The sequence below is a fragment of the Actinacidiphila paucisporea genome (assembly GCF_900142575.1).
GTDB lineage: Bacteria > Actinomycetota > Actinomycetes > Streptomycetales > Streptomycetaceae > Actinacidiphila > Actinacidiphila paucisporea.
Window position 1 is genome coordinate 57672 of sequence record NZ_FRBI01000020.1, and the last position, 57671, is coordinate 115342.

A 57671-nucleotide genomic window follows, 5' to 3' on the forward strand; every position below is an offset into this window, starting at 1 on the left:
CCAGGTGCCAGCTGTAGTTCTGGCCGACGGTGCCGATGACCAGCGGCGCGGCGAAGGCGCCGATGTTGATGCCCATGTAGAAGACCGTGAAGCCGCCGTCGCGGCGCGGGTCCTCGGGGCCGTCGTAGAGGTGCCCGACCATCGTCGAGATGTTGGCCTTGAGCAGCCCGGAACCGACCGCGACCAGCACCAGGCCGGCGAAGAACGGGCCCTCGCCGGGGATCGCCAGCGTCAGGTGCCCGGCCATGATGATCGCCGTGGAGACCACGACGGTCTTGCGGGGCCCCCAGACGCGGTCGCCGAACCAGCCGCCCGGCATCGCCAGCAGGTAGACCATCGCCATGTAGATCGAGTAGATCGCGGTGGCCGTGGCCGCCGTCATGGCCAGGCCGCCGCCCTGCGAGCCCTTGTCGGCCGCCGGGCCGCCGGCGATCAGGTAGAGCGGCAGCAGCGCGCGCATGCCGTAGAAGCTGAAGCGCTCCCACATCTCGGTCATGAAGAGCGTGGCCAGGCCACGGGGGTGGCCGAAGAAGCTCTTCGCACCGCCCGGAGCAGCGGGACTGCTCTGCCGGGCGGCGTCCTTTGTCAGGCTGGACGCCATGGGTCGGTCCTCGTTCGCTCGGGACGCGCAGCAAAGATGCACGCCCGGGTGGGGGGTCGATCACTGCTGATGCTGATGCTGGTGTGCGCCAGCCCCGTATCCGCAGTCGCTTTGGCCGTATCCGTCCACAAAAGAGCCCGGAATGCCAGTACGGGAGATTAATAACTTTATGGCGTCGCACGATGTGGTATATGGCGGATTGAGACTCGCCTCACATTTACCGCAGCGGGGTGTGACCTGCGCGAAGGTCGGGGCGGAGGGTGGGCGCGGCGGGCGGGCGGGATTCGCGGCGCGGCGGGCGGGGGCATGCCGGATTCGCGGCGCGGGGTGGGCCGGAGCAGGCCGGATTCGCGGCGATCGGCGGCGGTGGCGGAGGTCCGGGCCGCGGAAGGCCCGTGGCGGGGCGGCGGCGGGAGCTAGAGTCCGCTCATGTCGCCTTCCTCCGCCGCCCCCGCGCCGTCCCCCACCTCACCGGACTCCTCCCGCGATTCGCTGGCGGGCGCGGGCTGGGACGACCGGACGCCGGGCACCTACCGGGAGTTGATGCCCCCGCGGGTGTCGAACCTGTCATGGCTGAATCCCGCGACGCTGTGGAAGGCGCGCAACGGCCCGCTCGCCTCGCTGCTCGGCGACCCGACCGGGTCGCAGCGGCAGCAGTGGGTGCGGGGGCAGGTGGAGCGCGGCGCCGCCGGCGAGGACATGCTCATCGAGCGTGACGACCCGGACACCTTCTCCTTCCTGCTGCTCGGCGACACCGGTGAGGGCGACGCCCCCCAGTACGCCGTCGTGCCCGGCCTGCTGAAGGCCGGCGCCGGCACCCGTTACGCGGTGCTGTGCAGCGACGTGCTCTACCCGGTGGGCAGCGCCAACGAGTACGGCACGAAATTCTTCCGGCCCTACCGCGACTACGACGCGCCGATCTACCCCATCCCCGGCAACCACGACTGGTACGACGGTCTGACCGGCTTCATGCGGGTCTTCTGCGACGCCCCGGCCCTCCCGGGCCCGTCCCGCCCGCGTACCGGGTCGGCCGGATGGCTGCGGTCCCTGCTGTGGCGCGCACCCGAGGCACCCGACGAGGCCCGCCTGGCCCAGGCCCGGCAGCTGCGGGACAAGCCGGAGCAGGCGGGCCGGCCCCCGGGGCCGTACTGGGCCATGGACACCGGCCCGCTGCGGATCATCGGGATCGACACCGGGCTGCTCGGCACCATCGACCGCGAGCAGGGCGAGTGGCTGGCCCGGGTCGCGCGCGGCCCGCGGCCGAAGATCCTCGTCACCGGTTCGCCCCTCTACGTCGACGGTGAGCACCACCCCTGCGCCATCGACGGCGGCGGCACCGTCGACGACATCGTCCGCGACCCGGACAACCACTTCGTCGCGGCGATAGGCGGCGACATCCACAACTACCAGCACTACCCGGTCGACGTGGACGGCCGCCGTATCGAATACGTCGTCTCCGGCGGCGGCGGGGCCTTCATGCACGCCACCCACACCATCCCCGCGGTCACGGTCGGCGGCGTCACCGAGGACCGCTTCCGGTGCTACCCCCTGCGCGCGGACTCGCTCGCCTTCTACAGCCGCCTGTACGGCCGCCGGCTCCACCTGCGGCGGCTGTTCGACCTGTCCCCGGACCAGGCCGCCGCGGTGATCGCCGACCGTCTCGGCGTCGCGCCCACCCGCCCCTCGACCGCCCGGGTGACCCTGCGCACCCGCTTCGTGGCCGCCGTGCTCGGCGTGGCCACCCCCTCCGGCCACCGGCAACTCCTGCGGCTGCCGGTCCGGCGCGTACTGACCCGCGTCCTGTCACCGGGCTCGGCGACGTACAGCCCGCCCTTCTTCAAGAACTTCCTGCGGCTCGACGTCACCCCGTCCGCGGTCCGCGTCCGCTGCTTCGCCGCGACCGGCTTGCGGGAGCACGAGATCGACCCGCCCGTCGAGGACGATTTCACGATCGCGCTGCCCCCGCTCCCGGAGTGATCACCGGTCCGGATGAACGAGACAGAACCGCGGCCCGGCGGAGGTCGCGTAGCCGGCCGCGCACAGCTCGCGCAGGACGGAGGCCGCCCGTCCGAGCGGCACGGGAACCACCATCGTGCCGTACGTGGTCACGGCCTCCCTTCCTGGGACGCGGTGACCCTACGTGGCGGCCGAACCGCGCCGCAAAGTCCCGCCCGCGCGGTGCGCGGCAGCGTGGGTGTCCGGTGGCGCCGCGGCGACCGACGCCCGTGAGCCCGGTGGGCTGCTCCGGGTGCGGCTGCGCCGCGGAGCACCCCCTCGGGCGATCGGGTCGAATTCTCGACGAGGGGGCCTGCGTTGGCGGGTCGGTCACGGAGTCCGGTTCCTGGTGCGCACGGGATCAAACCCCCGGCGCCGGACGGCGGACGCCGGTTTCTTCACGGCGTGATTCATGGCGTGAAAGAAGTCGTCGGACTCCTTGACACCGCGTCACGCGTGGGCGAATCTCATGTGCGCCTGAGAGCGCTCTCCCCCCATGAAACGGAGCGCGTACACATGAACGCACCGCCCCGCACCGAGAAGCGGTTCCGGTCGCAGCGACGTCGCAGGCCAGGACGCCGCCGCACCGTGGAAGTCGTGCTGGCGGCAGTGGCCCTGGTCCTGCCGGTCGGCGTCGTCGCCGCCGGCGGGCAGGCTGCCGCCGCCGACCAGCCCTGGACGAACAGCGCCCAGGCTCCGCTGGACCGCGCCAACGAGCTGCTGGCCGCGATGACCCAGGCGGAGAAGCTCGCCATGATGCACGGCGGCCAGGGATGCGGCTACGTCGGCTGCGTCGACGGCAACACCCGGCTCGGGGTACCGCCGCTGCACCTGCAGGACGGCCCGGTCGGCGCCGGCGACGGCTTCACCGGTGTCACCCAGCTGCCGGCCCCGGTCGCGGGCGCGGCGAGCTGGGACACCGCGCTGATGAACCAGTACGGCCAGGTGCTCGGCTCCGAGCAGTGGGGCAAGGGCACCAACGTGGTGCTGGCCCCGACCATCAACATCGTGCGCGACCCCCGGTGGGGCAGGGCCTTCGAGTCCTTCGGCGAGGACCCCTACCTCGCCGGGCAGATGGGCGCCGCCGACATCCAGGGCATCCAGAGCCAGGGTCCGATGGCCCAGGTGAAGCACTACGCGGTCTACAACCAGGAGACCAACCGCAACAACATCACCGACAACGCGATCGTCTCGGACCGCACCGAGCGGGAGATCTACCTGCCGGCCTTCGAGACGTCGGTCAAGCAGGGCGGGGCCGACTCGGCCATGTGCTCCTACTCGGCCATCAACGGCGCCTTCGCCTGCGAGAACGGGCAGTTGCAGAACAGCGTGCTCAAGGGCGACCTGGACTTCACCGGGTTCATCACCTCGGACTGGGGTGCCACCCACTCCACCGTCGCGTCGGCGAACAACGGCCTCGACATGGAGATGCCCGGCAGCGACTACTACGGCTCGGCGCTGACCACCGCGGTCAACAACGGGCAGGTGTCCCAGGCGACGATCGACGACCACGTCCGCCGGATCCTGACCTCGATGTTCAAGGCGGGGCTCTTCGACCGCACGCAGTCCGGCACCACCGGCTCGGTGGTGACCAGCAGCGCCCACAACGCCATCGCAAAGCAGGTCGCGCAGGAGGGGTCGGTGCTGCTGAAGAACGCCGGCTCGGTCCTGCCGGTCAGCACCGGTACGGACTCGATCGCCGTCATCGGCGACGACGCCGGCACCAACGCGATGTCCCAGGGCGGCGGCAGCGCCGGGGTCAACGCGCCCTATCTGGTCACGCCTTACCAGGGCATCAAGAACCGGGCCGGCAGCGGGGTGAACGTCACCTACTCGCAGGGCAGCGCGTCCGCCGACGGTGCACTGCCCCCGCTGGGCAGCGCGTACCTGACCCCGAGTTCGGGCACCGGCGCCGGTCTCACCGCGTCGTACTACAACAACACCGGCCTGACCGGCACGCCCGTGGTGACCCGCAACGAGTCCAGCGTCGACAACGTGTGGGGCGGAGCGTCGCCGGCCCCGGGGGTCAACACCACCAACTGGTCGGCCAAGTGGACCGGAACGCTGCACCCGCCTGCCACCGGCACCTACCAGCTGTCGCTGACCAGCGACGACGGCTCCCGGGTGTACGTCAACGGTCAGCAGATCGTCAACAACTGGTTCAACCAGGGCAGCACGACCCGTACCGGCAGCGTCTCGCTGACCGCCGGGCAGGCCGTCAGCATCGAGGTCGACTACTACAACGCGGCCGGCGCCAGCAACGCGACGCTCGGCTGGGCCATCCCCGGGCAGTCCCCGCACGACCAGGCGGTCGCGGCCGCGAAGGCGGCCAAGCTGGCCGTCGTCTTCGTCTCGAACTTCGAGTCCGAGGGCGGCGACCTGAGCGGCATCGACCTGTCGGCCGCGCAGAACACCCTGGTCACCGACGTGGCGGCAGCGAATCCCAACACGGTCGTCGTCGTCAACAGCGGCTCGGCCGTCACCCTGCCATGGGCCAACGCCGTCAAGGGCGTGGTCGAGGCGTGGTATCCGGGCCAGGAGGACGGCAACGCGATCGCCTCGCTGCTGTTCGGCGACACGAACTTCAGCGGCAGGCTCCCGGTGACCTTCCCGACCGCCCTGTCGCAGGGGCCGGTCACCTCCACCGCCCAGTGGCCCGGCCAGAACGGGCAGGTGCAGTATTCCGAGGGCCTCAAGGTCGGCTACCGCTGGTACGACAGCCAGAACATCGCGCCGTCGTTCCCCTTCGGCTTCGGGCTGTCGTACACCACCTTCGGCTACGCGAACCTGACGGTCGGCCAGCCGGACGCCGCCGGCAACGTGGCGGTCGGCTTCGACGTCACGAACACCGGCTCGCGGGCCGGCGCCGAGGTGCCGCAGGTCTACGTGGGCCAGCCCGGCACGACCGGTGAGCCGCCGAAGAACCTGCGCGGCTTCACCCGTGTCACGCTCAACCCCGGGCAGACCCAGCACGTCGCGATCACCCTGGACGCGCGCAGCTTCCAGTACTGGAACAACGGCTGGACCAACGCGGCCGGCACCAACACCGTCTACGTCGGCTCGTCGTCGCGGGACGTCCGCCTGACCGGCACCACCACGGTCGCCGGCGGCACGGGCGGCGGCGGTACGCAGACGGCGCTGCCGCGCACCGGCTGGACGGTGACCGCGTCGTCCACCGGCGGCGGGGACGTGCCGGCGAACATGCTCGACGGCAGCACGGCCACCCGCTGGAGCAGCGGCGTCCCGATGGCGAGCGGGCAGTCCTTCACCCTCGACATGGGCGCGGCCAAGAGCATCGACCGGGTGGTCATGGACTCGGCGGGCAGCGCGAGCGACTACGCCCGCGGCTACCAGGTGCTCACCTCCACCGACGGCACCACCTTCGGCAGCCCCGTGGCCACCGGCACCGGCACCGCCGCCCAGGTGACGGCGACCTTCCCGGCCACAACAGCCCGCTACGTCAAGGTCGTCCAGACCGGCACCTCCACCAGCTGGTGGTCGATCGCCGAGCTGAACGTCTTCACCGACGGCACCACCGGAGGCGGCGGGACGGGAGCGGTCCTGCCCCGCACGGGGTGGAGCGCGACCGCGTCGTCGACCGGCGGCGGGGACGTGCCGGCGAACATGCTCGACGGCAGCACGGCCACCCGCTGGAGCAGCGGCGTCCCGATGGCGAGCGGGCAGTCCTTCACCCTCGACATGGGCGCGGCCAAGACCATCGACCCACTCACCATGGACTCGGCGGGCAGCGCCAGCGACTACGCCCGCGGCTACCAGGTGCTCACCTCCACCGACGGCACCACCTTCGGCAGCCCCGTGGCCACCGGCACCGGCACCGCCGCCCAGGTGACGGCGACCTTCCCGGCCACAACAGCCCGCTACGTCAAGGTCGTCCAGACCGGCACCTCCACCAGCTGGTGGTCGATCGCCGAGGTCAACCTCTCCAACTGACCTCTGCACGCGGTCAGGCGGCCCGGCCGGGAATCGGCCGGGCCGCCGCACTATCCTGGGGCTGCCCGGCCGATCCCACCACCGCACGCCGTATCGCTGGAGGACCCGTGTCAGTTCACGAGCAGCGAGGCGAGGTGCCGGACCTGGACGAACTGCGGCGGCGGGCCGCCGCAGTCAGTGCCCCGCACCGCGAGGAGGGGCTGGTCGTCTGCGAGAACCTGGTGCGGATCTACCAGACCGGGGGCGTGGAGGTGCAGGCCCTGCAGGGCCTCGATCTGGCGGTCTCCGAAGGGGAGATGATCGCGGTGATCGGCGCCTCCGGCTCGGGAAAGTCGACCCTGCTGGGTATTTTGTCCGGCCAGGACGTGCCCACCGCGGGCTCCGCCGAGGTCGCGGGGCACGACCTGCTGACGATGAAGCGCCGCGCCCGGCTCGGCTACCGGCGTGCCACCGTGGGCTTCGTCTGGCAGCAGACGGCCCGCAACCTGCTGCCGTACCTCTCGGCGGTGGAGAACGTGATGCTGCCGATGACCTACACCAAGGTCGGCCGCTCGCACCGCAGGGCGCGCGCCGAGGAGTTGCTCGACCTGCTCGGTGTCGGCCACTGCCGGGACCGGCACCCGGACGAGCTCTCCGGCGGGGAGCAGCAGCGGGTCGCCATCGCGGTGGCCAACGCCAACGAGCCCAAGGTCCTCTTCGCCGACGAACCGACCGGCGAACTCGACACCGCCACCAGCGACGAGGTCTTCGCCGCCCTGCGCCGGGCCAACCGGGACCTGGGCGTCACCGTCATCGTGGTCACCCACGACGCGCTGGTGTCCGAGCAGGTCCAGCGCACCGTGCGGATCCGCAACGGCCGCACCTCGACCGAGGTGCTGCGCCGGGTCGCCACCGACGAGGACGGGGTCGAGGCGCTCGCCGCCGAGGAGTACACGGTGATGGACCGCCACGGGCGGCTCCAGCTGCCGAGCGAGTTCACCGAGCGCCTGCACATGCGCAAGCGGGTCCGGCTGGCGCTTGAGGCCGACCACATCGGGGTGTGGCCCGCCCCGTCCGCACCGCAGCCGGAACCCGAAGGACAGCGCGGGGCGCCGGAAAGCTCACATGAGGCGTAGGACGGCGCCCAGCCGGCGCCTGCGGGCGAGGGCGGTCTCGGTGACCGCGGCGGCGAAGACCACCAGGGCCACGCCGCCGACCAGGGCGAGGGTCAGGGTGTAGTCGGTCCGCAGCGTCGGCTGGGCGGGACCGCCGGTGAATTGGCGCAGGTCCAGCGTCCGTGCCAGCAGGCGCGGTTCGAGCAGGCCGAGGAGGGTGCCCCCCACGGCCGAGGCCACCGCGAGCGGCAGCAGTTGCAGGAAGTGCACCGCCCCGGCCTGCCGGCCGCCGAGCCCGAGGGTACGCAGCAGCGCCGTGGTGCGGCTGCGCTCGTCGAAGGTGAGGATCAGCTCCATGGCGACGGCGAGGAGGCCGGCCAGCGCGGCGAGGGCCGAGCTGGTGGCGTAGACGGTGCGCAGTCCCCGGGTCAGGCCGTCGTCGCGCAGGGTGGCCAGTTCTTCCGAGCGGGTGCGGATCCGGGCCGGCGGCCCGAGCGCCCGGGCCGCGGCGGACCGCAGTGCCGCGTCGCCGGTGGAGCCGTCGCCCCGCAGCAGCAGGACGGTGCTGCCCGCGGACTGCTGCGGGATCAGGCGTTCGGCCGCGGCTGTGGTGATCAGGAGGGGCGTCCCGGCGGGGATCCGTGCCGAGACCGGCCCGAGCAGGGGGTCGCGCATCTCCGCGGTGGTGAGGGTGCCGACCGGTTTCAGCACCAGGCCCGCCTGCCGGTCGCCGCCGTGGGACGCGGCGGTGGTGGTGAAGCCGCCCGTGCGCTCGTCCGCCCGCAGGTCCGGGGACACCAGCGACGGGAGCTGGACGCTCCCGCCGGGTCCCGCCGCCCCCGGGCCGGCCAGCGTCGCGCGCAGGGTGGCGGCCAGCGGTGACGTCGGGGCGAGGCGGGCCAGTTCGCCGGTTTCGACGGTGATCACGGCGACCGCGGGGACCTCCGTGCCGTCGTCCTGTCCCACCAGGTCGAGGGTGTGCAGGTGCTGGAGGGCCGTACGTATCCCGGCGCCGCCGGTCAGTGCGCCCGGTGCGGGTGCCGTGATCCCGGCGACGGTCGCGCTCGCGTCGGCGCCGGTGCTCCAGGCCGCACCCGCGGCCACGCCGCCGCCGACCGTACGCTGCACGAGGCCGCCGAAGACCGCCGTGCCCAGCGTCAGGACGAGGACGAAGAGGGCCAGCCCGGTCGCCGGGGCGTCCTGGGTGGCGCGGGCCATCCCGACGACGCCGACCGCTCCCCTGCTGCGCCGGGTGCGGGCCAGCAGAAGGCGCAGGACGAGCGGGTAGATCCGCAGCAGGACCAGCACCGCGGCCAGCGCCACGAGGACCGGCACCGCGCCCAGGATCCCGTCGGGCCCCTGGAACCGCAGCGCGACCACCCCGGCGGCCGCCATGAGCAGCACCGTCAGCTCCACGACGAGGCGCCGGCCGCCTGCCAGCCGGCGGCGCGAGCGCCGCAGCCGGCCGGGCCTGGGCGGTTCGCGGACCGCGAGCCAGGTCATCAGGGACAGCGTCAGCGCCACGGTCGCGGCGGCGACCGCGGCGGCCACCGGCCGCGGGGACCCGGAGGTCCCGGTGGGGGCGAGCTGCCGGCCCGCCGCCCAGCCGAGCAGCGCGGCGAGCAGCACCACCGGCCAGGCCACGGCGCTGCGCAGCAGGACCAGCCGCGCGGGGGACGCGCCCCGCGCGCGCTGCAGCCGCAGGTGCGCCTCCCTGCGGCGCAGCAGCAGCCGTACGGCGACCGCGGTGGTGGCCAGCGCGACGGCGGCCAGTGAGTCGACGGCGAATGCGGCGAGCGCCCTGGCCTGGTGGTCCTGCGCGGTGAAGGTGTCCAGCAGCGGCGTCAGCGTGTCGGTCACCAGCAGCGACCCGGTGGGCTGGCCCCCGACCTGGCAGGCGACGTCGTCGGTGTAGGGGTCGGACCCGCGGCACAGCGCCGCGTTCAGGTCCGCGCCGAACCGGGACAGCGGCCCGACCAGCGCGCGGGCCCGGTCGAGCGCCGCCTGCCGCAGGTCGGCCCGCAGCTGCCAGGTCACCAGCGGCCCCGGCACCCCGGCGGCCGCCAGCAGGTCGGCGGCGTCGGTGCCGACCAGGCCGCGGGTGGCCAGGACGGTGCCGGCGCCCTTCTGCGCCGGGTAGCGCGAGGGCTGGGTCAACGTCGTGTGACCGCTCCAGAAGTCGTCGGCGCCGGACGTGGCGCGGAAGACCCCGCTCACCACGAGCGCCGCCCGGGGGTCGGCCAGCTGGGCGGTGGCCAGTTTGGCGAATTCGAGGTCGAGCCGGCTGCCGACCCCGACTCCCAGCGCCTGCGCGGTGGCCTGCGACAGTCCGACCTGCGGCAGGGTGCCGGGCGGTGTGCGGTCGGCGGGCGCCCGGCCGCTGACGTAGCGCAGATGTGCCGCGGTGTCCGGCACGTGGCTGAGCGCCAGTTCGGTGTGGTTCACCCCCGGGTCCGGGACCAGCGGTGCGGCGAGGACGGCCTGGTTGTAGTCGTAGCCGCCGCGGGCGAAGGTGAGGTCGCGCGCCGCGGAGGCGCCGAGCCGCCCGGCGAGCGCGCGGCCGTCGCCGAGCAGGGTGGCCATGTGCACGGCGGGCGGGTCGGAGGTGAATACCTCGGGCACGGTGCTGACGCTCACGACGGGGGCCTGGGCCTGCGCGGCGGCGATCCGCTGCCGCAGCGCCCGGTCCTCCTGGCGGCCCGCCAGCGCGGGGGCCCACGCGCACAGTCCGGCGAGCACGACGACCAGCACCGCCAGGCAGGCCAGCAGCGGCAGGTCGCCGCGGGTCTCGCTGCGGATCAGGCGCAGCGTCATCGCGGCGCCCGTTCCGGCGGACCGCGTCGCCGTCCGCCCCTTCCGGGCGTCGTCAGCCGCGCGGCTCAACGGTCCTCCCCCGCTCGCAGGACGCGGACCAGGTCCACGCGGGCCAGCAGCCGGGCCAGGGCGAGCACGACCGCGCTGATGGCCAGCGCGGTCAGTACGGTGACCAGCGCGACCGTGCCCCACGGCAGGACGACGGGCAGCGGCGGGTAGGGGGGCCGGCCGCTGTCGTCGAGGGTGACCAGCGGCAGCACCGTGGACGCCAGTGCCATGCCCATCAGGGCTCCGGGGACCACCGCGAAGAGCGCCAGGCCCAGTTGCTCCGCGCTCAGCAGTACCGACAGGCCCTGGGAGCGGATGCCGATCGCCCGCAGCAGGGCGAATTCCTTGCGGCGCTGCCGGGTGGAGACCACCGCGTGGACGGTGAAGGCGACGACCGCGAAGCACGGGGCCAGCCACCGGACCAGTTCCAGCACCCGGCGCAAACCGTGGCGGAAGGGATCGGACCGCAGTGCCGCGGCGGCGCTCGTCGCGGTCGTCACGCTCCCCAGAGCGGGCTCGGCCTCGATGGCGGCGGCGGTACGCGCGCTGTCGCGGCTGCCGATCCACCAGAAGGCGGGGTCCTGCTGGAGGCCGCCGGCGAGCGTCAGCGCGGTCGCCAGTTGCCGCTGATCGGCGATCAGGTGGCCCTGCCCGCGTCCCAGCCCGCGCAGCGAGCCGGGCTCGCCGACGATCCTGGCGGTGACCGGGCTGCCGAGGCCCACGTCCAGCCTGGTGGTGCTGCCCACGACGAGATGGCCGTCGCGCAGCGCCGTCGCGTCGGCCATCACGGGAAGCGGCGCCGGTCCGCCGACCGGACTCGCCACGAAGCGCACCTGACCGCCGGGGGCGGTCTCCACCTCGTAGGTGTCGGCGTCCTGCCCGGAGCCTTTCCGCGGGTCCTGGAAGCCGGTGCTGACGTCGGCACGCAGCAGGCCGGTGCCACCGGGGACGATGGCGCACACGCCGGGGGCGCCGACGTAGGCGTAACTGTCGGGGCCGTTCGTGCCGCACGCCGCCGCGCGGGCGTCCGCGGCGTGGTTGGTGCCGTCGGTCCAGACCTGCCCGGCGGGCAGCGCGGCGGCCCAGCGGTCGGTGGCGCCGCGCGAGCCGATCCGGTTCAGCCTCAGGTCGAGCCGCGCGGGGTGCACGCCCGGTGTCGGCAGCACGTTGACGGCGGTCACCGTCAGCGGGTACGTCCGCGGGTGGCCGCCGGTGAGCGGCAGGTCGAGGGGGACCACGAGGAGGTGCCGGGCGCCGTCGGCGGCGGGCAGGGCGGCGGACACGGTGCTCTGCAGTCCGGTCGCGTCCTGCACGGTCAGGGCCAGGACCGGCGCCGGGGTGTCGCCGGCGCTGCGCAGCGTCTCGTCGAGCAGCAGCGCGGTCGGACGGCCGGGAAGGGCGACCCCGTAGACGATCGGCGACCGGGGGCGGGGCGCGGGTCCGGCGAGCGTGCCGACCAGTTCCTCGGTGGCCCCGCCCGGCAGGTTGGCCGTCGTCCGGGTCACCGGTGTCACGCCCGTCACGGCAGGCAGCGCGCGATAGGCGCCATTGAGGACCGCGGAGGAGTAGCTGTCCTGAGCGGTCGGGTCGACCCTGACGTCCGCCCCGACCGTGTACGCCGCCTGCTCGCTCGTCAGGCCGCCCAGGCAGGCCAGCGCGGTGGTGGCGAAGGCGCTCGCCGACACGGCCAGGCACATCAGCACGACCGGTCCTGCGTTGCGGGCGGACCGCCGGCTCAGCTGCCACCCGGCCAGCGCGCCGATCAGTGCCCGGCTGCGCCGGCCGGAGGCGTCGAGCAGCCTGGACGTCAGCGGCAGCAGCCGCAGCAGCAGGAGCGCCGCGGCCCCGCTCGCCAGGGCCGGGACCAGGACGAGCACCGGGTCGACCGACAGGCTGCCGCCGGCCGACGCGCCGGCGGCGCCGATCAGCGCGTGGTGCCGCCGCAGTTCCAGATATCCGAGCACCGCGACGGCCAGCAGGGCCAGATCGGCGCCCAGCCGCTGCGCGACGGCGGCCCGCGCGCCCCGGGCGGCGGGCAACCGCACCTGCGGCAGCGCGGGCAGCATCACCGCTCCGGCGTGCACCAGCAAGGTCAGGCCGACGGCCGCCCAGGCGCCCCGGCCCCGGCTGCCGGGGTGCAGCAGACCGGCGGCGTAGGGTGCCGCGAGCGCGGCCGGGATGCCGGTGAGGGCCCATTCGGCCCCCGCGCCGCGCAGCAGCCGCAGCGTGCCGGAGCCCCTGGCCTGTTGCAGGGCCAGTTCCGCGCGCCGGCGTACCGTCATCTGGCGCCCGGCGAGCACCAGGGTGGCCAGGGCGAGCACCGCCAGCATCACGCTCGGCAGGTACAGCTCGGACCGTGCCGCCACCGCCGGTACGGCGAGCTGGTCGATCGCTCCCGGCAGGCCGGAGGAGATCTTGAGGTCGTCCAGCGGCGGCTGCTTCCCGCGGAAGACCGACAGGGCGATGCGGCTGCCGGAGAAGGCGTGGACCCGGTCGCGCAGTCCGGCGAGGTCCCCGGCGCCGAGGCGGGAGAAGTCGGGCTGCACGCTCCAGTGGGCCGTCAGGTGTCCGTTCAGCACCGCGCTGCCGTTGAGCGCCGCCACCGGGACCACCAGGAGTTTCTGGCTCGCACCGGCGTCCTCGGAGAGGTCCCCGGCCATGGCGGGCCAGAACCCGGCCGCGCCGTTCGCCTGGAAGACGCCGGATATCCGCAGCGTCATCGTGCGGCTGAAGTCGTCCTGCACCAGCATCCTGGAGCCGGGCCTGAGGCCCAGGCGCCGGGCCAGGGAGTCGGGTACGGCGGCGTCGACCGGGGCGGTGGACCCGGTGCCGACGCGCACGCCGGGCAGGGCGGTGAAGGCGCCGGCCGGGGCGTCCGCCGCGTCCGCGGGCCAGCGCCCGGCGACCAGCCGTCCGAAGGCGCGCCCGTCCTGCACCGCGACGGGGTGCAGTCCGCTGCCACCGGGGCCGTCAGGCACCTTCGTGCCCCCGTCGACCCGCTTCACGGCGACCGGCGCGGTGCCCAGCAGCCCCACGTAGGTCCGCTGCGGCACCCCGGCGAAGACCCTCGCGGCGGCGGCCCGGACATCGCGGTCGGCGGCGGCCATCCCCTGGGGGTCGAAGGAGGCGTTGACGGATATCTGGGCGCCGGGGTCGGTTGCGAGCCTGCGTATCTCCCCGGAGCCGACCGAACTGCCCGCCAGCGTCACGAGGGTGGCCAGTGCCGTCGCGCACAGCAGAACGGACACCGTGACGGCGGCCAGGGCCGACCCCTGCTGGGTGGAGCGCCGGACGGGGGCGGGAAGGCGTCGCCGGAACCGGCGCCGGACGTCCGGGCGCCGCTGTGACGAAGACCGCCCTGAGGAAGGAGGGACCGTCGCGACCACATGTACCCCCGCAAATCGAGCATGTGACGACGCCGGTGCGGCTCTTTCCTATCAGGGATCGACATCCGTCGCAACGAGTTCGATCTTCGGCGGGGCCGCCGGGCGCCAAGGCCCGCCGCCCGGGGCCCACTTGTCGCCCCCGGCGGCGTGGGCCGCCAGGTGGCCACCGCTTACCGAGCCATCCGACCGGCCGCCGGGCGCACGGGCGTACGACCGGCGAAAATCCGAAAAACGTTTCACCCGTTCAATCATGAACCATTCCGGATTCACGGGTATTCACGCGCACACGAAAGCGGTCGATCCCCCCATCAGGTACTTCTTACGAAATGATTACCCGTCAGGACAAGATGATGAAGTCCTGCGGAAATCGCCGTGGGCGCACTACTGTCGGTGGTGAAATGACCGGCGCACGCCGGTCTCTTTCGCGTGCCGCTCGCGGACGCGTTCTTCTTCTGGGGGGATCTCTGTGATCAAGCGCAGGTCATTACTGTTAAGTGGCGCGGTGGTGACGACCAGTGCCGCGAGCGCCATCGGCGCCGGCGGCCTCCTGCTCTCCGCGCCGCGGAGCAGCGCCGCGGTGACCACCGGCATCGACCCGGCGAGCATCGCCAAGTACGCACGGAGGATGCCGAGGCTGCCCGCCCTCCTCCCGCACGCGGTGTCGCCCACGACCGACTACTACCGCGTGACCATGAAGGAAGCGCAGGCGGAGGTCGTCCCCGGCTTCCTGACCGAGGTCAACACCTTCGACGGGCACTTCCCCGGTCCTGTCCTCCACGCCAGATCCGGACGCCGGGTGGTGGTGACGCAGACCAACCGCCTCGGCGTCCCGGTGTCGGTCCATCTGCACGGCGCGCACGTGCCGTCGTCGAGCGACGGGGCGCCGATGGACCTGATCGCCACCGACGGCGGCACGAAGACGTACACCTACCCGAACCAGCAGTCGCACGCGAACCTCTGGTTCCACGACCACGCCCACCACACGGAGTCCGAGACCGTCTTCCGCGGCCTGACCGCGACGTACCTGCTCAGGGACGACGTCGAGACCCGGCTCGGACTTCCGTCGGGGCGCTACGACGTGCCCGTCTCGATCCGTGACGCGCGGTTCGACGAGGACGGCCAACTCCACTACGAGATGAACGACTTCGCGAACCGCCAGGTGATCCTCGCCAACGGCAGGGCGTGGCCGTACTTCGAGGTGGCCGCCCGCAAGTACCGCTTCCGGTTCTACAACACCGCCAACCTGCGCTCCTTCGCCCTCGCCCTGGCCGACGGCTCCCCGATCACGCTCATCGGCACCGACGGCGGGCTGCTGGCCGCCCCCTTCCAGACCACGTCGGTGACGCTGTCGCCCGGCGAGCGGGCAGACGTCGTGATCGACTTCTCGCGCTACCCCGTGGGCACCGAGCTGGAGTTGAGGAACGTCATCCCGCAGCCGCCGGGACAACCGGTCGACGTGGCGCAGGTGCTGCAGTTCCGCGTCACCCGCACCGCGAGCGACACCAGCGTGGTCCCGGCCGCGCTGCGCACCCTTCCGCCGCTGCCGCCCGCCACGGTCGAGCGCTCCTTCAGCCTCCTCATGGACGAGACGCCACCCCAGCCCGCCTACGCGTACATCAACGGCAAGGAGTTCGACGACCAGCGGATCGACACCACGATCACCTACGGCACCACCGAGGTGTGGACGGTCACCAACGCCAACCTGCGGGCGCCGCACAACTTCCACATCCACCTCGTGCAGTTCCGCGTGCTGGAACGCAACGGGGTGGCGGTGACCTCGGGCGCGGAGAGCGGGCTCAAGGACACCGTGATGCTCAGAGCGGGCGAGACGGTGAAGCTGCAGGCCACCTTCGGCGGCTACCGCGGCGTCTATGTCTACCACTGCCACCTGTTCGACCACGCCTCGATGGGCATGATGGCGCAGATGCAGGTCGTCTGACCGCACAGCCCGCCACAGCCCCGGACGGCTGCCGAGTCCCCTCGGCAGCCGTCCGGGCCGCGGTCAGCCCGCGGGCATCAACTGGGCCATGTCGAAGCCGGCGACATCCTTGCTGGAGCCGATGCCGTCACCCCACTGCGTGTAGCCCTTGCGCACCCCGTTGTCCTTCTCGTTGAGGTCCAGCGCGAAGGAGAACACGGTGTTCGCCGTCGGCCGGACCGAGGTGAGGTCGCTCCACGGCACCGCCAGTTCGTAGAGCGTGGTGTGGGTCGCCTCGTCCCTGGTCACGTGGACGGTCGCGTTCGTGACCAGGCCGCTGCCCTCCGTCGGGGCGGTCCACCGGTAGAGCTGGGCGCCGAGCGAGGTGAGCGCGGCTCCGTACTCGTAGTGTCCGGCGGCCGAGGCGGCGCTCTCGGTGGCCGACGAGCCCGGCACCCCCGACGTGGCGGCGAACTGCAGGCAGTCGCCCTGCCAGATGGTGGCGTCGGTCGCGGGTTCCGACTGGACGTCGTCGGTGATGTCCGCCGTCAGGTAGAGGTTGTCGGCGTCCCAGTCGAGCCACACCTTGCCCGACAGGTCGGACGGCCCGCCGTAGGGCTGCGAGCCGTCCAGCGACACCCAGGTCCCGTCGGCGGTGGTGGCCAGATCCACCGCGGGACCGTCCTTGACCTGGTCGAGCGTCCACGACGTGCCGAGGCTCTTGTTGACCACCGGGAGGAAGGTGACATGCCCGGAAAGGGCTTCCGAGGACAGGTCTCCCGAGATGACGCTCGTCACCGTGAAGGGGTACTGGGCGGCGAAGGCGACACCCGTCACCGGCACGTCCACGCTGGCCGACCCCTGGGGGGCTATGGTCGCGCTGACCGGCTGCGTACCCGACTGGCTGCCGAGCTTCCACTTGACCGCCGTCACCGTGGTCGGGGTGTCCGACGGGTTGTGCACGACCACCTGGAGCGAACCGGCCGCCGGACTCGTCCCGGTCACCACCGGGGTGACCTGCTCGGGGGTCGCACCCGAGGTCACGGTGAGGGTGCTGACCGCGGCCTGGGTGTAGGCACCGGCGCCGCCGGTGAAGTCCGCTGTCGCGTCCAGCTCCGCCTTGGTGCCCGGACTCGCCGTCGCCGGGACCGTGACGCTCCAGGTCGCCGTCACCTGCCGGCCGGGAGCGACCTTGGACAGCGACACCGGCGAGGTGGGCGTCGCCGTCCAGCCGCTCGGCGCGCTCAGCTTCATCGACAGGCCGCGGATCGGCTGCGCGCCGGTGTTGGCGAAGGTCGCGGTCGCGGTGATCGTGGTGTCGGGCTTGGCGATGTCCGCCGCACGCAGCGTGAACGGGCTCTGCACCACGATCGGAGCCGTGCCGGTCACGCCGTTCACCGTCACCTCGATCGACGCGGCACCGGGCGCCCGCATGGTGACCACGCCGGCGCCGTTGACCGTGGCGACCCGCGGGTCGCTGGAGCGGTAGGCGACCCGGGCGCGGGACAGGTCGGCGAACGACTGATCGTTGTCGGCCGCTTCGACGATGCTGTCCGCGGGCGCGTGGTCCTGCTCAAGAGCGGAGTCCGTGTCCGGCGCGATCCACGGGTTCTTCCCCGTGAGGTCCAGCGTGTCGCCGGCCTTGAAGACCACCTGGCCCGGCTGGACGGTGACCGACTGCACCCGGGGGGTGATGGCGCCGTGCACCCGCACCGTGCCGGCGCCCGCCGCGGTGGCGGAGTCGGGCCCGACGCGGAAGGTGTAGTCGCCGTCGGGGACGACCTGCTTCAGCGCGCCCTCGTCCCACTGGCTGAGGTCGGCGGCCTTGACCGACAGGCTGATGTGCTGGGTGTGCCCCGGCGCGAGCACCGCCGTCTTGCGGAAGCCGGCCAGCTGCTCCTTCGGCAGTTCCGCACCGGGCACGGTGAACTGCGGTGCCGCGTAGAGCTGGGCGACCGTCGAGCCGGCGGTCCTGCCGGTGTTGGTGACGTCGAAGCCGACGCTCACCGTGCCGTCGGCGGACACCGCACGGGGTCCGACCTCGACGTGCGAGTACGCGAACTGCGTGTAGGACAGGCCGTATCCGAAGGGGTAGCTCGGCTTGCCGGTGAAGTGCATGTACGTACGGCCGAGTCCGCCGGTCTGCGACGGGGTGAGCCCGTAGTTGTCCATCGACGGAAGCTGCGCGTCGTCGGCGTACCAGGTGAAGTCCAGGTGCCCGGAGGGGTTGACCTTGCCGAACAGGACCTGGGCGAGCGCCGATCCCTGGCTCTCGCCGTTGTAGCCGCTGAAGACGATCGCCGGGAAGTCCTGCTGGGCCGCAGTGATGTCGTACGGGCCGTCGGCCTGCATGACCAGCGCGGTGCGCGGGTTGCCCAGGGCGGCGACCTGGCTGATCAGCGAGGTGTAGTTGCCGGGCATGGCGAGCGCCGACCGGTCGGTGCCCTCGTCGGCCACGGCCATGTCGGAACCGGCTGTCACGATCACCAGGTCGGCGCTCCTGATCGCGGTCTGCGTCGCGGCCGAGCACGCCGCGGGGGTGGTGGCGGTCGTGGAGGTGCCGCAGGCGTCGAAGGTGACGGTCGCCGCCGGGTTGGCCGCCTTGACGGCCGCGGTGATCCCCTGCACGGCGTCGACCCTGAGCGTCGGCTGCCCCGAATAGCCGCCGAGCGTCGTGGTGTTCGCCAGGTTGCCGACGATGACGACGCTGTCCAGCTCGGCGGGGTTCGCCGGCAGCAGCGGGGACGACGTGCCGGGGACCTTGTCGTTCTGCAGCAGCACCAGGTCCTGTGCCGCCACCTTCTCGGCCAGCGCCTGGTGCGCGGGCGACTCGATCTGCGCCTTGGTGATCCCGGTGTACGCGACCTTGCTCGCGGGGTCGAACTCGCCGGTCTCCATCCGGACGGTGAACAGCTTCGTCAGCGCGCCGTCGATCACCCCGGGTGTCAACAGGCCCAGCGAGATGGCCGCGTCGATGTTCTGCACGGTCACCTCACCCCCGGCGCAGTTCAGCTGGGTGCCGGCACGCAGCGCGTACGCCTGACCGCCCGCCGACGCCGGGAGCTCCTCGCCGGTGGCGGTGTTCGTCCACGTCGTGCCGTTGGTCGTCCACCCCGGCGGTGCCCAGTCGTGGGCGCCGGAGGCGTAGACGTCACCGACCGCGCCGCAGTCGGAGGTGGTGTAGCCGCCGAAGCCGTAGGTGGCCTGCAGCAGTTCGTTCACCGTGTAGGTGCTCGCGGGCGCCGGCGTGCCGTTCACCGCGTTGTAGGACGTCATCACACCGGCCACGTGCGCGTCCTGCACCAGGCTGGCGAACTGCTTGGTGTAGTAGTCCCTGATGTTCGCGTCGGTGGTGTTCGCGCTCTGGGTGTGGCGGCTGTTCTCGGCGTTGTTCAGGGCGTAGTGCTTGGCGGTCGCCGCCACCTTCAGATACGGGGTCATCGGGTGGCCGGTGATCGTCTGGCCCTGGTAGCCGTTGACGAAGGCGCCGGCCATCGTGGACGCCAGGTAGGTGTCCTCGCCGAACGACTCGTTGGTACGCCCCCAGCGCGGGTCGCGGTCCATGTTGACCGTCGGCGCCCAGAAGGTGAGGTCGCCGTAGTCGGACGCGGACGGGCCGAGGTTGTTCTGCCCGTTCCCCCACAGCGACTTGTCCAGGAACCCGCGCGCCTCGTCCGAGATCGCGGTGGTCTCCTGATAGGTCAGCTCGGGGTCCCAGGACATCGTGGAGGCGAAGTTGACCGGGAAGCTGGTCGCCGTCACGTCGAGCTCGCCCTGGCTGCCGGCCGCGGTGTCGGCGCCGAGCCGGTTGATGCCGTGCTGGCCCTCGCTCCAGTACGTGTACTTCTGGACCCCGAGCCGCGGGATGGCGGGGGCGTCGTTGGTCTGCAGCTGGCCCACCTTCTCGGCCGGCGTCATCCGCGACACCAGATCGGCCGCCCGCTCGGCGAACGAGTAGTGCGTGTTCAGGTAGAGCGGCGTCGTCGGGGCGACCGACCCCGCCGCACCTCGCGGGCTCGCCTGCGCCACCGCCGGCACCCCGGCGACCACGCTCACCGCGAGGGCGGCGGCCAGCACTCGTCCAGCTGATGATCTGCGTATTCGGGAGCGCACAGTTGTCTCCTTCATGTCATGCGCCGTGGGAGCACAGGTTCACGGGGAGCAGGCGGGCACCGGCGACGGTGGCCTGCGGCCGGGCGGGCAGGGATGTGGAGCATGAGCCTGACAACGTTGTCTCCACTCTTCCCTCTCCCGCCGAGCACCGCGTAGCACGGCCGCCCACCGGACCGGTGAAAAACTCGCTCACACACTGTTCAGCTTGAAATGAGCAAAAGTCAAGGCTTCGGCGAGGCCGCGCGCGGACCGGCATGATGCGTCATATGCGCTCTCTGGCCTGGGATTTCGGCAAATGTACAGGATGCAGCTGCGTGCGCTCCCGGCAGGCGGATATGACTAAATGTGGTCGCCCCGAGCTTCTCCAGTCCCTATGGTCAGCTCTTCTGGTTAACTTCGGCGGAACTCCTCGCGGACGACCCGCTCGGGTGGTCCCACGTGAACCGCATGATCCGGTACGCCGTGCAGGCCCGGCTCGACACCGCGGAGTCCGTCACCGCCTGGCTGTCGGCATGAGTGCCGAACAGATCGCCGCAAGCCGTCCGGTGGCCCTCGCCGAGAGGAACGGCATCGACTCGGCGGCGAGGTGGCCAAGAAGATCGACGGGATCAGCGGGACTACTGACGCCGGCTGTCACCGCAGGACGTTCGCGGTCAGTACAGCGACAGCCCGCAGGCGGCCAGGACCTCGGTGAGCGGCTGGTAGTAGCCGGTGCCGCCGCTGGCGCAGTTGCCCGATCCGCCGGAGAACAGGCCGAGGGCCGTCGAGCCCGAGAACAGCACTCCACCCGGGTCGCCCGGCTCGGTGCAGACGGTGGTGGCTATCAGGCCGCTCACGACCCCGCCGCCGCCGTAGTTGACCGTGGCGTTGAGGGCCGTGACCGTGCCGCAGTGGAGGCCGCTGACCGTGCTCCTGCTGCACACCTGCTCGCCGACGTACGCGCTGCCGGCCGACTTGAAGCCGCTGCCGGGGTGCGGCACCGCCGGGTTGTCGTAGCGGACCAGGCCATAGTCGTTGCCGGGGAAGGAGGTGGCCACGGTCGGCCCGATGTAGGTGGTCAGGGCGGCGGTGGTGTACCAGGCCGAGGTGCCCTGGGTGCAGTGGCCCGGCAGGATCATGTAGTACACGGTCCCGCCGCGGGCGTTGACCTGGACTCGACAGGCGGTGCCGTTGCCGGAGTAGACCAGGTCGCCGACGGAGACCTCGGGCCGCGGCGCGGACGCGGCGGCGGCCGTGGGGGCGGAGGCGGCCAGCGTGGCGGCGAGCGCGACCGCGGCCAGGCCGGATCGGCGGACGGCGGGCCGTGCGGTGGAGCGGTGTCCGATCCTCACGGGGGCCTCCTGGTGGACAGGGCGCGTCGGCCACGGCGGCGCGGCGCAGGGCGGCGGCTCAAGGCGGCGGCACCGCTCCGGGCACCCCTTCACAACATGGCCCTGACACTGTGGGCCCAGTATGCGAACGGTCCAGGACGAGCACAAGGGCACAATCGGGCAGGCTCCGCACGCCGGTCGGCCACCCCCGCACGCCCCTGTGCGCCGACCGGGTCAGCCCTCCGGCCTCCCGGACTCGGGGCCTGCTGCGGCGCCGGGTCGGGAAAACCTCGTGCGGGCGTGCAACCCGGCAGCGGTCCGCGGGAGTACCTACGGACGGACTTGGCCTTCACCGAGCCGCACGGCGCCGAGCCGCACGGTTCGTTCTCACGAGGAGTAGACGTGGCTGTCGGTTTCATCAGGAAGGTAGGTGCGGCGGGCGCCGCCGTCGCCGCGGTCGGGGGGATCTCCTTCGGCGCTTCGGCGTTCGCGTCCGGCCCGGGACCCTCTGGGCACCACACCGCGGCGCCGGCCGCCGCGCCGGTCGCGCACAAGCCCGCCGCGCCGGTCGGACACAAGGCAGCCGCGAAGGCCGCGGCCCCGACGGTTGTCAGGCAGCTGATCGGCAAAGGGGAGGTGCACGGCACGGCCTGGTCGGTGACCCTGGAGTTCTACCCGACGCTGCCCGAGGGCTACGTGATCCCGTCCTTCTCGCTTCCCGGGGTGAAGGCGGTGCCCGCCAAGAAGGTGACGGCGCTGGTATGCCAGCGGATGGTCATCGACGGCGTCCGCGTGGACCATCAGGGCGGCCCCTGGGCGGACTGTCAGCCGGTGGACGGTGCCCAAGACCGCGACAGGAGCCGGGAGGCGGGCCTGTGGGGCATGCATGACAAGGGCACCAGCGGCTTCCGGCTCTTCGTCGCCAACCCGGATGCCCAGGTCGCCCGCGCAGTGGTCACCCTGACCGACGGCACCCGGCTGACCGCCCGTACGGTCACCGCCCCCGCCACCGCCTACCGCGCCTGGGCCGTGGCGATCCCCAGCGGGGAGACCATCGCCGCGGTCGACCAGTACGACGTCCAGGACCACCGGATCAGCCACGAGACCGAGTGGCGCTGACCGGACGCCCGCGGCAGCGAGGAATGCGACGAAGACGAAGGAAGGGACACGCCTTCCGTGCGGCAGCCTGATCTCTCCGCGGCCGACGACGGACCGGACGCCGATTTCAGCCGGTTCGTCGGCGCCCGCTGGCGTGCGCTGACCCATACCGCCTACCTGCTCACCGGGGACTTCCACGAGGCGGAGGATCTGGTGCAGGCGACTTTGGCGAAGGTCTACCCGCACTGGCGGCGGGTACGGACGGAGACCGCCGAGCACTATGTGCGGCGGGCCCTCGTCAACACCAACCGCAGCCGGCACCGCCGGCGCCGGGTCGTACAACTGCTGCTGCCCTCGCTGCCCGACACCTCCGCCGTCGACAACGGCGGAGGTGCCCAGCAAGGCGCCGAGCGGGACGTACTGATCCGCGCGCTGTCGGAACTGCCCGAGCGGCAGCGGGCGGTCGTGGTGCTTCGGTATTGGGAGGATCTGTCGGCGGAGGAGGTCGCGGCGACGCTGCGCTGCTCGGTCGGCACGGTCAAGAGCCAGGCCTCCCGCGCCCTCGCCAAGCTGCGCCACAGCCCTGACCTGGCCCACTACCCGCTGGCCGGCAGGAACGGAGACCCGCGATGACGTACGAACCCGACCCCGAAAGCGGCCGGCTGCGTGCGGCGCTTGCCCGCAGCCTGGAGGCCCACGACCCCTCGCCCGCGCCCGTCGCCGGCATCATCGCGGCCGGCCGGGCCCGCCGCGGGCGTCGCCGCGGGGCGGTGTTCGCGGCGACCGTGTCGGTCGCAGCCGCCGGCCTCCTGGTCACGCTGCCCGTCCTCCACCAGGCCGCGGATCCCCCGCGCCCGCAGGCGACCATCGGCGCCGCCTCGCCGTCCGGCGGCTCGGTCAGCGCGCTGGTGGCGCAGGGCAGTGTCGGCGGCACGGCCTGGTCGGTGACCCTGGAGTTCTACCCGACGCTCCCGCAGGACTTCGCCGGCGCTTCGGCCCGGTCACTGCTGTGCCAGCGGATGGTGATCGGCGGGGTCCGCGTCGACCACCAGGGCGGCCCCTGGTCCGACTGCCACCTGGGGGACGGCCCTGACGACGTCCGCCAGAACGGTGAGGCAGGCCTGTGGGGCCTGCACGAGAAGGGCACCAGTGGTTTCCGGCTCTTCGTCGCCCATTCGGAGCCGACCGTCGCCTACGGAGTGGTCACCCTCACCGACGGCGACCGCCTCCAGGCCCCGGCGGCGGCCGTCCCCGGCACCGTCATCCACGCCTGGGCCGTCGCGATCGCGGCGGGCAGGACCATCGCCTCGGTCGACCAGTACGACGTCCGCCACCGGCTGGTCAGCCATGAGACACAGTGGCGCTGAGCTGCCGGGCGCTCCTACGACGCGGTTCGGCAGGGGCGGAGCGGGTAAGGCAGTGAAGGTCGGGCACCGCTTGCGACGCGTGGACATCTGACCGGGTGCACGGCGGGCCCGTCGGTGCCGGGCGGGCGGTGCTGGACGCGCCGATGTCGACGTAGCGGAGACGTACCGGAGGGGACACGACCATGAGGACGCTGGTGCTGGGCAGGACGCCCGCCAGGGTGACGGCTGTGCTGGCCACGTTACGCGGGGACGGATTCGAGGTGGAGGGCGTCAGCACCGACGACGAGGCCAAGGCGCTGCTGGCGACCGACAGGTTCGAGGTGCTGATCATAGGCGGGGGCGTGGGGCCGGGCTCCCGCGCGGCGATCAAGGAGTTCGCGGCGGGCCACCGGGTGCGGCGGGTGATAGACGGTGCGCTGACCGAGCCGTTCGACGTCTACGTGCGGCGGGAATTCGAGCCGGTGATCCGAGAGGTCGCCGCCGAGGGGTGAGGTCGCCGCAGGCGGTCGGGCGCGAGGACCGCGGGGCGGCCGGAGGCGGTACTCGCTCTCCCCCGGGATTCCGGTCGCCCGCGGTCAGGCGGGGGCGTTCAGGCGCTGTGACCGGGTGATGCGCGCTACCGCCGGCCCGGATACTCACGCGGAGTAGCGCCCGTGTGCGCCGGTGACCCGCGGAATCCGATCAAGGCCCGATATCCCGGATCCGGGTGACTGGGACCGCATCGAACGGGCACGCGAAAGAGTATGAATGCACGCAAGAAAGGCAGCGTCCCCCAGACCCACCTGACCCCGGACCTCCCGCCGGCGGTCGAGGTCCCCGACCTCCCGCTCAAGCCGGCCCCCAAGGACCGCCCCGCCCCTCGCGTGGGCCGCGGCGACGAGTCCCGCACTCGCCGGCCGGGCCGCGACGGCACTCCCTAGTTCCCGGCCGGCCACCGTACCGGGCCCTCCCCGGCACTGGGCATGAGGCCACTTCCCACGCTGTACCCGGGACCGCTCCCGGCGCTGAGCCCGGCATTCGCCGCGGCCAGGGAGCCCTCTGGCCGGCGGCCCCGTACCTCCCCGTCATCCGCAACCCGCTCCCCGCGTCGCCGCCCGGTACCGGCGACGTGAGCGGCGTCAGCGGGCGATCTCGGCGGGCAGGCCGAAGGCCCGGAAGACCTCGGCCTCCTGGAAGACGGTGTTCCTGCTGATGCCGGCGGCGGTGACGGTGAAGACCTGCAGGGTGTGGAGCTCGAAGCGGCCGCTGCCGCCCTCCCGGTAGGCCGCGAAGGCCGGCTGGCCGTTCGCCGCGACCAGGACGAGACGCCAGCTGGTGCCGGCCTTGTCGAAGACCCAGCCCATGAAGCGGCTGTAGTTCTCGGGCCCGACGAACCAGTTGAGCATCGGGGGCATCTCCATGACGACGTCATGGGCGAGGAGTCGCTTGAGCCCCTCGATGTCCGCCCTCTCGAACGCCGCCATATAGCGCTCGACGCAGGCCCGCTGCTCCGCCTGGGTGGGCTCCGCGACCTGGTCCTCCAGGACGCCCGCCTCGTCCAGCCGGGCGCGCGCCCGCTGCAGCGAGCTGTTGACCGAGGCGACCGTCGTGCCGAGGACGTCCGCGGTCTCGGCGGCGGAGAAGGCGAGCACCTCGCGCAGGATCAACGCGGCACGCTGGCGCGCGGACAGGTGCTGCATCGCGGCGACGAAGGCCAGCCGCAGACTGCCGCGGTCGACGGCGGCGCCCGCCGGGTCCCCCAGGTGCAGCAGCGCGTCGGGCACGGGCTGGAGCCAGGTGACCTCGCCGCCGGGGACCAGCGGCTGGAGGGGCTCGCTCTCCGCGACCATTCCCGACGGCAGCGGTCGGTGGCCGCGGCTCTCCAGCGCGGTCAGGCAGGCGTTGGTCGCGATCCGGTACAGCCAGGTGCGCAGCGAGCCGCGGGCCTGGTCGTAGCGGTCCCGCGCCCGCAGGGCCCGCAGGTAGGTCTCCTGCACGAGGTCCTCGGCGTCGTGGACCGAGCCGAGCATCCGGTAGCAGTGGGCCAGCAACTCCGGCCGGTACGGCTCGAGTCGACGCTCGAAATCCGCCATGTCCCCGATCGTGGCCGCCACTGCCCACCCCCCTTTTGCCGCTTCCCCTCGCCGCGGACCCTATCGCGCCCGAAGAAGTCGCCGCGGGCGCGATGAGTTCCGGCCCCGCCGCCGGTATGTATCCGCGGAGGCGAAGACTCCCGGTGAGCCGCAGGCCGCGGCGATCCGTACCAGTACGGTGAAGCGAGGGAAACCTTGAGTACGAACCAGAGGCGCGCGGCTGACGAGACCGCCATCCTCAAGGTGCTGAAAGACCTCTACGAGGCCTGGGACGACAACGACGCCGACGCCTTCGTGGCCGACTACACCGAGGACGCCAGCGCGATCCTGCCCGGGTCCTACCGGAAGTCCCGCGACGCGATCCGCAACAGCATGGCGGCGGGTTTCAGCACCTTCCTGAAGGGCTCGACCACGATCGACAAGGTGCTCGACGTCCGCTTCCTCGGCGACGACAACGCCGTCGTGGTCAGCGAGACGGGCGTCCTCTTCGCCGGTGAGGCGGAGGTGCCTGCCGACCGGCTGGCGATCGCGACCTGGGTGGTCACCCGGCGGGACGGCCGGTGGCTGCTCGCGGCTTACCACAACTGCCCCGCCGCCACGCCCGCCGGCTGAGGCCGCACCCGGCCCGGCGCCCCTCGTCCGCTGCGGCGGAGGAGGGGCGCCGGGCGCCGGATTCCCGGCGGGGGCTGTTGTTCGAGGGACTGGGGGAATCATTGGTGATATCGCGAGGGGTGGGGCAGTCCGCTCAACCGAAATGAGCCATCGGGCGCTGCAATAATGCACCTTCAGTTTCCCGGTGGGGGTCTGCGCAAGCCCGGCTCTCTCCCAAGTGGAATTCGGGCAAGGAGTTTCTCAAGAGGAGGTCGCGCGGGGATCGGCCATGGTAGACCTGCCTCGAAGGCGTTACGGAGGGGGGATGTTCGGCAATGGGTGACGACCAACTGGGATCGGACTCCGATGAGGAAACCGGGAGAAGCGGAATCTGGAGAGGCAGGGGTGGCGCAACGCAAATCATCGTCGCCGTGATCGGCGTCGTGGGAGCCGCACTCGCGGCTGTGCTCACCGGAATGTTCACCAACGGCGGCAATAGCGACAGCTCCCCGCCTCCGGCCTCCGGGACGCCCTCCTTACCGGCGACGAGCAGCCCACCGCAGGCCACGCCCGCAGTGTCGACTGCCTGCGGCAAACACCTGCGGATCGTCGCCCCCCAGCAGAATTACCAGATCGCGGACGGCAATCTCGGCACCACCGTTCAGGTCGAGGCCTGCGACCTGAACGGCGACACGGGATGGATCTTCGATTTCGACCCCCGGGGCGACCAGGCGTACTTCCTCGACGGCACGGCACCGTACGCCCCGATCGCGCCGAGCGACGGCAGCTGGCACATCGTCGATCAGGGGATCGGAGACGTCGGCGAGGTGAACACCCCTCATATCATCTACCTGGCCGAGGCATCGCCGCAGTGCGCCAGCGCGCTGCGCACGGCAAAGCCCGACAAGAACGGCGACGTCAGCTTCAAGACGCTGCCCACCGGCTGCACGGTCGTCGATCACGTCGACGTGACGGTAGTGGCGTATCCCTCCGAGTCCCCGAACTAGGGCCTGTCCGGCGGATCATGCCGGGCCTGCGACGCCCGGCACCGCACCCCTCCCCCTGCCTTCGGCGGGAGGTGCCCCCAGCGTTGTCGAATCATCCTTGTACGACCCGGTACGAGGACGATTCTCCGCCTTGCGATGTACGGCACCGGACGCCGCAGGCTGATCCGCCATGATCCGCCGGACAGGCCCTGGCACTCGCAGCCCACAAGCACTGCGGCATGACCGGCCGCCCGACCCGGGCGGCAGGACCTCCCGTACACGGTGGGAAGGCGCAACCCGACCCGGTTCCTGCGGTGTTCGCACCCCGAGGGGCGTCAGCACCGCCGGAAGGCGGTACGCTGCGACGCCGCTGTCGTGGTCACGACGGCGGCGTCGCCATTGGCCTGCCGGTACATCCGGCGCACGTGGCACGTCACTTCAGTCACAGCACGTCGAAAATGGGGGCACCACATGGCCATTCGCAAGTCCACCATGCAGGAGCAGGTGGCCGAGGCCATCGCGCAGATCAACCCGGGCGACCGGCCGATCGCCACGATCCACACCGTGACCGGCCCGAGCCCGTGGCTCATCAACTCACTGGGTGCCATCGCCCAGCTGTTCGTGAAGTACTACTTCGTCACGGTCACCGAGCAGGCCGTGGTCTTCCACAAGGCGGGCCGGATGAGCGCCCGTCCCAAGGCGCTGGTCGTGGCGATACCGCGGAACGAGGCCGCGGCCCTGGTCAGCGACGTCAAGCGGAAGGCCGTGTGGAGCTCGCTGAAGTTCCAGCTGCCCGGCGAGGCCAAGCCGACCCGGCTGAACGTGGCCCGCTACTGGCGGCCCGAGCTGGACCAGTGGGTGCCCGCGGTCACCGGCACGCCGGTCACCGCCTCGTCCTGACACGCGCGCCGCGGGGCCGCTGACCGGTCCCGCACGGACGCCGAACGGCCCCTGCTCTCCGCGCGCCGAACGCGCGGAGAGCAGGGGCCGGGGTGTTCCCCGTGGTCACCGGCGCGCGTCCGGCAGGAACTGCCAGGCGCCGGCCGGCGTCAGGGCGGCGGAGCCGGGCACGGGACGGCCGGCGGAGGTCACCGAGAGGTGGGCGAGGTCGACACCGCGGCCCTCGTAGACCGGGTCGGTGGTGTAGCGCCAGCGGAGCTGGAAGACGCCGGCCGGCTGCGGAATCTCGGCGTGCGCGTGCCACCAGGCGCGGACGGACTGCCCGGACAGCGAGGCCGGCGTGCCGGGCGGCGCCCCCTGGCCGGTGACGGTCAGCGGCAGCGCGTGCCAGGTGGCGCCGCCGTCCGTGGAGTCCTCCAGGCAGAGCAGGTCGGTGGACTCGGTGTTGACGAAGGCGGCGAAGTCGACGTCCACCGGGGCGGTCGCGGTGAGCGGGCCGGTGGACAGGGTGCTGGTGGTGCCGCCGGCCTGGCCGGAATACCAGAGCGGGCCGCCGCCGGGCACCGCCACCCGCATGGCCTGCGACATCGCCACGCCGATGGCCCGGCGCGGCGGGTTGGTCGAGGGGGTGGCCCGGGTGGGGTGCACCCGGTTGCTCAGCAGGATGACGAAGGACCGCGACTGCGGGTCGATGACCAGCGAGGTGCCGGTGAAGCCGGTGTGCCCGAGGGTCTGCGGGCCGGACAGTCCGCCCATGTACCAGATCTGGTCCAGCTCGAAGCCCAGGCCGTGCGAGTCGCCGGGGAAGGCCTGGTTGAAATTCTGCTCCATCAGCCGGACGCTGTCCCCGTCGAGGATGCGATGCCCGCGGTACGTACCGCCGTTGAGGATCGTCTGGGCGAGCACCGCCAGGTCGTCGACGGTGGAGAAGACGCCCGCGTGGCCGGCCACGCCGCCCAGCGCCCAGGCGTTCTCGTCGTGCACCTGGCCTCGCACCATGCCGCGCGCGGGACTGGTCTCGTACTCGGTGGCCGCGATCCGGGGCAGCTTGTCCGGCGGCGGGTTGTAGCCGGTGTCGGCCAGTTGCAGCGGCGTCGTGATGCCGTCGTGTACGAGGGTGTCCAGCGGCTTCCCCGTCACCTTCTCCAGGACCAGTTGCATGCTGAGCATGTTGAGGTCGGAGTAGAGATACGTGGTGCCCGGCGGGTGGATCGGCTCGGCGTCGAGGATCGCCTGCTCGCGCGAGGGGATGTCGGAGTAGCCCTGCCACAGGGAGGGCACCGGGTCCGCGTCGAATCCCGAGGTGTGGGTGAGGAGTTGCTCGACGGTGATGTCGCCCTTGCCGTTGGCGGCGAATTCCGGGAGGTAGTGCGCCACCGGGGTGCCGAGGTCGATCCGCCCGGCTTCGAGCTGCTGCATGGCCACGATCGAGGTGAACAGCTTCGACAGCGAGGCCAGGTCGTAGAGGGTGTCGGTGCGGGCCGGGACCCACTGGTCCGGGGGCAGTTCAGTGGTGGTGCCGGCGTACTTGACCGCGTAGCCGCCGGCGCCGCGTTCGACCACCACGCCGTCGTGCGCCATCAGCGTGGTGGCGCCGGGGAAGAGGTAGCCGGCGCCGGCGGACGGGTCCTCCCAGCCGGCCATCCGCTGCTCGAAGGCGTCGATGGGCGCGGCGTCGAGCCCCGCGTCGCGCGGGCTGCCGCGGCGGAGCACGGTGCCGACCGGTGCGAACCCGGTGTACGGCCGGTCGAAGCGGCTGCCGTCCGCGTGGTGCGCCGCCGGGACGGCGGCGGCGCTGCCGGCCAGCGGGAAGGTGAGGGAGGAGAGCAGCACGACGGCTGCCGCCAGTACCGGAATCCGCATGGGAACCTCGTCCGTCGGGGCCGTCGCGTCATGGTGTGGGCGGCCGTGGGGGTGGCTTCCGCAAGCTGTTCACCATGTGTTGATCGGGATCGGTAAATTACTGACCCCCGGATGCCCGGTCAACCACGCCCGAAGAAAAACGGTCCGCTCACGCCTGTCGTGTCGATCGGCGCTCGCGCCGTTCGACCTGGGATAGAGAGGGCCGAGACGCGACCCCCGACCGAGGAGACGACGATGGCGAAGTACATGCTGATCATGCGAGGCACGGACGAATCCGTCGCGAAGATGATGGAGACGCCCTTCGAGGACATGATCGAGGCGATGGGCCGCTTCAACGAGGAGATGATCCGGGCGGGCGTGCTCGTGGCCACCGAGGGCCTCGACGACCCGTCGCAGGGTGTGGTGGTCGACTTCAGCGGGGAGACCCCGGTGGTCACCGACGGTCCGTACGGGGAGACCAAGGAGCTGTTCGGCGGCTTCTGCCTGCTCGACGTCGCCTCGAAGGAGGAGGCCGTCGAGTGGGCCAAGCGGCTGCCGGCGATCACCGGTTCGAAGGTCGAGATCCGCCGTGTTCCGGGCATCGACGAGTTTCCGCAGGACAACGAGTGGATCGTCAGGGAGCGGGAGTGGCGCGAGCGGACCGGCCAGATCTGATGCCCGAGGTCGTCGGCGGCCCGCCCGGCGCCGAGGCGGCGCGGCGGGCCGCCTCGGCCGTCTGGCGGATCGAGTCCGCACGGATCGTCGGGGCGCTGGCCCGTTACACCGGGGACTTCGCGCTCGCCGAGGACGTCGCGCAGGAGGCGCTGGCCGAGGCGCTGGTCAGCTGGACGCGCGACGGTGCGCCGGCCAATCCGGTGGGCTGGCTGCTGGCGACCGCACGGCGGCGGGCCATCGACGCCTTCCGCCGCAGGTCGGCGCTCGACGCGCGGTACGCCCTGCTCGCGGGCCGGCTGGCCGAGGGCGAGTTCAGTTCGGGCGTGCAGACCGGGCCCGGGCGGGTGGACGACCTGCCGTGGGACCCCGACCGGGTCGACGACGACGTCCTCGCGCTGATGTTCACCGCCTGCCACCCGGTGCTCTCGCCCGAGGCCCGGGTGGCGCTCACGCTGCGCGTGGTGGGCGGCCTGTCCACCGAGGAGGTCGCCCGTGCCTTCCTGGTGACCACCCCGACCGTCCAGGCCCGGATCACCCGGGCGAAGAAGACGATCGCCGCGGCGGGCGTACCGTTCGAACTGCCGCCGCCCGAGGAGCGGCGCGAGCGGCTCGGTGCCGTCCTGAGCGTGCTGTACGTGATCTTCACCGAGGGCTCGACCGCGACGGCCGGCGACCGCCTGCTGCGGCCCGACCTCGCGTACGAGGCGGTCCGGCTGGCCCGGACGCTGGCCGCCCTGCTGCCCGCCGAGCCGGAGGTCCACGGGCTGCTCGCGCTCTTCGAGCTCACCGCCGCGCGCTTCCCGGCGCGTACGGGGTCCGACGGGGAGCCGGTGCTCCTGGAGGACCAGGACCGGCGCCGGTGGGACCGGTCGGCGATCCGCCGCGGTCTCGCCGGCGTCGGGAAGGCCGTCGGCGCCGGGCGGGGCCTGGGGCCGTACGGCCTGCAGGCCGCGATCGCCGCCTGCCACGCGACGGCGCCCTCGGTGCGGGAAACGGACTGGGAGCGGGTGGTGCTCCTCTACGAGGCGCTCGGCCGGGTGGCCCCCTCGCCCGTCGTCGAGCTCAACCGGGCCGTGGCCGTCGCGATGGCCGGCGGACCACGGCAGGCGCTGGACGTCGTGGACGAACTGGCCGTGTCCGGCCGCCTGTCGGGGTCGTACCTGCTGCCGAGCGTGCGCGGCGAGCTGCTCACCCGCCTCGGCCGCACCTCCGAGGCGCGGGCCGAGCTGGAACTGGCCGCCCGGCTGTGCGGCAACGCCCGGGAGCGGTCCGTGCTGCTGCGCAAGGCGGCGGCGCTGGAGTGAGGCGCGCGGCGGGCACAGCGGATCGGGAGAACGAGGCGCGCGGGCGGCACCGGGATCGGGAGAAGTGGGCCAGGAAATCGTCGCGGAAGTGGGCCTGAATATCGGCCCACACAGCCGGTACCGTCACCGGTATGACAACCCGATCGCAGCGCCGCCTGGCCCTGGCCCAACTCGCCAACTCCGTTGGCGACGGCGCCTTCTACGTGACGTCGGCGCTGTACTTCACCCGGGTCGCGGGACTGTCCCCCGCCCGGGTGGGACTCGGGCTCACACTCGCCTGGGCCTTCGGCTCGCTGGTCGGCGTACCGCTCGGCCGGGTCGCCGACCGGCGCGGGCCGCGCGGCACCTCGGTGCTGCTGGCGCTGGCCACCTCGGCCGCGGTCGGCTCCTTCCTGCTGGTGCGGGGCTTCGCCTTCTTCGTCGCCGCCGCCTGCCTGTACACCGCCGCGCAGTCCGGTCTGGCGGCGTCCCGGCAGGCCCTGCTGGCCCGGCTGGTTCCGGCCGGTGAGCGGACCGGGCTGCTGGCGCGGCTCCAGTCGACGCTGAACGGCGGTCTCGCGGTCGGCGCGGCCCTCGGCGGGCTCGCCCTGAGCGCCGGGACGGCCGCGGCCTACCGGGGCGCGCTCGCCCTGGACGCGGTGTGCTTCCTCGCCTGCGCGCTGCTCCTGACGCGGCTGCCGAGGACGGCACCGAACGCGACGGCGGTACCGGAGGCGGTGCCGGTGGCCGGCGCGGAGCGGACCCCGCGCGAGGGGATACTCCGGGACCGGCCGTACGTGCTCGTCACGCTGCTCAACGCGATCCTCATGCTCCGGCTGCCGCTGCTCAGCCTGGTGCTGCCGCTGTGGATCACCGAGCACACCGAGGCCCCGGCGTGGGTGGCGTCCGGCCTGTTCGTCCTCAACACCCTCGCGGTCACGCTGTTCCAGGTGCGGGCGGCGCGCGGCATCGCCGGGCTCGGCAGCGCGCTGCGGGCGGTACGGCTGTCAGGGCTGGTGATGCTCGCCTGCTGCGCGGTCTTCGCCCTGTCGGCGGGTCGCTCGGCGGGGCCGGCCACGGCGATCCTGGTGGCGGGCGCGGTATTGCAGGTGGTCGCCGAGATGCAGCAGTCGGCGGGCTCCTGGCAGCTCTCCTTCGACCTGGCCCCGCCGGAGCGCATCGGCGAATACCAGGGCTTCTACGGCACCAGCGTGACCGTCGCCCGCACCCTGGGGCCGCTGGTGCTGACCACCATGCTGCTGGACTGGGGCACACCGGGCTGGCTGCTGCTCGGCGGGCTGATGACGGTGGCGGCCTACGCCACCGGCCCGGCCGCGCGCCGTGCCGACCGGCACCGCGCGGCTCGTGCCGCGGTCGGCGACGACGGTCCCGTACGGGACGCCGAACTGCCGCAGCCGGCCTGACCGGCGAGGCAGACTGACCCCCATGACACCTGACGCACTCAAGGCCGTCTGCCTGGGACTGAACGGGGCGGTCGAGACCTTCCCCTTCACCGCGGAGACCTCCGTCTTCAAGGTCGGCGGGAAGGTTTTCGCCATCACCGCCCTGGACGCCGACCCCCTGAGCGTGAGCCTGAAGTGCGATCCCGAGATCGCGGTGCGGCTGCGGGCCGCCCATCCGGAGATCACCGGCGGCTGGCACCTCAACAAGCGCCACTGGAACACGGTGCGCCTCGACGGATCGCTGCCCGACGGGCTGGTCCACGAGATGATCGAGGACTCCTACGATCTGATCGTCGCCAAGCTCCCGCGCGCCCAGCAACTGCTGCTGGACTGGCCCGGCGTGCGCAGGCCCGACGAGCCCTGAGGGCCGGACCGGCCGGGCCCGGGCGCGGGCCCGGGCGGGTTCGGCGAGGCGGCGGGAGAGTGGCGCACCGCCTTGCCTCGAAAGTGGCCCACACGGAGGGGACACCCGACGCATACGGTCGAGAACACGGCGCATCGAATGCCCTGCCGACCCAGGCGGGCATCTGTGTGCTCGACCGCCGCCGTGCCGCCTTCGCGGGACCCCGCGGCGGCCGCCCGCATCGTGTCAGACAGCCCCAGGAAGGAGGCCCACAGTGGCCCCCACCCCGCTCGACGCCCTCCCGTTTCCCCGTAGTGCCACGGCCGCCGCAGCCCTGGAGGTGGCCACCGCCTACCACTCCCCCGCGCTGCTGAACCATTCGCTGCGCGCCTACGTGTGGGCGGCCGCACGCGGCACGGCGGAAGGCATCGCCTTCGACCCGGAGCTGCTCTACGTCGCCGCGCTCTTCCACGACCTCGGGCTGGTGCCGGCCTTCGACAGCCACACCGTCGCGTTCGAGGAGGCCGGCGGCCACCTCGCACGGGTCTTCGCGGCCGGCGCCGGATGGCCGGCCGAGCGGCGTACGCGCCTGTCGGACGTGATCGTCCGGCACATGTGGCCGCGGGTGGAGGTGTCCGACGACCCCGAGGGACACCTGCTGTCCCGGGCCACCGCCACCGAGATCGTCGGCAAGGGCGCCGACGAGCACCCGCCCGCCTTCCGCGCCGAGGTGCTGGCACGCTACCCCCGGCTGGACCTCACCGCGCAGTTCCTGGCCTGCTTCCAGGACCAGGCGGCACGTAAACCCGACAGTTCCGCGGCGCGCGCGGTGGGGGCGGGCCTCGCGCAGAAAATGGCCGCCGATCCGCAGGCCGCTGACACGGGAGCGCCCCCGCCTCCCGCGCCGGGGCGCGCGCCGGCCGGGCACGGGTGACGATGGTAGGTGGGGGCGCCGTCGAGGACCGGGAGAGGCATGAGTGACGCCGGAGCCGGAATGCCTGCCGCAGAGGACTACCTGCCCATCGCGGAGCACGGCCTCATCGGGGACCTGCGGACGGTGGCGCTGGTGGGCACCGACAGCCGGATCGACTGGTTCTGCGCACCGCGCTTCGACTCGCCGAGCATCTTCGGGTCCCTGCTCGACGCGCGCAAGGGCGGGCACTGGACCATCAGCCCGATGTGCGAGCAGGCATCGGGCCAGCAGTTCTACTTCCCCGAGACGAACATCCTGATCACCCGGATGCTCACCGAGGACGGCATCGTCGAGATCCAGGACTTCATGCCCCTGGTGCGCGAGCACGATCCCGACCACAGGCAGCAGCTGGTGCGGCGGGTGGTCGGAGTGCGCGGCCGGCTGAGGATGCAGATGCGCATCGCCCCGCGCCTGGACTACGGCCGCGCTCCGCACCGGACCGACGTCCTGCCGGCCGGCGTCCGCTTCCGCGGCGACAGCCTCACCGTGAGCGTGGACAGCGACGTGCCGCTGCGGGCCGACGGCGACGATGCGTACGGGCAGTTCCTGGTCGGGCAGGGTCAGAGCATGGTCTTCGTCCTGCACACCGCGGACACCTCGGACGACGCGGACACCACGGGCACCACGGGCGGCGCCGACGGCGCCGACCCCGTCGCCCCGCCGGACGGTGACGCCGTCGACGCGCTCTTCAACGCCACCGCCGCGTTCTGGCACCGCTGGCTGCACCAGTGCACCTACACCGGGCGCTGGCGGGAGATGGTGCACCGTTCGGCCCTGACGCTGAAGCTGCTCACCCACGAGCCCACCGGCGCGATCGTGGCGGCGCCGACGCTGGGTCTGCCCGAGAAGCTCGGCGGCGAGCGCAACTGGGACTACCGCTACGTCTGGATCCGCGACGCCGCCTTCTCGCTCTACGCCCTGCTGCGGCTCGGCTTCACCGACGAGGCGCAGGGGTTCATCAAGTGGCTGACGGCCTGCCTGCGCAGGACGGACGGCAACGAGTACGGCCCGCTGCGGGTGCTGTACTCGATCGACGGGCGGGCGCGGCTGCCCGAGCACGTCCTGGACCACTTCGAGGGCTACCGCGGCTCCCGCCCGGTACGGGTCGGCAATGACGCGACCGACCAGCTCCAGCTGGACATCTACGGTGAACTCATCGACTCCATCTACCTGTTCAACAAATACAGCGTCGGCATCTCGCACGACAGCTGGATGGACCTGTGCTTCATCACGGACTGGCTGCTGGACAACTGGGACCGGCCCGACGAGGGGATCTGGGAGACCCGGGCCGGGCGGCAGAACCACACGTACTCGCGGCTGATGTGCTGGGTCGCCGTCGAGCGGATGACCCGGATGGCCCGCCAGCGCGGGCTGCCCGGCGACCTGGTGCGCTGGGACCTCGCCCGGGACAGGATCTACCGGGAGATCATCGAGCACGGCTGGAACGAGGACGCCGGCACCTTCGTCCAGCGCCTCGACGGCAGGCCGCGGCCGCCCGGCGCGGAAGGGGCGGGGCAGCCGGAGCAGTCCGGCCGGCCGCGCCCGGTGGTCGACGCGGCCCTGCTGCTCATGCCGATGGTGAAGTTCCTCTCGCCGGCCGACCCCCGGTACCGCTCCACGATGGACGCCATCGAGGAACAACTCGTCATGGACAGCCTGGTCTACCGGTACGACCCGACGATGTCGCCCGACGGGCTCGCCGGTGCGGAGGGCACCTTCTCCATCTGCTCCTTCTGGTGGGTGGAGGCGCTGACCCGCTCCGGGCAGATCGAGAAGGCCAGGCTCGCGCTGGAGAAGACCTTCACCTACGCCAACCACCTCGGTCTGTACGCCGAGCAGATCGGCGTGACCGGCGAGCACCTGGGCAACTTCCCGCAGGCGTTCACCCATCTCGCGCTGATCAGCGCCGCGTTCAACCTCGACCGCGCCCTGCACTGAAACGCCCGGGCCACCGGCCCGACCAGCAGCGCGGGCCGGGTGGCGAACGAACCAGCTCTTGAACCCCCGGCTATCCGCACGTCGGTTCCAGGACGCCGCGGCGCAAGGTTGCAGCACCAGGGTCGGGTCTGCCACCTCGACCCGAAGGAACCGAATGTCCGACCTGTCCCGCAGAAAATTCCTGGGCGCCGCCGCCACCGTCACCGGTGCGGCCGCCGTGGGTGCCGCGACGCCCGCTGCCGCCGCGGCGGCTCCCGGGCACGGCGACGAGCACGCCCACCCGAGCGGCCACACCGGTCACCGGCACGGTGACATCCGCGACATCGAGCACGTCGTCGTGATCATGCAGGAGAACCGCAGCTTCGACCACTACTTCGGTTCCCTCAAGGGCGTTCGCGGCTTCGGCGACCGTTCGGCGATCCGGCTGCCCGGCGGGGCGTCCGTCTGGGAGCAGCCGAAGACGCCGACGGAGGGTGCGCCGACGCAGTACCCGTGGCGGCTGAGCGGCGCGAAGTCCTGGAGCGGCGACACCCCGCCGAGCGCGGAACTCGGCGCGGCCAACTACGGCGGCACCAGCCACGGATGGACCGACCAGCACGGCGCCTGGTACGGCGGCCTCATGAACGGCTGGTACTACGCCAAGGGCGGCCCGACCACTCTCGGCTACCTCGACCGCAGGGACCTTCCGTTCCACTACGCCCTCGCCGACGCCTACACGGTGGGCGACGCGTACCACTGCTCGGTGCTCAGCGCGACCGGCCCGAACCGCACCTACCTGTGGGGCGGCACGATCAACGCCGACAGGAAGCACGGGACTTTCACGGCCAACGACGGCGGTGACGAGCGCGACAGGTTCCTGCCCTGGGAGTCCTACGCCGAGACGCTCCAGAAGGCGGGCGCGAGCTGGCGGGTCTACCAGTGCGAGGACGACTACGGCGACAACGGCCTCGAGTACTTCAACACCTTCGCCAGGGTCGACCCCACCCAGGGCGGCACGGCCGCACCGGGGAACGTCTACTACGACAACGGCGTCAAGAACGTCCCCGAGCCGGCCACCGGGCTCGCGGGCAACGCCGACAACATCAACGCCGCGATCCGCGCCGACGTGCTGAACGGCACGCTGCCGCAGGTCAGCTGGGTCGTCAACAACCAGTTCTTCTCGGAGCACCCGGTCACCGCCCCGAGCAACGGCGCGTACTTCCTGCGCGGAGTGCTCGACGCGCTCAACGCCGACCCGGACGTCTTCAACTCGACCCTGGTGATCATCAACTACGACGAGAACGACGGCCAGTTCGACCATGTCGCGCCGCCGGTCCCGGCGCCGGGCGAGAGCGACGAGTTCGTGTCCGGCACCATGAGCCAGTACGGCGTCACCGAGCCGCTCCCGGTCGGCCTCGGCTTCCGGGTGCCGCTGATCCTCATCTCGCCCTGGACCCGCGGCGGTTGGGTGACCTCCGAGGTCTCCGACCACACCTCGGTCATCCAGTTCCTGGAGAAGTGGACCACCGCGCTCGGGACGCCGGCCATCTCCCCCAACATCAGCAAGTGGCGCCGCAAGGTCTCCGGCGACCTCACGAGCGCCTTCGACTTCGGCTCGCCGGTCTACGGGCTGCCGCACCTGCCCGACACCGGCGAACTGATCCCGGAGACCCGCTACACCCCGCTGCCGGGCGACAACACGATGCCCACCCAGGAGAAGGGCACGAAGCGGGCCCGCCCGCTTCCTTACCAGCCCAACGCCCAGCTCACCGGTTTCGCCCACGGCAGTGCGACGCTGGCCTTCAGCAACGACGCGCCGTTCGTCACCAAGGCCAGCCACTTCACCGTCTACAACAACCTGGGCGGCTTCCCGACGCTGGCCGAGTACCCGTCGAGGTTCCCGGGCCAGTACACCGTCGGCGCCAAGGGCACGGCCACCGGCGTCGGCCCTGTCGGCTCAGCCGAGGGCGACACCGCGTACGACCTGACCGTCACCGGACCGAACCGGTTCCTGCGCCGCTTCGTCGGCGACACCGCCACCGCCGGCAAGGACCTCGTCGTGGAGGTGGCCTACTACGACGGCAGGGCGGCGGGGCACCCGAAGCTGACGCTGACGCTCCACAACAACGGCCGCACGCCGGTGACCTTCACCGGCAGGCACGACCACTACGTCTCCTGCCCCCCGGAGCGGCTGCGGGTCGCCCCTGGCAGCCGGAAGACGTGGGTGGTCGACGCGGTGGACGTCAGCGACGGGTGGTACGACGTGACCGTCACGGCCGACAGCGACGACGCCTGGTCGCAGCGGTTCACCGGCCACCTGGAGACCGGCAGGGCCAGCGTCACCGGCTGACCCGGCACGACCGCGACCGGCACCTCCCACCGCACCGGGGGGACGGTGGGAGGCCGGCCGGTCGCGTCACACGGTGAAGGGGCCGTCGTCGGGAGCGACGGGGGCGGGGAGTTCGGTGGTGCCGGTCAGGTAGCGGTCGGCGGCGGCCGCGGCGGAGCGCCCCTCCGCGATGGCCCACACGACGAGGGACTGGCCGCGGCCGGCGTCGCCCGCCACGAAGATCCCGTCCGTAGGGTCCGGCGCGTCCGCACGGTCGCCCGCCCGCGCCCCGAAGCCGCCGTCGCGGGCGATGTTCCCCTTGCCGTCCAGCGACAGCCCGAGCTGCTCCAGGAGGCCCGTACCGCGTTCCGGTCCGGAGAACCCCAGGGCGAGCAGCACCAGTTCCGCCGGGATCAGCCGCTCGGTGCCGGGCCGGGGGTGCCGCGCCCCGGGTTCCACCTCCGTCAGGTGCAGGGCGCGCACCTGGCCGCTCGCGCTCCCCTCGAAGCGGAGGGTGGCGGCGGAGAAGACCCGCGGATCGCTGCCGGCCCGCCCCCTGGCCTCCTCGTGGGCGTGCGAGATCCGGTAGACCCGCGGATACGTCGGCCAGGGCTCGGCTTCCCGCCGGGTCTCCTGCGGCTCGGGGTTGATGTCCAGCTGCACCGCCGAGGCCGCGCCCTGGCGCAGGACCGTGCCCAGGCAGTCGGAGCCGGTGTCCCCGCCGCCGACGATGACCACGTGCTTGCCCTCAGCGGTGATCGGCGGGTCGGCGCAGTCGCCCTGCGCGACGCGGTTGGCGAGCGTCAGGTACTCCATCGCCTGGTGGATGCCGGACAGGCTCCTGCCGGGCACCGGAAGCTCCCGCTGCTCCCGGGCCCCCACCGCGACGACCACCGCGTCATGCCGCCGCGCGAGCTCCGCGGCGTCGAGATCGCCGCCGACGTCCGCACCGGTACGGAAGGCGGTGCCCTCGGCCCGCATCTGCCCGATCCGCCGGTCGAGCTGGCCCTTCTCCATCTTGAACGAGGGGATGCCGTAGCGGAGCAGCCCGCCGATGCGGTCGGAGCGCTCGTAGACGGCGACGGTGTGTCCCTGGCGGGTGAGCTGCTGGGCCGCCGCGAGCCCGGCGGGTCCCGAGCCGATGACGGCGACGCTCTTCTCGCTGTGCCGTTCCGGCGGCTGCGGCTCGGCGTATCCCCGCTCCCATATCTGGTCGGCGATCGCCTGCTCGACGTTCTTGATCGTCACCGGATCGGAGTTGATGGCCAGCACGCACGCGTCCTCACACGGGGCCGGGCACAGCCGCCCGGTGAATTCCGGGAAGTTGTTCGTCGCGTGCAGCCGCTCGGCGGCGGCCCGCCAGTCGCCGTGCGCCGCGTAGACATTCCACTCCGGGATGAGATTCCCCAGCGGGCAGCCGTTGTGGCAGAACGGGATGCCGCAGTCCATGCAGCGCGCTGCCTGCTCGGAGACGAGGGGCAGCAGCGCCTGGCCGGCGTACACCTCGTTCCAGTCCCCCAGCCGTTCGTCGACGGGGCGGGGCGCAACCGGACGGCGGGGGTATTTCAGGAAGCCGTAGATATCGGTCATGCGGCGCCTCTGGGGCCCACTCGCGGAATCGCGGTCTTCCCCCAGCCTACGACGCCCGGCACCCGTGACGACGCAGCGGCGGAACGCCGCGACCTGGCCGCGACCTGGCCGCGACCTGGCCCAGCGGATCACGACGACGTCAGGACAGACCCTCGTCCAGGCGGCGCAGATTGCGCTTCTGCCTGCGGTAGCCGAAAAGGGCGAAGCCGTCGAAGAACATCACAGCGGCGACGAGCGGGAGTGCCGCCAGCCAGCTGTGCGAGGCGATGCTCAGTCCGGCGACGATCAGCAGGAGCACGCTGAAGGCGGGCATGACCCAGCGCGCCCGCCTCAACTGCTGTCGACGGCGGCTTACAAGACCGCGCATCTGTTCTTGTCGGACCGCGTCGTCAGGTATCCGCCCTTTGGCGAGCATCCGGTTCAGCGTCACGACGTCCGCGTCCTGGCTGCCGGCCGCGCGCAGGTCGCGGGTGCGCCGCCTCCGATAGGCCCAGACGGCGATTCCCGCGTAGACGACGGCGTTCAGCACGGCACCGATCGGTGAGCGGCTGGGCCGGAAGGCCATCAGGATGCCGGTGCCGAGGACGACCAGCAGCGCCGCCCACATCCACAGATGCCGGTCGATCCAGCGATTCATGCCCTTCACGAGACCCTCCCCTGACCGATTCCCCTGGACGTCCTGCGCGGTCGGCTACCCGGTGGGGTCGCGGGTACGGAGCTCCACGCCCGAACTACGCACACCGGCGTAGACGCGCCGGCCCGGTGGACGCCGGCGGCGTCCCTGGGTCGCCGTCCGCGCCGTGGCAGCCGATATAGGGGGCATGCGGAAGGCAAGGGTCCCGGCGGCGCGGAGGTAGTGCGGATGAACGACACGGAGTGGTTGCTGCTCGCCCTGCTGGCGGTGGTGGGGGTCGTCACGCTGGCGATCGCGGTCAGGGTGCTGGTCAAGCTCGTCCGCTCACGGCGGCTGCTCAAGGACTCGGGCATCCCCATGTCCACCAAGACGATGTTCTGGGCGTCCATCGTCTATCTGGTCTGGCCGGTGGACCTGCTGCCCGACCCGATCTACCTCGACGACATCGGCTTCCTGCTGCTGGCCCTGCGCTCCCTGCACGCGGCGGCCAGGAAGGCGGGCGTGCGCTACGCCGTCCCCGCGGGTGAGCGGAGCGCACCGGACCGCGCGGACCGGGCCCGGCTCCGCAAGTAGTCGCACGGGCCGGGCGGGCGGCACGGGGGCCGGACTACCAGTCCAGCTCCGCCTGTACGGTCTTGCCGCCGTGCTCGGGGACGACGTGCACCCGGCGGGCGAGGCTCTGGACGATGGGCCAGCCGCGGCCGCCGGTCCGGTCGGGAGTGCGCGTGTACGGGCGGCCGGGGCCGGTGTCCCGCACGGTGATCCCGATCCCGCCGGGCAGCAGGCAGACCGTCAGCGTGAGGGGCCCGGGAGCGTGGCGGACGGCATTGGTCACCAGCTCGGAGACGACCAGCAGGACGTCGTCCGGAAAGGTGCCGCCGGCATGCGGGGCATGGTCGCGCAGGAAGAGCCCGGCGACGTCCCGCGCCTCGGCGATGCAGCCGGAGGCGCCGTCGAAGTCCACGCGCACTTCCGGAGGACGGGCGTCGTGCGGGGTGGCCGGCGGGAGTTCCATCCAGCCTTCCTTTCCGCTGAGTGTCCCACCGCCCGAGCGTTTCACCACTGTTTGTGACCACCTCGTCGCAGCCGGGACGTCCGTCCCTCGTCACTTACCCCGAGCAGGGTACCCAGCTTGTCTTTTCGCATCCCGGCCGCACCGTTTTGCGTAGGTATGACCGGTGTCCTGTGGCGTTTCGCCGGGGTACGACTTCCCTTCTAGTGCAGATTCACTACTCTGAAGTGGTGCCAGTAGCCCATATGTGGGGTCGCCACATGAGAAGAGACGCCGCGTGATCGGCCCGTCGTCATTCCGCGTCGACGTCGCCCTCGATACCGACGTGCACCGTCTCCGGCTCGTCGGCGAGCTGGACCTCGACGGGGCCGCGGACCTGCGCTCCGCCCTCGCCGCCTGTTTCGCACGGCCGTCGGGCCGTGTCGTCCTCGACTTGTGGGGCCTGCGTTTCTGCGACTGCGCGGGCCTCAACGTGCTGCTGGAGGCCAAGGACACGGCGGACAGCATCGGCACCGAGCTGTGCGTCGAGGGTGCCTGCGCGCAGGTGAGCCGGCTCTTCGCCCTCACCGGCGCCGGCGGACGGTTCACGGCCGGCGTGCGAAGCCGGCTACCGAGGATCGCCTGATGCCCTCCGCACCGCGGCACGCTCCGGCCGCCGCGCCGCGCCGTGCCAATGAGCGCATCACCATCCTGCTCGTGGAGGACCACGACATGGTGGCCGAGGCGATACGGCTCGCCCTCGACCGCACCGACGACCTCGATGTGGTCGGCCGCAGCCTGTCGGTGAAGGACGCACTGGCGGACGCCGCCCGGCTGCGCCCCGCCGTGGTGGTGCTGGACCGGCGGCTGCCCGACGGTGACGGCATCGCCGCCATCGGCCCGATCAAAGCCGCCGCGCCCGGCACCCGCGTCCTGGTGCTGACCGGCGAGGCGACTCCGGCGGTGGCCGCCCGCGTCGCAGCGGCCGGCGGCTCGGGGCTCCTGCTCAAGATCGGCAGTCTGGACGAACTCCAGGACGGCGTACGCCTGGTGGCGGCGGGCGACGTCGCCTTCAGCAAGGGCCTGCTCGGCGAAGCGCTGGACCGGCTGACCGGCCGGAGCAGCGACCTGGGCGGCACGCTGACCCCGCGCGAGCGCGAGACCCTCGGCCTGCTCGGCGAAGGGCTGGGCACCCCCGAGATCAGCCGGCGGCTCGGCGTCGCCCTCAACACCGCGCGCAACCACGTGCAGCGGGTCCTGGAGAAGCTCGGTGCCCGCTCCCAACTGGAGGCGGTCGCCGTGGCCCGCCGCGAGGGCCTGCTCCAGTGACCGGGAAGAGGCCCGCAGAACGCAGTGCCACCCCCGCTCCGAACGAGACGGCCTTCACCCTGCTGGTGACGAGCGTCCTGGACTACGGCATCTTCATGCTCGACCCCGGCGGCTACGTGTCCACCTGGAACGCCGGAGCCGAGCGGATCAAGGGCTACCGCGCCGAGGACATCATCGGCAGACACTTCTCGGTCTTCTACCCTCCCGAGGAGATCGCCGCCCGCAAACCCCACCTGGAGCTGGAGGCGGCCATCGCCGACGGCCGGCTGGAGGACGAGGGCTGGCGCATCCGCAAGGACGGCTCCCGCTTCTGGGCCAACGTGGTGATCACCGCGCTCTTCGACGAGACCGGCGAGCTGCGCGGCTTCGGCAAGGTCACCCGGGACATGACCGAGCGCCGCGCCGCCGAGCAGGAACTCACCGACCGCCGCCGCCTGTTCACCCACCTGGTGCAGGCGCAGGAGCTGGAGCGCCGCCGTATCGCCTGGGACGTGCACGACGACTCGATCCAGGCCATGGTCGCCGTCGGCATGCGGCTGCAGCTCCTCGCCGACCGGGTCGGCGAGCCGTACGCGGACGAGCTGTCCCGACTCGACGCGTCGGTGCGTGAGGCGGTGGGCCGGCTGCGCAACCTCACCTTCCGGCTCCAGCCGCCCGGCATCGACCGGCACGGCCTGGCCGAATCGCTGTCGCAGTACCTCACCGACGTGGTCGGCAAGTGGGGACTTGAGACGTCCCTCGTCGGGGACCTGGCCAGGGAACCGGCGGCCGAGACCGCCATCACCGCCTTCCGCATCGTGCAGGAAGCGCTGCTGAACGTCCGCAAGCACGCCCGAGCACGTTCCGTGCGCATCAGCGTCACCAGCGAGAACCGGGGCGTCCTCGTCCGGGTGGCCGACGACGGCACCGGGAACCCGGCCGCCTCGCACGGGCTGCGCGAGCACTTCGGGCTGATGGAGATGCGCGAGCGCGCCGAGACCGCCGGCGGCTGGTGGACGCTGCGCAGCGAGCCCGGCGTCGGCACGACGGTGGAATTCTGGCTGCCCGACCTGCCGGCGGGCGGCTCGGACGAGCACCTTCCCGGCACGCCCTTCGGCAGCCTCGGCTCCCGGAGTTCCACCCAGGATCCCCGATGAGCGGGCCCGCCGCGCCGGACGGCCCCCTGCGGGTACTGATCTGCGACGACAACGAGATGCTGCGCGCGGCGCTGGCCGAGGTCGTCGGGGCCCAGCCGGACCTCGCCCTCGCCGGCAGCGCGGCCGACGCCGAGGAGGCGATCCGGCTCGCCACCGCGGAACAGCCGCACGTCGTGGTGCTCGACGTGCGCTTTCCCGGTGGCGGCCCGCACACCGCCCGGCAGATCACCCGCGCCGTCCCCGGAGTGCGCATCCTGGTCTTCTCCGCCTACGGCGACCAGGCGACGCGCAGCGAGATGGCCGCGGTCGGCGTCGCGGACTACCTCGTCAAGGGCACCACCAACGCGCGTCTGCTGGCCGGAATCCGGGCCCTGGGAGCGGAAGCCCGCAGCGCCACGACGTCCGGCGACCGGGCGGGCGGGACGCCGGACGGTCTCAGGACGCCCCGAGAGTGAAGGTGCGCGCCGTCTCGAAGTCCTCGCGGTGCGCCTCGTCGCTGGCTCCCAGGTAGGCGTAGGCGTCGGGGCCGACCGGGACGCGCAAGGGAGTGCGGTCCGCCGCGACGATACGCAGGACGACCTCGGCGAAACGATCCGGGTCGCCCAGGTCCGCGTTGCCCTCCATGCCGCGAAGCGCCTCGCGTACGGGCCCGGTCACGGGGTCGTACGCGGCCACGCGGCTGCGGGCCTCGGCCAGGGAACTGCCGTAGCGGCTGGCGAACTGGCCGGGTTCGAGCACGGTGACCCGGATACCGAGACCGCCGACCTCGGCCGCCAGTGCCTGGCTCATTCCTTCGAGAGCGTGCTTGGCGGTGACGTACGCCGCCAGGCCCGGCAGCGCCATCCGGCCGACGACCGAGGAGACGTTGACGATGTGGCCGGAGCCCTGCGACCGCATCAGGGGCAGGACCAGCCGGGCCAGGCGCCAGGGGCCGATCGCCAGGGTCTCCAGCTGCTCCCGCAGCTCCTGGTCGGAGACCTCCTCCACAGCGCCGAACAGCCCGGTGCCGGCGTTGTTCACCAGGACGTCCACCCCGCCGAGGCGGTCGACCGCGTGGGCCACGGCGGCTTCGCACTGCCCCGGGTCGCACACGTCGAGCGCGGCCGTGGCGATCCGGTCGGGATACCGGCGCTGGAGGTCGTGCAGGGCGGCCGGCTTACGGGCCGTCGCGAGAACCGAGTCACCCGCGGCGGCCGCCGCGGCCGCGACAGCCCGGCCCAGCCCCGACGAGCAACCCGTCACCAGCCATCGGCGTCCCATGGTCATCCCCCTGCCCGGGTCCGGCGACAGCGTCGGACCGGGCCACAGGGTCTCACGGCTCCGCGCCCCGCGATACAGCGCAGGGGAGCACGGAACACGGGGGTCGCGCGCCGTGCGACCCGGCATGCGCGGCACCGCCCCCGGAATGGTGGGGCGAGCGCCGGCGTTGTGGGCCCAATGAGCGATTTGCATGATGATGTTCCCGCCGGCGCCGCCGAGGAGGCCGCCGCCACCCGCGAGCGCCTGGGCGCGGCGCGGGCGGGCGCGAGTGCGCAGATCACGGCCCTGAGCCGGGAGTACGACGGGATGGTCGAGGCCAACGCCCTCGTCGCGGTGGACGACGAGCACGACCCCGAGGGGTCGAGCACGGCCTTCGAGCGGGCCCACATCGGCTCGCTGCTGGCCCAGGCCCGCGAGCACCTCGTCGCCCTCGACAGGGCGCTGGAGCGGCTCGACGAGGGTGGCTACGGGCGGTGCGAGGCCTGCGGCGAGCCGATCCCGCCGGAACGCCTCGAGGTGCTCCCGGCGGCGACGACCTGCGTGCGGTGCGCCGCGGCCCGGACCCGCTGACCGCCCCGCCCGAAACGGGGTGGAGCGCCCGTCCGGCGGAATGCGCGCGTCCGGCGGGCGGGGCGGGGCGCAATGCGCGGCGCCTGCGGCGATCGTGGGGGGCACCAGCTCCCGTGCGAAGGGCGGCCCAGTGCCGGACAGTCCGGGCCGCGCCGCGGCCACCGACCAGATGCGCGTGCCGCTGCAGCGCCTGCTCTTCGGCGGCGTGTACGGCACCGTGCTCGCCAGCTCCCTGGCGTCCGCCCTCGACCAGGAAAGCGGCAGCCCCAACCCCGGCTACGACGCGCTGTGGATCACGGTGGCGGCCCTGGCGGCGGCCGCGGCGCACGGTTACGCGCACGCCATCGCCCACTGGACGGCCGGCGGGAAGAAGGCCACCGCCGAGAGTGTCCGGTCGGTGCTTTTCGAGTGGCCCCTCGTGGCGGCCGCGGTCCCCACTGTGGCCGCGCTGCTGGGCGCCGCCGCCGGCTGGTGGAGCGAGAAGGGCGCCGTCGACGTCGCCCTCACCGTCAACACCGTGGCCCTCTTCGGGTGGGGCCTGCTCGCCGCCCGCTCGGCAGGCCAGGCCTGGGGCTCGGCCTGCCGCGTCGGCGCGGTGGACGTCCTGCTCGGCCTGTTCATCGTGAGCGCGAACGCACTGACCCACTGACCGCCCGCCCCGCCCGGCAAGCGCCGCTGCCCACCTCGGTCCTGCCGAGCGCCCGGCTGAGCGGCACCCATCGGCCAGGCTGCCGCTGCGGACCACCAGCAGCGGCGCCCACCTCGCGCCCCTCGGCGCTGCCCGAGCGCCCAGGGCGCCCGGCTGCGCAGCACCCGGCGGCTATCCGCGGGCCGAGCGCCGTACGCGGGTACGCCGTGGCTCCGCCGTGGCCAGGTCCGCGGCGGGGGCCGCTTCCGTGCGGGGCGGCTTGACGCCGCTCTCGCGGGTGAGGACCGCCTCCTCGTCGTCGCGCGGCGCGGCGGCGAGCCGGAACGCACGCTCGGCGTTGTAGTGCGCGCCGACCAGCAGTGCGAGGTTGCTGAACCACAGCCACACCAGGAAGGCGACCGCGCCGGACAGCTGGCCGTACAGCCGGTCGTAGGTCCCCAGGCGGGCGGTGTACGTCGCGAAGCCGGCCGACGTGAGCAGCCACAGGCCGACCGCCACGCCGCCGCCCGGCGCGGACGCCCGCAGGCCCCGCGCCACGGGCGGGCCCGAGCGGAAGAGGATCAGCACCGTCGCCGCGGCCACGGCGAGCAGCACCGGCCAGCGCAGTGCGCGCCATGCCGACACCACCGGACTGCCCAGGTGGAAAAGGTCGCCCGCCCGGTGGGCGAGCTCACCGGTGACGACCACGCAGATGGTGCTGCACGCCAGCAGGACCAGCAGCATGAGCGCGGTGATCACGACGCGCGGCGCGGTGCGCCAGGCGGGCCGGTGGTCCGCGACGCCGTGGATGTGGTGCAGCGCCCGCCGGAAGACGGCGGCGTAGCTGCACGCTGCCCACGCGGCCCCGGCCGCGCTGGCCGCCGCCAGAGACGTGGTCCCCGAGGCGTCCTTGGCCATGTGCCGCAACGCGTCGGCCACCAGCGGCCGCGACTGCCCCGGCATGAGTACCTCGAGCCCGCCCGGGACCCCGCTTCCGTCAGGGCTCCCGGTCAGCCCGACCAGGGACAGCGTCATGAGCAGCGCGGGGAAGAGGGCCAGCACCGAGTAGTAGGTGAGCGCGGCGGCCCGCTCGGTCGCGTCCTTGTCCCAGGCCGCCACCAGGGCGCGCAACAGGGTGCCGCACATCCCGAAAACCGCGACCACCCGCGACATCCGCCGCCCGTTTCGCCGGCCGCGCCCTACCCCGCGTCCCTGGAGCCGGTCTTTCCCGCCGGACCTCCCCGGCTCATCGGTCGACACACCCTCGCCAGTCGCCACTGATACCCCCACCGGCCCGAGGCCGTCCGCACCGCACACCTGATGCGGAGGGTCTTCCCCCGTTTCGGCCGGACCAACGTGCCCGGGCGATCGGGTCCAAGCCGGCGCCCTTTCCCCGGCCGGCGGCATCCGCATGCCGCCGCTCGGGGGCGCCCGCGCAACCGCGGGCCGACGGCCCCGGCGTCAGCGCCACGCCCTATCCGCGACCGCCGGTCCCCGGCCGGAGGCCGTCCAGGAGGAGGTCGAGCAGGCGCCCGGTGAGGGCCGGCCGATCCGGTTCGCCCGCGATGAGGGCCACCCCGCCCAGGCCCATCAGGACGTCGTACGCCTCGGCTCGCAGCGTGCCGTCCTCGGCGCCCCGGGCCATGAGGACCCCGATGGCGTCCGCCAGCAGGAAGCGGGTGCGCATCCGGTCGGCCTCGTCGACCAGGATCGCGCGCAGGGCGTCCCCCATTCCATGCTTGGCGTTCATGTAGGTGACGAACAGGCCCATCCAGTGCCGCAGGGCACGGTCGGCCGGCATGGCGTCCAGCAGGTCGGGGGCCGCCTCGCAGAGGCGGGCGGTCTCGCTGCGGTAGGTGGCCTCGACCAGTTCGTCCCGGGTGGGGAACCGGCGGTAGAGCGTTCCGACGCCGACCCCCGCCTCCTGGGCGATCACCTTCATCGAGACCGCGCGCGCCCTGGCCGCCGCGGGCGCCGAGGTCACACTGGCGGTCCGCGACGTGGCCGCGGGCCAGGAAGCCGCGGCCGACATCGCCGCCGGCCTCGCGGCCGCGCGGCTGCGGGTCGCCCACGTGGACATCGCCGACCAGGCCTCCGTACGCGCCTTCACCGGCGCCTGGCGCGGCCCGCTGGACATCCTCGTCAACAACGCGGGGGTGATGGCGCTGCCCGACCTCGCGCGCTCCCCCGAGGGCTGGGAGTTGCAGTTCGCCACCAACCACATGGGCCACTTCGCCCTGGCCCTGGGCCTGCACGCGGCGCTGGCGGAAGCCGGCTCGGGACGCATCGTCTCGGTCAGCTCCGTGGGGCACATCAACGGCCGGGTCGACTTCGAGGACCTGCACTTCGAGCGCCGCCCGTACGACCGGTGGGCGGCCTACGGCCAGTCCAAGACAGCCGACGTCCTCTTCGCCGTCGAGGCGTCCAGGGCCTGGGCCGCCGACGGCATCACCGCCAACGCGCTCAACCCCGGGCGCATCCCGTCCACCGGCCTGATGCGGCACCTGGCCGACGCCCAGACGGCTGTCGCCCCCGGAACGGCCGACAGCGCCGGCGTCTCCGTCAAGACGGCGGAACAGGGTGCGGCGACCTCGGTGCTGCTGGCAGCCTCCCCGCTGCTCAGCGGGGTCGGCGGACGCTACTTCGAGGACTGCGCCGAGGCCGGACCGAACCGGCCGGGAGTCCGCCGGGGAGTCGCGGACTACGCCCTCGACCCCGCCGACGCGGCCCGCCTCTGGCAGGTCTCGCTGGACCTCCTGAACGCGACCTGAGGGCTTCTCTCCGCGAGGCCTTCAGGTCGCGACCGCCGCGCCGGGCGCCGCACCACTCACCGGCGTCCTGACCTCACCGCGTCATCGCCCCGCCAGTCCTCCTCGGGCCTGGGAGCGCGGCGCGCGCGGCGCATCAGGACCGCGGCGTTGGCCGCCGCGATGACGAAGAAGAGCGCGCAGATCGCCGCGAGGATCTCCAGGATGCCCTTGTCGTCCGCCACGCTGTCCGCCGCCCACCAGGCGAAGAGTCCCGCGCCGATGAGGAAGACCGGTGCGTAGATCAGGCACAGGCGCAGGCGCAGGTTCTGGGGCGATCTGGCCTTCGTCGGCTCGGTTCCCGAGCGCCGTTCGCCGGATGTCTCCCTGCGGTGTCGAACGGGTGTGGTGGTCACGGGGCGGCCTCCTTCGCTCCGGGCGCCGCACGACGGCACGCCTCTGGCGGGCTCCAGTCGGTCGCCCTCGCCGTACGGCGTGCCGGGGAAGCCGCGCACGGCCCTTCGGCGATGCCGAAGAGGCGGGCCTTCCCGGGCGACCGGCCCTGTCCTGCCAGGCTACGCCCAGATGGCCGCAGGCCGCCTGACCACCGGGCGGCGCGGACCACCGGGTGGTCAGGCGGCGAAGCGGCCGCGGCCGTCCTCCGCACAGCGGCGTCCGCTCAGCGGGCGCCGCGGGGGCGGAGTGCCGCGCCGGTCAGGGTGCGGCGGATCCGGCCGCGGGCCTGGCGGCGGGGGCAGGTCAGGATCAGGGTGGCGCGGGGCGGGACGGCCAGGGTGCCGCCGGCCTTGACCTCCGTCTCGTCGGTGGTGTCGGCCCCGGTCGCGGTGTCGACGGCGACCTGCCACGCGTCGCCGTACACCCGGTCCGGCAGGACGAACTCGACGGTCTCGTGGTGGCTGTTGAGCAGCACCAGGAAGGAGTCGTCCACGATCCTGCCGCCGCGCGGGTCGGGTTCCGTGATGGCGTCGCCGTTGAGGAAGAGGGCGACCGCGTGGGCGTCGTCGCGGTGCCAGTCGCCCTGCGTCATGGTGCGGCCACCCGGCGTGAGCCACACCGCGTCCCCGAGGCCGGGGCCCGGGGTGTCGCCGCGCAGGAAGCGGCGGCGCCGGAAGACCGGGTGCTCGCGCCGCAGCGCGATCAGCCGGCGCGTGAAGTCGAGGAGTTCACGCTGCCCGGCGTCGAGGTCCCAGTGGACCCAGGACAGTTCGTCGTCCTGGCAGTAGGTGTTGTTGTTCCCCTGCTGCGTGCGGCCGATCTCGTCGCCGTGGCTGATCATCGGCACGCCCTGGGAGATGAGCAGGGTGGTGAGCAGGTTGCGCTGCTGGCGGGCGCGCAGCTCCAGGACGCCGGGATCGTCCGTCTCGCCCTCGGCGCCGCAGTTCCAGGACCGGTTGTGGCTCTCGCCGTCCCGGTTGCCCTCGCCGTTGGCCTCGTTGTGCTTGTCGTTGTACGAGACCAGGTCGCGCAGGGTGAAACCGTCGTGGCAGGTCACGAAGTTGACGCCGGCCCGGGGCCGGCGGCTGTCGTCCTGGTAGAGGTCGGAGGAGCCGGTCAGCCGGGAGGCGAGGTCGGGCAGCGTGGAGTTCTCGCCGCGCCAGAAGTCGCGCACGGTGTCGCGGTAGCGGCCGTTCCACTCGCTCCACAGCGGGGGGAAGTTGCCCACCTGGTAGCCGCCTTCGCCGACGTCCCACGGCTCGGCTATCAGCTTGACGCGGCTGACCACCGGGTCCTGCTGCACCAGGTCGAAGAAGGCCGAGAGCCGGTCCACCTCGTGGAACTGCCGGGCCAGGGTGGCCGCCAGGTCGAAGCGGAAGCCGTCCACGTGCATCTCGGTGACCCAGTACCGCAGGCTGTCCATGATCAGCTGCAGCACGTGCGGGCTGCGCATCAGCAGCGAGTTGCCGGTACCCGTGGTGTCGAAGTAGTGCGCCGGGTCGTCGTCCACCAGCCGGTAGTACGAGGCGTTGTCGATGCCGCGCATCGACAGCGTCGGCCCCAGGTCGCTGCCTTCCGCGGTGTGGTTGTAGACCACGTCGAGGATCACCTCGATCCCTGCCGCGTGCAGCGCCTTGACCATCGACTTGAACTCGGTGACCTGCCCGCCACCGCCGCCCGCGCGGGAGTAGCCGTTGTGCGGCGCGAAGAAGCCGATGGTGTTGTAGCCCCAGTAGTTGCGCAGCCCGCGGTCCAGCAGATGGCCGTCCTGCACGAACTGGTGCACCGGCATCAGCTCCAGCGTGGTGACGCCGAGCCCGGTCAGGTGCTCGATGACCGCGGGGTGTGCCAGGCCCGCGTAACTGCCCCGCATCTCCTGCGGCAGCCGCGGGTGCAGCCGCGTCAGGCCGCGGACGTGCGCCTCGTAGATCACCGACTCGTGGTAGGAGTGGCCCGGCGGCCGGTCGTCACCCCAGTCGAAGGCCGGGTCGGTCACCACGGACAGCATCGTGTGGTGGAGGCTGTCCGCGGTGTTCTTGCCCTGCGGATCACCGAAGGGGTAGCCGAACAGCGACTCGTGGCCGTCGGCCTGGCCGTCGATGGCCTTCGCGTACGGGTCGAGCAGCAGCTTGGCCGGGTTGCAGCGCTGCCCGCGCCACGGCTCGTAAGGGCCGTGCACCCGGAAGCCGTAGCGCTGGCCGGGCCCCACGTCGGGCAGGTAGGCGTGCCAGATGAATCCGTCGACCTCGGTCAACGACACCCGCCTCTCCCGGCGGCGGCGGTCGATCAGGCACAGTTCGACGCTGTCCGCGGCCTCCGAGAACAGCGCGAAATTCGTGCCTGAGCCGTCGTACGTCGCCCCGAGCGGGTACGCCCGGCCGGTCCACTTCTGCATTCCTGCCCCCTCAACAGGCCGCTGACCGCGGCCCTCACGGCGTGTTTACCCACGAGTTGCCCTTCATTCCCCCGAGCGAGCCCCGGCTAGATCCAGTCCCGCCGCCTGAAGGTCACGTACAGCGCGACGGACAGGACGACCACCAGGGCCGTCGAGACCCAGAACCCGGAGTGGGCGTTGTATCCGGGGTAAGGGACGTTCTGGCCGTAGTAACCGGTGACGGCGGTGGGCACGGCGATGATCGCGGCCCAGCTGGTGACCTTCTTCATGATCAGGTTCATCCGGTTGCCCTGGACCGTCAAGTTGGTCTCCATGACGGTCGTGACCAGGTCGCGCAGCGACTCCGTCCACTCGGTCGCCCGCAGCACGTGGTCGTAGACGTCGTGGAAGTACGGCAGCATCGGCTCGCCGACCACGTGCAGGTCCCGGCGCAGCAGCCCGTTGACGACCTCCCGCATCGGCAGGACGACCCGGCGCAGGCGTACCAGGCTCTTGCGCAGGTCGAAGGACCGGCGCTGCACCGCCTGGATCTCGCGGGGGCTGTCCTCGAAGAGGAGGTCCTCCAGCTCCTCGAGGCGGTCGTCGAGATCCTGGACCGCGGAGAAGTGGCCGTCGACCAGGAAGTCCAGCAGCCCGTGGACGAGGAAGCCCACACCGTGCACGGCCAGTTCCGGCGCGCCGTCCCAGCGCTCGACGATCGGTTCCACGTCGCACGTCTGACCCCTGCGCACCGTGATCAGCGCGTTGGAGGTGATGAAGGCCGACACCTCGGCGGTGTCCACGGCGCCGCTGACCGGCTCGACCGTCACCGCGTAGGCGCTCAGGAACAGGTGCGTGCGGTATGCGTCGAGCTTGGGGCGCTGGTGCTCGTGCCGCGCGTCCTCGACAGCGAGGGAGTGCAGCCCGAACTCCTCGGCGATCATGTCGAAGTCCGCGGACGAGGGGTCGCACACGTCCAGCCACACCGTGCAGTGCGGGTCGCTCACGTAGTCGGAGATGTCCTGGACGGGGAAGTCCTCGCGCTCCAGGGTTCCGTCGCGGTACAACCGGGTCCGCGTGGCGCCCGCCTCCCGCGAAGGCCCGCCGGAGGCCCCGTCGCGCGGTTCCTGCCGGGAGGCACCGCGGCGGGAGTCGCGGTCCTTGCGCTCCCCCTGCGGGCCGGGAGCGGGGACCGCGTCGCGGGTGCGCGAGCCGCCCGGTCTGTCCGGCGCACGTCGTTGACCGATCATGCCTTCAGGCTGTCCCGGAAACGGCTCCGCATGCCGACCGCCGCGGCCCCGGCGGCGTGCCGCACGTGCGCGCTTGCCTTCGCCGGGGTGCGCGGGTAATTTACTTTAACGTGCAGGTAAATCAGCCTTCCCCGGTCGACAGCGATCACGTCGACCGGGTCCGCGCCCAGTGGGCCGCGCAGCACCCGGGCCTCGACACCTCCCCGATAGCGGTGATCGCCCGTCTGGGCCGCCTGCACGCCTACGTCGACGCGGGACTGCACGCCGTGTTCGCGCAGTACGGTCTGACCCGGCAGAGCTGGGACGTCCTGGCCGGCCTGGGCCGGGTCGGCCCGCCCCACCGCCTCACCCCGACCCAGCTCCACCAGGCGCTGATGCGCACCGCCGGGGCGATCACCCACACCCTGCACCGGCTGGAGTACGCCGGCCTGGTGGAACGCGTCCCCGACGAGAACGACCGGCGCAGCCTCCTGGTCGCCCTCACCCCCGCCGGCCAGGCGCTCCTCGCGCAGGTGGCCCCGCTGCACCTGGCCAACGAACGGCGCATGCTCGACGTCCTGAGCCCCGACGAGCAGGCCACGCTGGCCGGACTGCTGCGGACGCTGCTCATCTCGTTCGAGAACGAACGGCCCACCCCCGACCCGGCGTGATCGTCCGCGCGGTGGTACGGCAGTGGCTGCCGCACCACCGCGGCCCGACCGGCCGGGTCGTCCTCGCACCGCCGACACCCGAGGGACAGCCACACATGACCGACACCGAGACCGGCACCGACCCCGCATCCGGCACCGCCAAGCGCCGCAGCGTCCGGGTGGAGCCCAGCGCGAGGCGCGTCCGCGTCTTCCTGGGCGGCCAGATCGTCGCCGAGTCCACCCGCGCCCTGATGGTGTGGGAGTCGCCGCACTACCCGGTGTACTACTTCCCTCCCGCCGACGTCCGGGAGGACCTGCTCTCGTCCGACGGGACCACCAGGCACTCGCCCCGCCGCGGCGACGGGCGCAAGCACACGGTGCGGGTGGGCGACATCGAGGCGCCCGGAGCGGCGATGTACTACGGCGAGGACGCCTTGGTCGAGGAGATCCGCGGCTTCTACCGCTTCGAGTTCGGCGCCATGGACTCATGGTTCGAGGAGGACGAGGAGATCTTCGTCCACGTCCGCGACCCCTACACCAGGATCGAGATCCTGCCCACTTCGCGCCCCGTACGCATCGAGGTGGGGGGCGTCACGATCGCCGAGTCCACCAGTGCGCGCATGCTGATCGAGACCGGGGTGCCGATCCGCTACTACCTGCCGAAGACCCATGTCCGCATGGACCTGCTCGAACCGAGCGACACCTCCACGGGCTGCCCGTACAAGGGAACCGCGCAGTACTGGTCGGTCCGGGTGGGCGACACGCTCCACAAGGACATCGCGTGGTCCTACCGCACGCCCACCGCGGAGAGCCAGAAGATCGCGGGACTGATCGCCTTCTACCGGGTGGACATCTACGTCGACGGCGTACTCCACCCGGAGACGCCGCGCCCCCGGGCGCTGTCCTGACCCAGTCGACCGCCCGGCCGGCCGCGAACCACAGGTCCGGCCGTCATGCGTCGGCGAGGCTTCGCTGTATGCGGCTGGCCAGGGCGCTCACCGGGGGGAGCGACATCGCCGCGCGTGCGGCGTTGGCGCCGGGAGCACCGTGGACCGCGCCGCCGGGGTGGGCGGACGCCGACGCCAGGTACAGCCCTCGGATCGGCGTCTCCGGCCGGCCGAGGCCCGGGACCGGGCGGAAGACCAGCTGCTGGTGGAGCGCGGTGGTGCCGGCGTTGAGGGCGCCGCCCTGCAGCGCGGCGTCGAGGCCCTGGAGCGCCGGGGGCGCGAGGATCCGCCGGCCGCGGATCAGGGCGCGGAAGCCGGGCGCGTAGCGCTCGACGGACGCCTCGATCCTGTCGGCCATCGTGTTCTGCTCACCGGCGTCCCAGCTCCCGGTGATCCCTTCGTCCCCCGCGTCGCCCTTGATGACCTGCGGCACATGGGTGTACGCCCAGGCGGACTCCGTGCCTGCCGGGGAGCGCGTCGGGTCGGCGGTCGTCATCTGCCCGAAGAGCGCGAACGGCCGGTCCGGCACGTGGCGGGTAGCCAGTTGCGCCGCGAAACGCGTCAGGTCGTCCACACCGTCCGCGAGGTGCACGGTGCCCGCCTGCCGCGCGGGGAAGGCCGTCCAGGGCACGGGGCCGTCGAGTGCCCAGTCGACCTTGAAGGTGGAGAAGTCCCACTGGAAGTGGCCCAGCTGCCGCAGCAGCCCGGCCGGAAGGTCGCCGGGGCTGAGCATGTGCTCGTAGAGCAGGGGCGCGGGTACCGCCGCGAGGACGGCCCGGCGCGCGGGGATCTCCTCGCCGTCGGCCGTGCGCACCCCGACCGCACGGCCGGAGCGCACCACGACGCCGCTGACCCGGCGGCCGCAGCGCACCGTGCCGCCGCGGCGCTCCAGCCGGCCGACCAGCGCGGTGGTGAGCATGCCGGCGCCCCCGACCGGCACCGGAAAGCCGACGTCCTGGCCGAGCATCGACATCAGCCAGCCGAAGATGCCGCTTCCGGCGCTCTCCGGTGAGAGGTCGGCGTGCAGCGCGTTGCCGGCGAGGAGCAGCCGGCCGCCTTCCCCCGCGAACTGCTCCTCGCCCATCGTGCGGGTCGGCAGCAGCGCCGTCCGGGCGAAGCGCAGAGCGCCCGCGGGGCCCAGCCGCGCGGCCAGCCGCGCACCGGCACGCACGGGCGGGAAGGGGGTGAACAGGCAGCCCAGCAGGCTTTTCCCGACCCGCTGCCACAGGGCGTGCCATTCCCGCCAGGAGGCTCCGTCCCCCGGCGCGAAGGAGTCGAGGCCCGCCGCGGTGACATCGAGGTCGCGGCTGAGCACGGCGCACCGGCCGTCGGCCAGCGGATGGGCCAGGACGGCGGGCGCGTGGCTCCAGCGCAGCCCTTCCCGCTCCAGGTGGAGCGCGTGCAGCACCGGGGACGCGGCTGCCAGGGGGTAGAAGGCGCTGAAGACGTCGGTGACGAAGTCGCGGTCGACGCCGCGGTCACTGCGGACGGCGCCCCCCGGTTCGTCCTGCGCCTCCAGCACCTCGACGCTCCATCCGGCGTCGGCCAGCACGTTCGCGGCGATCAGGCCGTTGGGGCCCGCGCCGATGACGACGGCGTCAGGCATGCGTACCGCCCCGCGAGGTGCTCGCTCGGGACCCGCTTTCGCGGCGCTTCGCGCCCCGCTGCTCGCCGGCCGAGCCCTCGACGACCTCGGCGAGCCGGGCGAGCATGTGGCGGTGCCGCCAGTGCAGGACGACGTCCATAGCGGCGTTGTGCACGGTGCCGCCCAGCCCGGTCAGCGGGTGCTCGTCCACGATGACCAGGCTGCTCTCCCGGCCCCAGGGCCGGATCTCGATGTCGACGCGCGCGGTGCCCAGGCGTCCGCTGTCCACTTCCAGCGCGAGCCTGGAGGGGCGCTCCTCCTCGCGTACGACGGTGGTGCCGGTCAGGGACCAGGGCCCCAGCTTCACGTCGTACTCCAGGCTCGCCCCTTCCTGTGGCCAGTCGCCCTCGGCGCTGCGCGATTCGGATGTCCCGGTGACCCACTCCGCGTAGGCGCGGCGGTCGGCGAGCACCGCC

48 protein-coding genes (2 of these 48 cut by a window edge) are annotated in these 57671 nt (G+C 72.6%); 29 read left to right on the forward strand and 19 right to left on the reverse strand.

All coding sequences use genetic code 11. The features are described 5' to 3' along the window. A protein-coding gene (locus BUE44_RS25480; protein WP_073501330.1) for a peptide MFS transporter crosses the window boundary here: on the reverse strand, positions 1–601 show its start. 935 nt of this gene lie to the left of the window's left edge; only the first 601 of its 1536 coding nucleotides appear in the window; it begins with the start codon at positions 599–601; its stop codon lies off the left edge, out of view. 429 nt (positions 602–1030) lie between these two features. On the opposite strand from BUE44_RS25480, the gene BUE44_RS25485 reads away from it, so the two are divergent. Next, positions 1031–2578 carry a metallophosphoesterase family protein gene (locus BUE44_RS25485; protein WP_073501331.1) on the forward strand — a complete coding sequence of 516 codons (1548 nt, stop codon included), beginning with the start codon at positions 1031–1033 and terminating at the stop codon, positions 2576–2578. Here the strand turns inward: BUE44_RS25485 and BUE44_RS39365 are convergent, their stop codons facing one another. Continuing rightward, entirely contained in the window at positions 2579–2710 is a 132-nt protein-coding gene (locus BUE44_RS39365) for a hypothetical protein (RefSeq protein WP_265737178.1), read from the reverse strand. It lies immediately after the preceding gene. Between the two features lie 402 nt (positions 2711–3112). Here BUE44_RS39365 and BUE44_RS25490 point away from each other — a divergent pair, with 402 nt between their 5' ends. Together BUE44_RS25490 and BUE44_RS25495 are read left to right on the forward strand one after the other, a co-directional pair. Continuing rightward, the gene (locus BUE44_RS25490; protein WP_079190072.1) at positions 3113–6547 is read left to right on the forward strand and encodes a beta-glucosidase; all 3435 of its coding nucleotides are present in this window, start codon (positions 3113–3115) and stop codon (positions 6545–6547) included. A gap of 107 nt (positions 6548–6654) precedes the next feature. Further along, positions 6655–7662 (forward strand): ABC transporter ATP-binding protein, encoded by a 1008-nt coding sequence (locus BUE44_RS25495; protein ID WP_407640056.1) that lies wholly within the window; start codon positions 6655–6657, stop codon positions 7660–7662. Here BUE44_RS25495 and BUE44_RS36045 read toward each other — a convergent pair. Both BUE44_RS36045 and BUE44_RS25505 read right to left on the reverse strand, forming a co-directional pair. After that, positions 7648–10455, reverse strand: a complete 2808-nt coding sequence (locus tag BUE44_RS36045; RefSeq protein WP_079190073.1) for a hypothetical protein — start codon at positions 10453–10455, stop codon at positions 7648–7650. The genes BUE44_RS25495 and BUE44_RS36045 overlap by 15 nt on opposite strands. A 65-nt stretch (positions 10456–10520) precedes the next feature. Beyond that, entirely contained in the window at positions 10521–13751 is a 3231-nt protein-coding gene (locus tag BUE44_RS25505; protein WP_235002443.1) for an FtsX-like permease family protein, read from the reverse strand. 640 nt (positions 13752–14391) lie between these two features. Here BUE44_RS25505 and BUE44_RS25510 point away from each other — a divergent pair. Further along, positions 14392–15828, forward strand: coding sequence for a multicopper oxidase family protein (locus tag BUE44_RS25510; protein ID WP_235002444.1), 1437 nt, complete (start codon positions 14392–14394; stop codon positions 15826–15828). A gap of 63 nt (positions 15829–15891) precedes the next feature. On the opposite strand, the gene BUE44_RS25515 is transcribed toward BUE44_RS25510, so the two are convergent. Further along, positions 15892–19920 carry a glycoside hydrolase family 3 C-terminal domain-containing protein gene (locus tag BUE44_RS25515; RefSeq protein ID WP_200804519.1) on the reverse strand — a complete coding sequence of 1343 codons (4029 nt, stop codon included), beginning with the start codon at positions 19918–19920 and terminating at the stop codon, positions 15892–15894. Between the two features lie 653 nt (positions 19921–20573). Beyond that, positions 20574–21251: a S1 family peptidase gene (locus tag BUE44_RS25520; RefSeq protein WP_073501335.1), complete on the reverse strand. Its 678-nt coding sequence runs from the start codon at positions 21249–21251 to the stop codon at positions 20574–20576. A 381-nt stretch (positions 21252–21632) separates the two neighbouring features. Here BUE44_RS25520 and BUE44_RS25525 point away from each other — a divergent pair, with 381 nt between their 5' ends. From BUE44_RS25525 to BUE44_RS37610, 5 genes are all read left to right on the forward strand, one after another. Further along, positions 21633–22349 (forward strand): hypothetical protein, encoded by a 717-nt coding sequence (locus BUE44_RS25525; protein WP_073501336.1) that lies wholly within the window; start codon positions 21633–21635, stop codon positions 22347–22349. A gap of 57 nt (positions 22350–22406) precedes the next feature. Beyond that, positions 22407–22961, forward strand: a complete 555-nt coding sequence (locus BUE44_RS25530; RefSeq protein WP_073501337.1) for a SigE family RNA polymerase sigma factor — start codon at positions 22407–22409, stop codon at positions 22959–22961. After that, positions 22958–23695, forward strand: a complete 738-nt coding sequence (locus BUE44_RS25535) for a hypothetical protein (RefSeq protein WP_073501338.1) — start codon at positions 22958–22960, stop codon at positions 23693–23695. Before BUE44_RS25530 ends, BUE44_RS25535 begins: the two co-directional genes overlap by 4 nt. A 182-nt stretch (positions 23696–23877) precedes the next feature. After that, a complete protein-coding gene (locus tag BUE44_RS25540) occupies positions 23878–24186 on the forward strand; it encodes a hypothetical protein (protein WP_073501339.1) in 309 nt (102 codons plus the stop codon). Positions 24187–24438: 252 nt separating this feature from the next. After that, the gene (locus BUE44_RS37610) at positions 24439–24615 is read left to right on the forward strand and encodes a hypothetical protein (RefSeq protein ID WP_159450302.1); all 177 of its coding nucleotides are present in this window, start codon (positions 24439–24441) and stop codon (positions 24613–24615) included. Between the two features lie 198 nt (positions 24616–24813). Here the strand turns inward: BUE44_RS37610 and BUE44_RS25545 are convergent, their stop codons facing one another. Beyond that, on the reverse strand, positions 24814–25788 hold the full coding sequence (locus BUE44_RS25545; RefSeq protein WP_265737179.1) for a sigma-70 family RNA polymerase sigma factor: 975 nt from the start codon (positions 25786–25788) through the stop codon (positions 24814–24816). Positions 25789–25962: 174 nt separating this feature from the next. On the opposite strand from BUE44_RS25545, the gene BUE44_RS25550 reads away from it, so the two are divergent. From BUE44_RS25550 to BUE44_RS25560, 3 genes are all read left to right on the forward strand, one after another. After that, positions 25963–26379 carry an SgcJ/EcaC family oxidoreductase gene (locus tag BUE44_RS25550; RefSeq protein ID WP_073501340.1) on the forward strand — a complete coding sequence of 139 codons (417 nt, stop codon included), beginning with the start codon at positions 25963–25965 and terminating at the stop codon, positions 26377–26379. 314 nt (positions 26380–26693) lie between these two features. Beyond that, complete coding sequence (locus BUE44_RS37160; RefSeq protein WP_143172583.1) at positions 26694–27365, forward strand: hypothetical protein; 672 nt, start codon at positions 26694–26696, stop codon at positions 27363–27365. Positions 27366–27815: 450 nt separating this feature from the next. After that, positions 27816–28244, forward strand: a complete 429-nt coding sequence (locus tag BUE44_RS25560) for a hypothetical protein (protein WP_073501342.1) — start codon at positions 27816–27818, stop codon at positions 28242–28244. A gap of 105 nt (positions 28245–28349) precedes the next feature. Here BUE44_RS25560 and BUE44_RS25565 read toward each other — a convergent pair whose 3' ends face one another. Beyond that, positions 28350–30107 (reverse strand): serine hydrolase, encoded by a 1758-nt coding sequence (locus BUE44_RS25565; RefSeq protein ID WP_073501343.1) that lies wholly within the window; start codon positions 30105–30107, stop codon positions 28350–28352. Between the two features lie 234 nt (positions 30108–30341). On the opposite strand from BUE44_RS25565, the gene BUE44_RS25570 reads away from it, so the two are divergent. From BUE44_RS25570 to BUE44_RS25600, 7 genes are all read left to right on the forward strand, one after another. After that, positions 30342–30761 carry a YciI family protein gene (locus tag BUE44_RS25570; protein WP_073501344.1) on the forward strand — a complete coding sequence of 140 codons (420 nt, stop codon included), beginning with the start codon at positions 30342–30344 and terminating at the stop codon, positions 30759–30761. Then, a complete protein-coding gene (locus tag BUE44_RS25575) occupies positions 30734–32065 on the forward strand; it encodes an RNA polymerase sigma factor (RefSeq protein WP_073501345.1) in 1332 nt (443 codons plus the stop codon). The genes BUE44_RS25570 and BUE44_RS25575 overlap by 28 nt, the downstream gene beginning before the upstream one ends. 131 nt (positions 32066–32196) lie before the next feature. Continuing rightward, positions 32197–33468 carry an MFS transporter gene (locus tag BUE44_RS25580; protein ID WP_073501346.1) on the forward strand — a complete coding sequence of 424 codons (1272 nt, stop codon included), beginning with the start codon at positions 32197–32199 and terminating at the stop codon, positions 33466–33468. 22 nt (positions 33469–33490) lie between these two features. Next, the gene (locus BUE44_RS25585) at positions 33491–33871 is read left to right on the forward strand and encodes an MmcQ/YjbR family DNA-binding protein (protein WP_073501347.1); all 381 of its coding nucleotides are present in this window, start codon (positions 33491–33493) and stop codon (positions 33869–33871) included. 253 nt (positions 33872–34124) lie between these two features. Continuing rightward, the gene (locus BUE44_RS25590; protein WP_073501348.1) at positions 34125–34784 is read left to right on the forward strand and encodes an HD domain-containing protein; all 660 of its coding nucleotides are present in this window, start codon (positions 34125–34127) and stop codon (positions 34782–34784) included. Between the two features lie 39 nt (positions 34785–34823). Beyond that, complete coding sequence (locus tag BUE44_RS25595; RefSeq protein WP_079190077.1) at positions 34824–36761, forward strand: glycoside hydrolase family 15 protein; 1938 nt, start codon at positions 34824–34826, stop codon at positions 36759–36761. Positions 36762–36915: 154 nt separating this feature from the next. Next, a complete protein-coding gene (locus BUE44_RS25600; RefSeq protein ID WP_073501350.1) occupies positions 36916–39090 on the forward strand; it encodes a phosphocholine-specific phospholipase C in 2175 nt (724 codons plus the stop codon). A gap of 66 nt (positions 39091–39156) precedes the next feature. Here the strand turns inward: BUE44_RS25600 and BUE44_RS25605 are convergent, their stop codons facing one another. Further along, positions 39157–40659, reverse strand: coding sequence for a glutamate synthase subunit beta (locus tag BUE44_RS25605; protein WP_073501351.1), 1503 nt, complete (start codon positions 40657–40659; stop codon positions 39157–39159). Positions 40660–40798: 139 nt separating this feature from the next. Continuing rightward, positions 40799–41305: a hypothetical protein gene (locus BUE44_RS25610; protein ID WP_073501352.1), complete on the reverse strand. Its 507-nt coding sequence runs from the start codon at positions 41303–41305 to the stop codon at positions 40799–40801. Positions 41306–41521: 216 nt separating this feature from the next. On the opposite strand from BUE44_RS25610, the gene BUE44_RS25615 reads away from it, so the two are divergent. Beyond that, positions 41522–41866 (forward strand): YkvA family protein, encoded by a 345-nt coding sequence (locus BUE44_RS25615; protein ID WP_073501353.1) that lies wholly within the window; start codon positions 41522–41524, stop codon positions 41864–41866. Between the two features lie 34 nt (positions 41867–41900). Here the strand turns inward: BUE44_RS25615 and BUE44_RS25620 are convergent, their stop codons facing one another. Continuing rightward, positions 41901–42308 carry an ATP-binding protein gene (locus tag BUE44_RS25620; RefSeq protein ID WP_073501354.1) on the reverse strand — a complete coding sequence of 136 codons (408 nt, stop codon included), beginning with the start codon at positions 42306–42308 and terminating at the stop codon, positions 41901–41903. 274 nt (positions 42309–42582) lie between these two features. On the opposite strand from BUE44_RS25620, the gene BUE44_RS25625 reads away from it, so the two are divergent. The 4 genes from BUE44_RS25625 to BUE44_RS25640 are packed head-to-tail and all read left to right on the forward strand — an operon-like array spanning position 42583 to position 45204. Next, positions 42583–42930, forward strand: coding sequence for an STAS domain-containing protein (locus tag BUE44_RS25625; RefSeq protein ID WP_235002445.1), 348 nt, complete (start codon positions 42583–42585; stop codon positions 42928–42930). Further along, positions 42930–43613, forward strand: coding sequence for a response regulator transcription factor (locus BUE44_RS25630; protein ID WP_073501355.1), 684 nt, complete (start codon positions 42930–42932; stop codon positions 43611–43613). Before BUE44_RS25625 ends, BUE44_RS25630 begins: the two co-directional genes overlap by 1 nt. Further along, a complete protein-coding gene (locus tag BUE44_RS25635) occupies positions 43610–44749 on the forward strand; it encodes a PAS domain-containing sensor histidine kinase (protein WP_073501356.1) in 1140 nt (379 codons plus the stop codon). The genes BUE44_RS25630 and BUE44_RS25635 overlap by 4 nt, the downstream gene beginning before the upstream one ends. Continuing rightward, positions 44746–45204: a response regulator gene (locus tag BUE44_RS25640; RefSeq protein WP_073501357.1), complete on the forward strand. Its 459-nt coding sequence runs from the start codon at positions 44746–44748 to the stop codon at positions 45202–45204. The genes BUE44_RS25635 and BUE44_RS25640 overlap by 4 nt, the downstream gene beginning before the upstream one ends. Here the strand turns inward: BUE44_RS25640 and BUE44_RS25645 are convergent. Then, on the reverse strand, positions 45185–46009 hold the full coding sequence (locus BUE44_RS25645; RefSeq protein WP_079190088.1) for an SDR family oxidoreductase: 825 nt from the start codon (positions 46007–46009) through the stop codon (positions 45185–45187). The genes BUE44_RS25640 and BUE44_RS25645 overlap by 20 nt on opposite strands. Positions 46010–46186: 177 nt before the next feature. Here BUE44_RS25645 and BUE44_RS25650 point away from each other — a divergent pair, with 177 nt between their 5' ends. Beyond that, positions 46187–46579 carry a TraR/DksA family transcriptional regulator gene (locus BUE44_RS25650; RefSeq protein WP_073501359.1) on the forward strand — a complete coding sequence of 131 codons (393 nt, stop codon included), beginning with the start codon at positions 46187–46189 and terminating at the stop codon, positions 46577–46579. 130 nt (positions 46580–46709) lie between these two features. Then, positions 46710–47228, forward strand: a complete 519-nt coding sequence (locus BUE44_RS25655; protein ID WP_322940658.1) for a hypothetical protein — start codon at positions 46710–46712, stop codon at positions 47226–47228. Between the two features lie 171 nt (positions 47229–47399). Here BUE44_RS25655 and BUE44_RS25660 read toward each other — a convergent pair whose 3' ends face one another. After that, complete coding sequence (locus BUE44_RS25660) at positions 47400–48353, reverse strand: YihY/virulence factor BrkB family protein (protein ID WP_235002447.1); 954 nt, start codon at positions 48351–48353, stop codon at positions 47400–47402. A 328-nt stretch (positions 48354–48681) separates the two neighbouring features. Further along, positions 48682–49191 (reverse strand): TetR/AcrR family transcriptional regulator, encoded by a 510-nt coding sequence (locus BUE44_RS25665; RefSeq protein WP_073501387.1) that lies wholly within the window; start codon positions 49189–49191, stop codon positions 48682–48684. A gap of 16 nt (positions 49192–49207) precedes the next feature. On the opposite strand from BUE44_RS25665, the gene BUE44_RS25670 reads away from it, so the two are divergent. Beyond that, positions 49208–49978, forward strand: a complete 771-nt coding sequence (locus BUE44_RS25670) for an SDR family NAD(P)-dependent oxidoreductase (RefSeq protein ID WP_073501361.1) — start codon at positions 49208–49210, stop codon at positions 49976–49978. A gap of 56 nt (positions 49979–50034) precedes the next feature. On the opposite strand, the gene BUE44_RS25675 is transcribed toward BUE44_RS25670, so the two are convergent. From BUE44_RS25675 to BUE44_RS25685, 3 genes are all read right to left on the reverse strand, one after another. Then, the gene (locus BUE44_RS25675) at positions 50035–50370 is read right to left on the reverse strand and encodes a DUF6343 family protein (RefSeq protein ID WP_079190080.1); all 336 of its coding nucleotides are present in this window, start codon (positions 50368–50370) and stop codon (positions 50035–50037) included. A gap of 263 nt (positions 50371–50633) precedes the next feature. Further along, entirely contained in the window at positions 50634–52805 is a 2172-nt protein-coding gene (glgX, locus tag BUE44_RS25680) for a glycogen debranching protein GlgX (protein ID WP_073501362.1), read from the reverse strand. An 86-nt stretch (positions 52806–52891) separates the two neighbouring features. Then, positions 52892–54034 carry a magnesium transporter CorA family protein gene (locus tag BUE44_RS25685; RefSeq protein WP_079190081.1) on the reverse strand — a complete coding sequence of 381 codons (1143 nt, stop codon included), beginning with the start codon at positions 54032–54034 and terminating at the stop codon, positions 52892–52894. A gap of 110 nt (positions 54035–54144) precedes the next feature. Between BUE44_RS25685 and BUE44_RS25690 the strand changes: the two genes are divergently transcribed. Next, positions 54145–54684: a MarR family winged helix-turn-helix transcriptional regulator gene (locus BUE44_RS25690; RefSeq protein ID WP_073501363.1), complete on the forward strand. Its 540-nt coding sequence runs from the start codon at positions 54145–54147 to the stop codon at positions 54682–54684. Positions 54685–54779: 95 nt separating this feature from the next. Then, complete coding sequence (locus BUE44_RS25695; RefSeq protein ID WP_073501390.1) at positions 54780–55571, forward strand: DUF427 domain-containing protein; 792 nt, start codon at positions 54780–54782, stop codon at positions 55569–55571. Between the two features lie 43 nt (positions 55572–55614). On the opposite strand, the gene BUE44_RS25700 is transcribed toward BUE44_RS25695, so the two are convergent. Next, entirely contained in the window at positions 55615–57216 is a 1602-nt protein-coding gene (locus tag BUE44_RS25700) for a phytoene desaturase family protein (RefSeq protein WP_073501364.1), read from the reverse strand. Further along, on the reverse strand, positions 57209–57671 hold the 3' portion of the coding sequence (locus BUE44_RS25705) for an SRPBCC family protein (RefSeq protein WP_073501365.1). 47 nt of this gene lie beyond the right edge of the window; 463 of the gene's 510 nt are visible here — the last part of the coding sequence; its start codon lies beyond the right edge, outside the window; the stop codon is at positions 57209–57211. The genes BUE44_RS25700 and BUE44_RS25705 overlap by 8 nt, the downstream gene beginning before the upstream one ends.

Bases quoted from the DNA above. Each gene is read 5' to 3' on its own strand.
- BUE44_RS25700 (WP_073501364.1), bottom strand. From the start codon at position 57,216: ATGCCTGACGCCGTCGTCATCGGCGCGGGCCCCAACGGCCTGATCGCC.
- BUE44_RS25660 (WP_235002447.1), bottom strand. From the start codon at position 48,353: ATGTGCGGCACCCTGTTGCGCGCCCTGGTGGCGGCCTGGGACAAGGAC.
- BUE44_RS25490 (WP_079190072.1), top strand. From the start codon at position 3,113: ATGAACGCACCGCCCCGCACCGAGAAGCGGTTCCGGTCGCAGCGACGT.
- BUE44_RS25695 (WP_073501390.1), top strand. From the start codon at position 54,780: ATGACCGACACCGAGACCGGCACCGACCCCGCATCCGGCACCGCCAAG.
- BUE44_RS25640 (WP_073501357.1), top strand. From the start codon at position 44,746: ATGAGCGGGCCCGCCGCGCCGGACGGCCCCCTGCGGGTACTGATCTGC.
- BUE44_RS25595 (WP_079190077.1), top strand. From the start codon at position 34,824: ATGAGTGACGCCGGAGCCGGAATGCCTGCCGCAGAGGACTACCTGCCC.
- BUE44_RS25600 (WP_073501350.1), top strand. From the start codon at position 36,916: ATGTCCGACCTGTCCCGCAGAAAATTCCTGGGCGCCGCCGCCACCGTC.
- BUE44_RS25540 (WP_073501339.1), top strand. From the start codon at position 23,878: ATGAGGACGCTGGTGCTGGGCAGGACGCCCGCCAGGGTGACGGCTGTG.
- BUE44_RS25645 (WP_079190088.1), bottom strand. From the start codon at position 46,009: ATGGGACGCCGATGGCTGGTGACGGGTTGCTCGTCGGGGCTGGGCCGG.
- BUE44_RS37610 (WP_159450302.1), top strand. From the start codon at position 24,439: ATGAATGCACGCAAGAAAGGCAGCGTCCCCCAGACCCACCTGACCCCG.
- BUE44_RS25535 (WP_073501338.1), top strand. From the start codon at position 22,958: ATGACGTACGAACCCGACCCCGAAAGCGGCCGGCTGCGTGCGGCGCTT.
- BUE44_RS25620 (WP_073501354.1), bottom strand. From the start codon at position 42,308: ATGGAACTCCCGCCGGCCACCCCGCACGACGCCCGTCCTCCGGAAGTG.
- BUE44_RS25565 (WP_073501343.1), bottom strand. From the start codon at position 30,107: ATGCGGATTCCGGTACTGGCGGCAGCCGTCGTGCTGCTCTCCTCCCTC.
- BUE44_RS25615 (WP_073501353.1), top strand. From the start codon at position 41,522: ATGAACGACACGGAGTGGTTGCTGCTCGCCCTGCTGGCGGTGGTGGGG.
- BUE44_RS25685 (WP_079190081.1), bottom strand. From the start codon at position 54,034: ATGATCGGTCAACGACGTGCGCCGGACAGACCGGGCGGCTCGCGCACC.
- BUE44_RS36045 (WP_079190073.1), bottom strand. From the start codon at position 10,455: ATGACGCTGCGCCTGATCCGCAGCGAGACCCGCGGCGACCTGCCGCTG.
- BUE44_RS25560 (WP_073501342.1), top strand. From the start codon at position 27,816: ATGGCCATTCGCAAGTCCACCATGCAGGAGCAGGTGGCCGAGGCCATC.
- BUE44_RS25630 (WP_073501355.1), top strand. From the start codon at position 42,930: ATGCCCTCCGCACCGCGGCACGCTCCGGCCGCCGCGCCGCGCCGTGCC.
- BUE44_RS25605 (WP_073501351.1), bottom strand. From the start codon at position 40,659: ATGACCGATATCTACGGCTTCCTGAAATACCCCCGCCGTCCGGTTGCG.
- BUE44_RS25570 (WP_073501344.1), top strand. From the start codon at position 30,342: ATGGCGAAGTACATGCTGATCATGCGAGGCACGGACGAATCCGTCGCG.
- BUE44_RS25580 (WP_073501346.1), top strand. From the start codon at position 32,197: ATGACAACCCGATCGCAGCGCCGCCTGGCCCTGGCCCAACTCGCCAAC.
- glgX (WP_073501362.1), bottom strand. From the start codon at position 52,805: ATGCAGAAGTGGACCGGCCGGGCGTACCCGCTCGGGGCGACGTACGAC.
- BUE44_RS25585 (WP_073501347.1), top strand. From the start codon at position 33,491: ATGACACCTGACGCACTCAAGGCCGTCTGCCTGGGACTGAACGGGGCG.
- BUE44_RS25650 (WP_073501359.1), top strand. From the start codon at position 46,187: ATGAGCGATTTGCATGATGATGTTCCCGCCGGCGCCGCCGAGGAGGCC.
- BUE44_RS25485 (WP_073501331.1), top strand. From the start codon at position 1,031: ATGTCGCCTTCCTCCGCCGCCCCCGCGCCGTCCCCCACCTCACCGGAC.
- BUE44_RS37160 (WP_143172583.1), top strand. From the start codon at position 26,694: ATGGGTGACGACCAACTGGGATCGGACTCCGATGAGGAAACCGGGAGA.